Origin of the sequence: Microbispora rosea (genome assembly GCF_900156315.1) — a bacterium.
GTDB classification, from domain to species: Bacteria; Actinomycetota; Actinomycetes; order Streptosporangiales; family Streptosporangiaceae; genus Microbispora; species Microbispora rosea.
In genome coordinates, this window is sequence record NZ_FTNI01000012.1 from 55,656 (window position 1) to 111,863 (window position 56,208).

60 protein-coding genes are annotated in these 56,208 nt (G+C 72.5%); 30 read left to right on the forward strand and 30 right to left on the reverse strand.

Annotated features, from left to right (window positions below; genetic code table 11):
* The first annotated feature begins 172 nt into the window (after positions 1-172).
* On the forward strand, positions 173-1,261 hold the full coding sequence (locus BXA11_RS18415; protein ID WP_076436105.1) for a HesA/MoeB/ThiF family protein: 1,089 nt from the start codon (positions 173-175) through the stop codon (positions 1,259-1,261).
* Between the two features lie 121 nt (positions 1,262-1,382).
* On the opposite strand, the gene BXA11_RS18420 is transcribed toward BXA11_RS18415, so the two are convergent.
* A complete protein-coding gene (locus tag BXA11_RS18420) occupies positions 1,383-1,841 on the reverse strand; it encodes a nuclear transport factor 2 family protein (RefSeq protein WP_076436107.1) in 459 nt (152 codons plus the stop codon).
* A gap of 84 nt (positions 1,842-1,925) precedes the next feature.
* On the opposite strand from BXA11_RS18420, the gene BXA11_RS18425 reads away from it, so the two are divergent.
* Positions 1,926-2,546, forward strand: a complete 621-nt coding sequence (locus tag BXA11_RS18425) for a TetR/AcrR family transcriptional regulator (RefSeq protein WP_239104869.1) — start codon at positions 1,926-1,928, stop codon at positions 2,544-2,546.
* Positions 2,547-2,556: 10 nt separating this feature from the next.
* Here BXA11_RS18425 and BXA11_RS18430 read toward each other — a convergent pair whose 3' ends face one another.
* Complete coding sequence (locus BXA11_RS18430; RefSeq protein WP_076436110.1) at positions 2,557-3,540, reverse strand: helix-turn-helix domain-containing protein; 984 nt, start codon at positions 3,538-3,540, stop codon at positions 2,557-2,559.
* A 310-nt stretch (positions 3,541-3,850) separates the two neighbouring features.
* On the opposite strand from BXA11_RS18430, the gene BXA11_RS18435 reads away from it, so the two are divergent.
* The 17 genes from BXA11_RS18435 (at position 3,851) to BXA11_RS18510 (ending at position 17,975) form a co-directional block, all read left to right on the forward strand.
* A complete protein-coding gene (locus tag BXA11_RS18435; RefSeq protein WP_076436112.1) occupies positions 3,851-4,069 on the forward strand; it encodes a hypothetical protein in 219 nt (72 codons plus the stop codon).
* A gap of 10 nt (positions 4,070-4,079) precedes the next feature.
* A complete protein-coding gene (locus tag BXA11_RS18440) occupies positions 4,080-4,451 on the forward strand; it encodes a hypothetical protein (RefSeq protein WP_143734383.1) in 372 nt (123 codons plus the stop codon).
* An 82-nt stretch (positions 4,452-4,533) separates the two neighbouring features.
* Positions 4,534-5,478: an NAD-dependent epimerase/dehydratase family protein gene (locus BXA11_RS18445; protein WP_143734384.1), complete on the forward strand. Its 945-nt coding sequence runs from the start codon at positions 4,534-4,536 to the stop codon at positions 5,476-5,478.
* A gap of 28 nt (positions 5,479-5,506) precedes the next feature.
* A complete protein-coding gene (gene lxmK, locus BXA11_RS18450; protein ID WP_083744358.1) occupies positions 5,507-6,610 on the forward strand; it encodes a class V lanthionine synthetase subunit LxmK in 1,104 nt (367 codons plus the stop codon).
* Positions 6,607-7,569, forward strand: coding sequence for a T3SS effector HopA1 family protein (locus tag BXA11_RS18455; protein ID WP_083744359.1), 963 nt, complete (start codon positions 6,607-6,609; stop codon positions 7,567-7,569). Before lxmK ends, BXA11_RS18455 begins: the two co-directional genes overlap by 4 nt.
* A 23-nt stretch (positions 7,570-7,592) precedes the next feature.
* On the forward strand, positions 7,593-7,913 hold the full coding sequence (locus tag BXA11_RS18460) for a helix-turn-helix domain-containing protein (protein ID WP_076436118.1): 321 nt from the start codon (positions 7,593-7,595) through the stop codon (positions 7,911-7,913).
* Positions 7,910-8,035: a hypothetical protein gene (locus tag BXA11_RS45385; RefSeq protein WP_275409680.1), complete on the forward strand. Its 126-nt coding sequence runs from the start codon at positions 7,910-7,912 to the stop codon at positions 8,033-8,035. The genes BXA11_RS18460 and BXA11_RS45385 overlap by 4 nt, the downstream gene beginning before the upstream one ends.
* Positions 8,036-8,040: 5 nt before the next feature.
* Positions 8,041-8,922 carry an ABC transporter ATP-binding protein gene (locus BXA11_RS18465; protein ID WP_204053524.1) on the forward strand — a complete coding sequence of 294 codons (882 nt, stop codon included), beginning with the start codon at positions 8,041-8,043 and terminating at the stop codon, positions 8,920-8,922.
* On the forward strand, positions 8,919-9,758 hold the full coding sequence (locus BXA11_RS18470; RefSeq protein WP_143734385.1) for an ABC transporter permease: 840 nt from the start codon (positions 8,919-8,921) through the stop codon (positions 9,756-9,758). Before BXA11_RS18465 ends, BXA11_RS18470 begins: the two co-directional genes overlap by 4 nt.
* Before the next feature lie 52 nt (positions 9,759-9,810).
* Positions 9,811-10,779, forward strand: a complete 969-nt coding sequence (locus BXA11_RS18475) for an LLM class flavin-dependent oxidoreductase (RefSeq protein ID WP_239104870.1) — start codon at positions 9,811-9,813, stop codon at positions 10,777-10,779.
* Positions 10,772-11,431: a flavoprotein gene (locus tag BXA11_RS18480; protein ID WP_076436122.1), complete on the forward strand. Its 660-nt coding sequence runs from the start codon at positions 10,772-10,774 to the stop codon at positions 11,429-11,431. The genes BXA11_RS18475 and BXA11_RS18480 overlap by 8 nt, the downstream gene beginning before the upstream one ends.
* A complete protein-coding gene (locus BXA11_RS18485; protein WP_143734386.1) occupies positions 11,428-12,381 on the forward strand; it encodes a phosphotransferase family protein in 954 nt (317 codons plus the stop codon). Before BXA11_RS18480 ends, BXA11_RS18485 begins: the two co-directional genes overlap by 4 nt.
* Positions 12,382-12,523: 142 nt before the next feature.
* Positions 12,524-12,706 carry an LxmA leader domain family RiPP gene (locus BXA11_RS18490; protein WP_076436126.1) on the forward strand — a complete coding sequence of 61 codons (183 nt, stop codon included), beginning with the start codon at positions 12,524-12,526 and terminating at the stop codon, positions 12,704-12,706.
* Positions 12,707-12,805: 99 nt separating this feature from the next.
* The gene (locus tag BXA11_RS18495) at positions 12,806-14,572 is read left to right on the forward strand and encodes an ABC transporter ATP-binding protein (protein WP_076436127.1); all 1,767 of its coding nucleotides are present in this window, start codon (positions 12,806-12,808) and stop codon (positions 14,570-14,572) included.
* A gap of 434 nt (positions 14,573-15,006) precedes the next feature.
* Entirely contained in the window at positions 15,007-15,198 is a 192-nt protein-coding gene (locus BXA11_RS18500; RefSeq protein WP_076436129.1) for an LxmA leader domain family RiPP, read from the forward strand.
* Positions 15,199-15,320: 122 nt separating this feature from the next.
* Entirely contained in the window at positions 15,321-16,613 is a 1,293-nt protein-coding gene (locus tag BXA11_RS18505) for a M16 family metallopeptidase (protein WP_076436130.1), read from the forward strand.
* Between the two features lie 18 nt (positions 16,614-16,631).
* A complete protein-coding gene (locus BXA11_RS18510) occupies positions 16,632-17,975 on the forward strand; it encodes a M16 family metallopeptidase (RefSeq protein WP_076436132.1) in 1,344 nt (447 codons plus the stop codon).
* 301 nt (positions 17,976-18,276) lie between these two features.
* Here BXA11_RS18510 and BXA11_RS18515 read toward each other — a convergent pair whose 3' ends face one another.
* Together BXA11_RS18515 and BXA11_RS43670 are read right to left on the reverse strand one after the other, a co-directional pair.
* Complete coding sequence (locus BXA11_RS18515) at positions 18,277-18,522, reverse strand: hypothetical protein (RefSeq protein ID WP_076436134.1); 246 nt, start codon at positions 18,520-18,522, stop codon at positions 18,277-18,279.
* Between the two features lie 141 nt (positions 18,523-18,663).
* Positions 18,664-18,831, reverse strand: coding sequence for an LxmA leader domain family RiPP (locus BXA11_RS43670; protein ID WP_167769265.1), 168 nt, complete (start codon positions 18,829-18,831; stop codon positions 18,664-18,666).
* A 250-nt stretch (positions 18,832-19,081) separates the two neighbouring features.
* Between BXA11_RS43670 and BXA11_RS18520 the strand changes: the two genes are divergently transcribed.
* Entirely contained in the window at positions 19,082-19,348 is a 267-nt protein-coding gene (locus tag BXA11_RS18520) for a helix-turn-helix transcriptional regulator (RefSeq protein WP_076436136.1), read from the forward strand.
* 41 nt (positions 19,349-19,389) lie between these two features.
* Here BXA11_RS18520 and BXA11_RS18525 read toward each other — a convergent pair whose 3' ends face one another.
* The 8 genes from BXA11_RS18525 to BXA11_RS18560 form a co-directional block, all read right to left on the reverse strand.
* Positions 19,390-20,709, reverse strand: coding sequence for a sensor histidine kinase (locus tag BXA11_RS18525; protein WP_076436138.1), 1,320 nt, complete (start codon positions 20,707-20,709; stop codon positions 19,390-19,392).
* Complete coding sequence (locus tag BXA11_RS18530) at positions 20,706-21,395, reverse strand: response regulator transcription factor (protein ID WP_204053525.1); 690 nt, start codon at positions 21,393-21,395, stop codon at positions 20,706-20,708. The genes BXA11_RS18525 and BXA11_RS18530 overlap by 4 nt, the downstream gene beginning before the upstream one ends.
* A 102-nt stretch (positions 21,396-21,497) precedes the next feature.
* A complete protein-coding gene (locus tag BXA11_RS18535; RefSeq protein ID WP_076436139.1) occupies positions 21,498-22,868 on the reverse strand; it encodes a cation:proton antiporter domain-containing protein in 1,371 nt (456 codons plus the stop codon).
* A 46-nt stretch (positions 22,869-22,914) separates the two neighbouring features.
* On the reverse strand, positions 22,915-24,288 hold the full coding sequence (locus BXA11_RS18540; protein ID WP_083744360.1) for a cytochrome P450: 1,374 nt from the start codon (positions 24,286-24,288) through the stop codon (positions 22,915-22,917).
* The gene (locus BXA11_RS18545) at positions 24,282-25,334 is read right to left on the reverse strand and encodes an alpha-hydroxy acid oxidase (RefSeq protein WP_083744361.1); all 1,053 of its coding nucleotides are present in this window, start codon (positions 25,332-25,334) and stop codon (positions 24,282-24,284) included. The genes BXA11_RS18540 and BXA11_RS18545 overlap by 7 nt, the downstream gene beginning before the upstream one ends.
* Entirely contained in the window at positions 25,331-26,899 is a 1,569-nt protein-coding gene (locus BXA11_RS18550) for an NAD(P)-binding domain-containing protein (protein WP_239104871.1), read from the reverse strand. Before BXA11_RS18550 ends, BXA11_RS18545 begins: the two co-directional genes overlap by 4 nt.
* A gap of 31 nt (positions 26,900-26,930) precedes the next feature.
* Entirely contained in the window at positions 26,931-28,661 is a 1,731-nt protein-coding gene (locus tag BXA11_RS18555; RefSeq protein ID WP_083744362.1) for a class I adenylate-forming enzyme family protein, read from the reverse strand.
* A gap of 270 nt (positions 28,662-28,931) precedes the next feature.
* Positions 28,932-29,792: a GNAT family N-acetyltransferase gene (locus BXA11_RS18560; RefSeq protein WP_076436143.1), complete on the reverse strand. Its 861-nt coding sequence runs from the start codon at positions 29,790-29,792 to the stop codon at positions 28,932-28,934.
* Positions 29,793-29,935: 143 nt separating this feature from the next.
* On the opposite strand from BXA11_RS18560, the gene BXA11_RS18565 reads away from it, so the two are divergent.
* Complete coding sequence (locus BXA11_RS18565; protein WP_076436145.1) at positions 29,936-30,598, forward strand: GNAT family N-acetyltransferase; 663 nt, start codon at positions 29,936-29,938, stop codon at positions 30,596-30,598.
* Here BXA11_RS18565 and BXA11_RS18570 read toward each other — a convergent pair.
* Positions 30,573-30,983, reverse strand: a complete 411-nt coding sequence (locus BXA11_RS18570; RefSeq protein ID WP_076436147.1) for a DUF2000 domain-containing protein — start codon at positions 30,981-30,983, stop codon at positions 30,573-30,575. The two genes, BXA11_RS18565 and BXA11_RS18570, sit on opposite strands and share 26 nt — an antisense overlap.
* A 74-nt stretch (positions 30,984-31,057) precedes the next feature.
* On the opposite strand from BXA11_RS18570, the gene BXA11_RS18575 reads away from it, so the two are divergent.
* Entirely contained in the window at positions 31,058-31,885 is an 828-nt protein-coding gene (locus BXA11_RS18575) for an AraC family transcriptional regulator (protein ID WP_239104872.1), read from the forward strand.
* A 2-nt stretch (positions 31,886-31,887) separates the two neighbouring features.
* Here the strand turns inward: BXA11_RS18575 and BXA11_RS18580 are convergent, their stop codons facing one another.
* From BXA11_RS18580 to BXA11_RS18590, 3 genes are all read right to left on the reverse strand, one after another.
* Positions 31,888-33,054 (reverse strand): MFS transporter, encoded by a 1,167-nt coding sequence (locus BXA11_RS18580; protein ID WP_204053526.1) that lies wholly within the window; start codon positions 33,052-33,054, stop codon positions 31,888-31,890.
* Positions 33,055-33,076: 22 nt separating this feature from the next.
* Complete coding sequence (locus BXA11_RS18585; protein WP_076436149.1) at positions 33,077-33,538, reverse strand: PPOX class F420-dependent oxidoreductase; 462 nt, start codon at positions 33,536-33,538, stop codon at positions 33,077-33,079.
* 204 nt (positions 33,539-33,742) lie between these two features.
* Complete coding sequence (locus tag BXA11_RS18590) at positions 33,743-34,801, reverse strand: GntR family transcriptional regulator (protein WP_076436151.1); 1,059 nt, start codon at positions 34,799-34,801, stop codon at positions 33,743-33,745.
* A 136-nt stretch (positions 34,802-34,937) separates the two neighbouring features.
* On the opposite strand from BXA11_RS18590, the gene BXA11_RS18595 reads away from it, so the two are divergent.
* From BXA11_RS18595 to BXA11_RS18605, 3 genes are all read left to right on the forward strand, one after another.
* A complete protein-coding gene (locus tag BXA11_RS18595; RefSeq protein ID WP_076436153.1) occupies positions 34,938-36,041 on the forward strand; it encodes an FAD-dependent monooxygenase in 1,104 nt (367 codons plus the stop codon).
* 163 nt (positions 36,042-36,204) lie between these two features.
* Entirely contained in the window at positions 36,205-36,396 is a 192-nt protein-coding gene (locus tag BXA11_RS44610) for a DUF5999 family protein (protein WP_030507756.1), read from the forward strand.
* On the forward strand, positions 36,393-36,953 hold the full coding sequence (locus BXA11_RS18605) for an ATP-binding protein (RefSeq protein ID WP_076436155.1): 561 nt from the start codon (positions 36,393-36,395) through the stop codon (positions 36,951-36,953). Before BXA11_RS44610 ends, BXA11_RS18605 begins: the two co-directional genes overlap by 4 nt.
* Here BXA11_RS18605 and BXA11_RS18610 read toward each other — a convergent pair.
* The 10 genes from BXA11_RS18610 to BXA11_RS18655 form a co-directional block, all read right to left on the reverse strand.
* Positions 36,916-39,321 (reverse strand): ATP-binding protein, encoded by a 2,406-nt coding sequence (locus BXA11_RS18610; protein ID WP_143734387.1) that lies wholly within the window; start codon positions 39,319-39,321, stop codon positions 36,916-36,918. The genes BXA11_RS18605 and BXA11_RS18610 overlap by 38 nt on opposite strands.
* Positions 39,322-39,460: 139 nt before the next feature.
* Complete coding sequence (locus tag BXA11_RS18615) at positions 39,461-39,685, reverse strand: hypothetical protein (RefSeq protein ID WP_030507753.1); 225 nt, start codon at positions 39,683-39,685, stop codon at positions 39,461-39,463.
* A gap of 73 nt (positions 39,686-39,758) precedes the next feature.
* Positions 39,759-40,247: an NUDIX domain-containing protein gene (locus BXA11_RS18620; RefSeq protein ID WP_076436158.1), complete on the reverse strand. Its 489-nt coding sequence runs from the start codon at positions 40,245-40,247 to the stop codon at positions 39,759-39,761.
* Between the two features lie 126 nt (positions 40,248-40,373).
* A complete protein-coding gene (locus BXA11_RS18625) occupies positions 40,374-41,354 on the reverse strand; it encodes a GlxA family transcriptional regulator (protein ID WP_204053536.1) in 981 nt (326 codons plus the stop codon).
* Between the two features lie 44 nt (positions 41,355-41,398).
* Positions 41,399-41,812 (reverse strand): universal stress protein, encoded by a 414-nt coding sequence (locus BXA11_RS18630; RefSeq protein ID WP_076436160.1) that lies wholly within the window; start codon positions 41,810-41,812, stop codon positions 41,399-41,401.
* A gap of 27 nt (positions 41,813-41,839) precedes the next feature.
* Positions 41,840-43,075 carry a YbfB/YjiJ family MFS transporter gene (locus BXA11_RS18635; protein WP_076436161.1) on the reverse strand — a complete coding sequence of 412 codons (1,236 nt, stop codon included), beginning with the start codon at positions 43,073-43,075 and terminating at the stop codon, positions 41,840-41,842.
* Positions 43,076-43,266: 191 nt separating this feature from the next.
* The gene (locus BXA11_RS18640; protein ID WP_076436163.1) at positions 43,267-43,698 is read right to left on the reverse strand and encodes an ester cyclase; all 432 of its coding nucleotides are present in this window, start codon (positions 43,696-43,698) and stop codon (positions 43,267-43,269) included.
* A gap of 80 nt (positions 43,699-43,778) precedes the next feature.
* On the reverse strand, positions 43,779-44,321 hold the full coding sequence (locus tag BXA11_RS18645; protein WP_239104874.1) for a GNAT family N-acetyltransferase: 543 nt from the start codon (positions 44,319-44,321) through the stop codon (positions 43,779-43,781).
* A gap of 11 nt (positions 44,322-44,332) precedes the next feature.
* Positions 44,333-44,638, reverse strand: a complete 306-nt coding sequence (locus BXA11_RS18650; protein WP_076436166.1) for a type II toxin-antitoxin system TacA family antitoxin — start codon at positions 44,636-44,638, stop codon at positions 44,333-44,335.
* Positions 44,639-44,833: 195 nt separating this feature from the next.
* Complete coding sequence (locus BXA11_RS18655; RefSeq protein WP_076436167.1) at positions 44,834-45,616, reverse strand: SDR family NAD(P)-dependent oxidoreductase; 783 nt, start codon at positions 45,614-45,616, stop codon at positions 44,834-44,836.
* A gap of 110 nt (positions 45,617-45,726) precedes the next feature.
* Here BXA11_RS18655 and BXA11_RS18660 point away from each other — a divergent pair, with 110 nt between their 5' ends.
* On the forward strand, positions 45,727-46,134 hold the full coding sequence (locus tag BXA11_RS18660) for a winged helix-turn-helix transcriptional regulator (protein WP_076436169.1): 408 nt from the start codon (positions 45,727-45,729) through the stop codon (positions 46,132-46,134).
* Between the two features lie 97 nt (positions 46,135-46,231).
* A complete protein-coding gene (locus tag BXA11_RS18665) occupies positions 46,232-47,461 on the forward strand; it encodes an MFS transporter (RefSeq protein WP_239104875.1) in 1,230 nt (409 codons plus the stop codon).
* A 42-nt stretch (positions 47,462-47,503) separates the two neighbouring features.
* Here BXA11_RS18665 and BXA11_RS18670 read toward each other — a convergent pair whose 3' ends face one another.
* A complete protein-coding gene (locus BXA11_RS18670; RefSeq protein WP_076436171.1) occupies positions 47,504-48,235 on the reverse strand; it encodes an MBL fold metallo-hydrolase in 732 nt (243 codons plus the stop codon).
* 26 nt (positions 48,236-48,261) lie between these two features.
* Complete coding sequence (locus BXA11_RS42215; protein ID WP_143734388.1) at positions 48,262-48,489, reverse strand: hypothetical protein; 228 nt, start codon at positions 48,487-48,489, stop codon at positions 48,262-48,264.
* Positions 48,490-48,524: 35 nt separating this feature from the next.
* On the opposite strand from BXA11_RS42215, the gene BXA11_RS18675 reads away from it, so the two are divergent.
* Positions 48,525-49,340: a zinc finger domain-containing protein gene (locus BXA11_RS18675; RefSeq protein ID WP_076436173.1), complete on the forward strand. Its 816-nt coding sequence runs from the start codon at positions 48,525-48,527 to the stop codon at positions 49,338-49,340.
* Between the two features lie 14 nt (positions 49,341-49,354).
* Here the strand turns inward: BXA11_RS18675 and BXA11_RS18680 are convergent, their stop codons facing one another.
* Positions 49,355-51,826, reverse strand: coding sequence for an FtsX-like permease family protein (locus tag BXA11_RS18680; RefSeq protein WP_076436175.1), 2,472 nt, complete (start codon positions 51,824-51,826; stop codon positions 49,355-49,357).
* Positions 51,820-52,548: an ABC transporter ATP-binding protein gene (locus BXA11_RS18685; protein WP_143734389.1), complete on the reverse strand. Its 729-nt coding sequence runs from the start codon at positions 52,546-52,548 to the stop codon at positions 51,820-51,822. Before BXA11_RS18685 ends, BXA11_RS18680 begins: the two co-directional genes overlap by 7 nt.
* A gap of 220 nt (positions 52,549-52,768) precedes the next feature.
* On the opposite strand from BXA11_RS18685, the gene BXA11_RS18690 reads away from it, so the two are divergent.
* Positions 52,769-53,182 (forward strand): SgcJ/EcaC family oxidoreductase, encoded by a 414-nt coding sequence (locus tag BXA11_RS18690; protein ID WP_076436178.1) that lies wholly within the window; start codon positions 52,769-52,771, stop codon positions 53,180-53,182.
* Between the two features lie 207 nt (positions 53,183-53,389).
* The gene (locus tag BXA11_RS18695; protein WP_076436180.1) at positions 53,390-56,146 is read left to right on the forward strand and encodes a helix-turn-helix transcriptional regulator; all 2,757 of its coding nucleotides are present in this window, start codon (positions 53,390-53,392) and stop codon (positions 56,144-56,146) included.
* Positions 56,147-56,208: the final 62 nt, after the last annotated feature.

The window sequence follows — 56,208 nt, forward strand, 5'->3', positions numbered from 1 at the left end:
GAGCCATCCGCCCGGAGCGGCCGGCCCGTGGACACGTCGCTCACCGCCGCCGTACGCAGGGACGATGCCGCTTGGGCATTCGTCTTGACATGAGTGGACACTTCCAGAAAGATCCACCTGTCGATTACTGTCCGGCTCGCGATGCCGAGAGGTCGCCTTGCGGTTGCCCCGTGTGAAAACCCAGCACCGCCCCCACCGGTACGGCAACGACCGGATCCGGATAGGCGGGACCGCCCAGGAGATCAGCGACCCTCACGGCCACGCCTGGGCGGCCCTGAACGCGATGGACGGCACCAGGACTCCGGAGGAGATCGCCGCCCGCCTGCGCCGGGCGTTTCCCCGGCTCACCGAGGCCGAGGCGACCGGTGTCATCGATCACCTGCTCACCTCCGGATATGTGGAGGACGCCACCGGCCCGCGGCCCGAGGAGCTCACCCCGCGGGAGCTGGAACGCTACTCGCGCAACGCGGCGTTCTTCCGTGGCAGCGGCCTCGCGCCGCGCGAGCACGGCTGGGAGGCCCAGGTCCGCCTCAAACGCTCGCGCGTGCTCGTCCTCGGGCTGGGCGGGACCGGCAGCCACACGGCCTGGGCGCTCGCCGCGTGCGGCGTCGGCGCGATCCACTGTGTGGACCGCGATCTGGTCGAGCTGTCCAATCTGACGCGGCAGGCCCTCTATCGGGAGGCCGACATCGGCAGCCCCAAGGTGGACGTGGCCGTCGCCCGGCTGGCCGAGGTCAACTCCTCCGTCCGCGTGACCGGGGAGGCCCGCGCGGTCGAGTGCGAGGAGGACATGCTCGACCTCGTACGCGGGTTCGACGCGGTGGCGATGTGCGCCGACGAACCGGCCGGCCGGGGCGGCATCCGCATCTGGGTCAACCGGGCCTGCCTGTCGGAGAAGATCCCGTGGGCGCTCGGCGGTTACAACGGCCCGCTGGTGAGCGTGGCGGCGTTCACTCCCGGGGGCCCGTGCTACGAGTGCCTGACCGCGAGCGTCGACGCCCCGCTCGCGCCGGGGATCCCCCTCGACCTCGGCGGGCCGGACGTCATCGCGCCCTCCGCCGGAGTCTCCGGCCACCTGACCGCCCAGGCGGTCATCGCGTTCCTGACGGGGATTCCCGCGACCTCGGGCAGCTACGTCACCGGCGTCAACCTCGTCGCGCCGGACCAGCACGTCTACACGCGCCATCCGGCGGCGCCGGACTGCCCGGCCTGCGCGCCGGACGTGCTCCGCGCCGGACCCCTCGGCAGCATGGCCGGGTGACAGACACGGCGCCGGGCGAGCCGTGCCGGTCAGGCGGCCCCGCCAGGCGCCCCCGGTCAGGCGCCCTCGCCCGTCAGGCGAGCCGTGCGTCAGGCGAGGCCGATCAGGCGAGTTGTGCCGGTCAGGCGAGCGGGAGGCCGGCCCCGCGCTCCGACTCCGGGCGCGGGCCGCGGATGCGCCGCTCGCCCTCCTCGATCGGCACGTCGTTGATGCTCGCCTCCCTGCGGCTCATCAGGCCGTCGGCGGTGAACTCCCACAACTCGTTGCCGTAGCTGCGCCACCACCGGCCCTCGGCGTCGCGCCACTCGTACTGGAACCGTACGGCGATGCGGTCGCCGCCGAAGGTCCACAGGTCCTTGCGCAGGGCGTAGTCGCGCTCGCGCTCCCACTTGCGGCGCAGGAAGGCGACGATCTCCGCACGTCCGGTCACGAACTCCGACCGGTTGCGCCACACCGAGTCCTCCGTGTACGCGAGCGCGACGCGTTCGGGATCTCTGGTGTTCCAGGCGTCCTCGGCGGCCTGCACCTTCTGCCTGGCGGTCTCCTCGGTGAACGGCGGAAGCGGGGGACGTGTGCTCATCGTGCTCTCCTTTCCGAGCGAGAGAACGCTCGTTCTCTATACGTATCGTAGAGAACGAGCGTTTTCGTACGCGAGGAGGGGCCGGTGGACACACAAGGCGCGGACACCGCGCGGCGCGGGCGGATCGACGGCGACGAGGCGCGCCGCCGCATCCTCGACGCCGCCGAGCGGCTGTTCTACGCCCGGGGCGTCCAGGCCGTGGGCATGGACCAGATCCGCGACGCGGCCGGGGTCTCGCTCAAGCGGCTCTACCAGTGCTACCCCTCGAAGGACGTGCTGGTAGAGGCCTACCTGGAGCATCGCGACCGGCGGTGGAACCAGGCCCTGGCCGAGCACGTCGGCCGCGCCGCCGCCCCTCGCGAGCGGGTGACGGCCGTCTTCGGCTTCCTCGCCGAGTGGTTCGAAACGGCGGACTTCCGCGGCTGCTCGTTCATCAACGCCTTCGGCGAGCTCGGCCCGACGTCACCGCCCGTCGCCGCGGCGGCGCGGGCGCACAAGCGCAGACTGCGGGAACGGCTCGGCACGCTCGTGACGGAGGCGGGCGCCGCCGACCCGGACGTGCTCGCCGACCAGCTCCTGCTGCTGGTGGAGGGGGCGATCGTCGCCGCCGCGATGGGCACGGCCACCGGCCCCGCCGAGCGGGCCCGGTCCGCCGCGCTGGCCCTGCTGTCGGCGGCCTGCCCGCCTGCCCCGCCCGGCCGGTGAGCGCCGGGTCTCAGAGCCAGCCGCGTTTGGCCGCCTGCAGCCCCGCCTCGAAACGACTCCGCGCCCCGAGACGCTCCATGATCCCGGCCATCATGCGGCGGACCGTACGCTGCGAGAGCCCGAGCTGGCGGGCCGCCCCCTCGTCGGTGAGGCCCTCGGACAGCAGCTTGAGGAGCTGGTGCTCCTGCGCCGACAGCCCGTGGTCGTCCCGGGCCGGCGCGGACCCCACGGGCGTGGCCGCGCTCCAGATCTGCTCGAACAGCGCCAAAACCGCGGTGACGACGCCGGTGTCGACGACCTGGATCACCCCCTTGCGGGAGTCCGCGGAGTCCAGCGGCAGCAGGGCGATCTTCCGGTCGTACACCAGCATGCGCACGGGGAGCGTGGGCGTGGTGCGGACGCTGGCCCCGTTCTGCGCCAGCCACTGCGCGTACGCCAGGGTGACCGGGTCGTTGCGGATGCTCTCCAGGCAGAGCGTCCGCATGGCGACTCCCCGGCCGAGGACCTGCAGGTCCAGGGGCTTGGCGGCTTCCAGGGCCCGGGGGTCGTGCGCACCGCGGGACATGAAGCTGGCCACCTCGCTGCGCGCGTTCGCGGCCAGTTCCTCGATGCGCGCCTGGACCTCGTCCATGCCGAGCAGGCTGTCGGTGCTGGAACGCACTCCCCAGGGACGATGGTCGGCGTACTCGCTCACGAGGTTGGCGACGGCGGCCTGCGCCTCCGCGATCTGCTGCTGCTGCCGTACGAGCTCGAACTGACGGCGCTGGAGCAGAGCCTGCAGGCCGGCCTCGGGGCTCACCGGGCGGAAGTCCCCGGGCGACTCCCACGAGGGCCGGAGAAGCGCGAGTTCGGCCAGCTGGTCGAATGTCTTCCGTATCTCGTCCACGGTCACGGAAAGCTCGTCGGCGATGTCCTGAATATCCAGGTCACGCTTGGTGAGCAGCAGCCGGTAGACCTTCTCCGTCAGCTCGTCGAGCCCCAGAGATTCCAGCACCCCCTGTACCTCCGCCCAAGAGGTCAGTGCATTCGGTGTTGATTGTGATCACTATCGCACTTTTCGGCAACCGTCCCTCCTGGCGAATCCGCTCGGAACGCCGTCCGGGAATGTTCCGGACAGGCCGTGCCCGGCCGGCCTCCCGCGATTCCCTCAGACCTGAATAGGTCACGGCCGCTTGGTGCCAGCCCGAACCCCTTCCGGCCGGAAAACGCCGCTGGCAATCTCGGATTCGTCGGCACCCCGCCCCGGGGTCGAGCCGACCGGCAAAGGACAGATCACCCCATTCGACGGACTGGAGGAGCCGGCCATGAAGGCTGTCATTCGATTCGCAAGCACGTTCTCCGTCTCACTTCTCGCCGTCGCGGCGCTCTCCACCGCCGCCGTGGCCGAGAGCGGGGACGCCTGGAGCAACTCCTGGGACGGCAACTACGCGAGCTGCGTCGAGGTCCCCGGAGGCGGGACCGGGCCGAAGTGCCCGGGATCCGAGGGCGGCCCAATGCCGATCGACCCCGTGGCCGGCCGGTGAGGGCCGGATCGTGCATGGCGGCGCCCGTGACCGCGCTGATGCCATGTACATAATCGCCGCCCGGCTCCTGCGGGGATCGACGGCATCACACCACGCCTCACCGGATCTGTTGCAGCGGACGATCATCGCAACCGCCGAATCGTCATTCCGGGAAACCGGACCCGCCCTGGCGCACGTGTACTGCCGCGGCGACGACAACGGCATCTCCCTCATCCTCTACATACAGGCGAAGGATCTCGGCCAGGCCGAGAACGGCGCGCGAGAACTACTCCGCGAAGCGATGGAGAAGACCGACGGCATGACCGGCTGGACCATCGCGCACTGCAGCGCCGACCTCATCTCGCCGGTCATGGACACGATCGTCGGCGACGCCTCCAACTAGCCCCACACCGACTGAGCAGTGAAAGGCGATCATCGCCATTCCTCTGACTACTTTTCCTGACGTTAATCAGATAGGAAAGTCAATGTTCCCTGATTTGCACCGACCGATCGCGCTGGCGGGCGCGGGCGGATATCTGGGCGAGGCGGTCCTCGGGCAGATCGCCGTCCGGTGTCCCGGCGCCGCCGTACGCGTGCTGGACGTCCGTCCGCCGGCCCCGGTCGCCGGTCTCGACCTGGAGCATGTCCAGGGTTCGCCCGCCGCCCCCCAGGCGCTCGGCCTGCTCATGCGGGGGGCCGGCGTCGCCCTGCACCTGGGTCTGCGGGCGCGGCGAGTCCATCCCCGGAGAAGCACGGACGGGGAAGCGATGACGGCGTTCGTCGCCGCGGCCGCCGCCCAGGCGGTGCCGCACCTCCTCTACTGCTCCTCAGGAGAGGTGTACGGCGAGGGCGCACGCCGGGCGCTGACCGAGGACGACCCGGTCGTCGCGCACTCCCCGCTGGCGCGCCTCCAGATCAGAGGCGAGAGCCTCGTCCGCGAGTTCGTGGAGACGGACGGCCGCTCGGCCACCGTCCTGCGTCCCTTCGGCACCTACGGGCCGGGCCAGCCGATCGGGTCGATGATCGGACGGCTCCTGCACGACGCCAGGCTCGGCCTGCCCGTGGCCGTGCCGGGCGACGGCACGCAGCTCCGCGCGTTCACCTACGTGGACGACGTCGCGCGGGGCATCGTGACCGCGCTGTGCCGCGACAACCGCGGGCGGGAGCCGTACGCCGTCTACAACCTGGCCTCACCGGAGATCTTCAGCCTGCGCGACCTGGCCCGGCAGGTCCTCTCGGTGACCGGCGGACGGGGTGGCGTCGTCCCACGGCCCCGGCACCTCCACGGCCAGGTCGCCACCCAGGTCCCGTGCGTCGAGAAGGCGGCGGAGGAGCTGGGCTTCCACGCCACGACGCTGCTGACCCAGGGCCTGTCGCTGTGCGCCCTGCACGCCGATCTCGCCGCGGAACGCCAGTCGGCCGTGGCGTGACGGCTCCACGAGAACGAGAGGTGATCACGTGACCGACACATCCGCCCTCCACCGCTTCGACCCGCTGGCGCTTGATGCCGTACCGGAGGTGGACGCGCTCCTGGAACGGCTCGGCCTCGGCGCCTTCGACGGCGCCGACCTGACGGCCCACATCGGCAGGAACGACAACTGGGCGGGCACCACCCGGGGCGGCGCGCGGGTCTTCGTGAAGCGGGTCGGCGACGGCTCTGGCGAGGACCTGCGCCGGTTCCGCCGCATCGTCACCTTCGACCTCCTGGCCACCCGGCCCGAGCTCGCCGACGTACGCGGGCCGCGCCTCCTGGGCTACGACATCGCCTCCCGGCTGGTCGTCTTCGAGCTGCTGACCGGGGTTTCCAGCGGTGCCGAACTCGCCGCCGAGGACGACTTCGGCGAGGACCTGTGTCACCAGGCCGGCCGCATCGTGGGCGCGCTGCACGCCTGCCGCCCGGAGCTCTCGCCGGTGAACATGGACGGCTCACCGCCGCCGCTGCCCGTGGTGTCCACCCTGGATGCCGTCCCGCTGCCGATGTTCCAGGCGCTCAGCGCGGCGGAGGTGGAGCTGTGGGGCATCCTGCAGTCCGACACCGCCATGGCCGACGCCCTGCGCGACCTGCGCCGGGCCGAGGACGCGGCGCCCCGGCGGCTGTGCCACTGCGATCTCCGGCTGGACCAGTTCCTCGTCGGCGACGGCCTGCTGCACCTGACCGACTGGGAGGAGTTCCGCCTGGGCGACCCGGCCAGGGACATCGGCGGCTTCGCCGGTGAGTGGCTCTACCGCGCCATTCTCGGCATTCCCGGCGCCGCCGAGGACGGCGGCGAGCTCACCCACGCCGAGGTTCTGGCCCGCGGCGTACGCGAACTCGACCGGTTGCGGCCCAACATCCTCGCATTCTGGCGCGCCTACCGGGAGGCGTGCCCGGAGATCGACGACGGCCTCGCCACCCGGGCCGTCCGGTTCGCCGGATGGCACATGATCGATCGGGGCCTGGCCCGGGCCGCGCAGAACGCCCGCCTCGGCGCCGTCGACCGGGCCGCCGCCGGGATCGGCAGGAACGCGCTCCTGGAGCCGGAAAGGTTCGTCACCACCCTCGGATTGGGAGAGACCCTGTGAGCACCGTCGCCCTCCGTGTGCCCCTGCCCCTGCTGCGCGCCCTCGACGACGTCCACGTCGCTCCCGACGGTCCGCGCGCCACCGTCGGCGATCGCGAACTGGAGGCCGCCTCCGACGACTCCCTGCGGCACAAGCTGTGCGCCGCGCTCTACGACAGCGTGCACGCCGGGCGGCCGGCCCGCGACGGTCATCAGCCCCGCACGCTGCGGGAGCCGGACTTCGAGGAACGGCTGGCCGCCGCGACCCCGCATCGTACGACCACGGTCCTCGGCCGCGTGGTCAGCCCGCCCGAGGGGGACGCGTTCGTCGCGCTCGTCGACGGGCTCAGGGTGCGGATGCCCGCCGAGCAGCACGACGCCCCGTCCCCGGACGGGCGGCTGGCGCTGCGCGTGCCCGCGCTGCGTCCCGCGCTGTCGCCGGGCTTCTTCCTGGTGGACGGCTCGGCGGGCGGGATCGCCGAAGGTCCCGTCCTCCGGGTGTACGTCCACATCGCCGAGCCCTCGGCCGCCCCGGACGTGTGGCGGGCGGCGCTGGAGCGACTGGAGGCCTCCGGTCTGCCCTACCGCGCCAAGATCAGCTCCAGTGCCCGGCTGTTCCCCCGGCGGGACGCCCTGGTCGTCTACCTCGGCCCGCGCGCGTGGCACCTGGCCGACGACGTGCCGGCGGCGATCCGCGGGCTCACCGGCGTCGGCGAGGAGACCTCGGCCTTCGTGCACCGCCTGGCGCCCGGTGTGGGGCTCGCCTGGGATCCGCAGGACCGCCGCCCGGGCATGGGCCGGCTGAGTTTCGGCGAGCACCGGGCGACGGCGGTCGCCGAGGCGCTGCTCGCCCACGCCCGCGGCGGCGCCGAGGGCCCCCTGGAGATCACGCTCGCCGAGGCGTTCACCGCGGCCGGCATCGACCCGGCGCGGCCCGCACGCGACCTCGTCTCGCCCCGTCTCCCCCAGTTCGATCTCTGACCCCGATCGAAGAGGAGGTCGTCATGCCCCGTCCCCCCGCCCTTCCGGCCGACGACAAGCTCGCCATCGTGCTGGCGGTCCTGTCCGGCAAGCACACGGTCGCCGAGGCCGCCCGGCGGGCCGAGGTGTCCGAGCAGTCCATTCTCAACTGGCGCAAGCAGTTCATCGAGGGCGGCCGCAGCGGCCTGGAAGGGGCCCTGGCCAACCGCGCCTCCGAACGCGAGGCGGATCTCGCGGCCGAGGTCAAACGGCTCAAGACGGTCCTCGGCGAGGTCTACCTGGAGCTCAACACCTGGCGCAAGATCGGCCACGTCCGCCGGGTCCCTACCCGGACCTCGAGATGATCCGGCTCGACCTGCGGGTCTCCATCTCGAGGTTCTGCGCCATCCTCGGCATCCCCCGCCGCACCTACACCCGCTGGCGGCGGCCGATCGAAGTCCCCGACACGACAAGGCAGGAACCGTGACCATCATGCTTCCGACACCCACCAAGGCCGCGGAGGACAGCGCGACGGCCGTCGCGGTCAGCGACCTCCGCATGCGGTACGGCGACCGCGACGTGCTGTGCGGAGTCGACCTCACCGTACGGCGTGGCGAGGTCTTCGCCCTGCTGGGGCCGAACGGGGCCGGCAAGAGCACCACCATCGAGATCCTGGAGGGGTTCCGGCGCCGCTCCGGGGGCGAGGTGAGCGTGCTCGGAGCGGACCCCGACACGGCGGGCCCCGCCTGGCGCGGCGAGCTGGGCATCATCCTGCAGTCGTGGCGCGACCACCCCCGATGGCGGGTGCGCGAGCTGCTCGAACACTTCGCGACCTACTACGAGCACCCGCGCGACGTGGACGAGCTGCTGGAGCGGCTGGGCCTCCAGGAGCAGGCCGCCCAGGAGTGCCAGAAGCTGTCCGGCGGCCAGCGCCGCCGCGTGGACGTGGCTCTGGGCATCGTCGGCAATCCCCGGCTGCTCTTCCTCGACGAGCCCACCACGGGATTCGACCCCGTCGCCCGCCGCGAGTTCCACGAGCTGGTCGAGCAGCTCCGCGACGAGGGCATGACGATGGTGCTCACCACCCACGACCTGCACGAGGCCGAACGCCTGGCCGACCGCATCGCCGTACTGATCGCCGGCCGGGTGGCCGCCTGCGGCACCGCCGCCGAGCTCGCGGTGAGCGCCAGGGCGCAGGCGGAGGTCGTCTGGACCGACGACGGCCAGACCCGCAGGCAGATCACCCCCGACCCGTCCCAGCTCGTCTGGGAGCTGCAGCAGCGGCTCGGCGGGCCGATCCCCGGGCTGGAGGTCCACCGTCCCACGCTCGAGGACATCTACATCCGCATGATCCGTGAAGGAGAGACCCAGTGACCATCCGCCGTGCCCTCGCCTGCGGCCTCGGCCGCGGCCGACTGGAGATCACGCATCTGCTGCGCACCCCACGCGAGGTGATATCCCAGCTCAGCACGCCTATCGCCTTCGTCGTCCTGGCGATGGTCAACGACGACGCGATCCCCGGCAGCGCCCTGCCGATGGCCAACGTCTTCATCGCGGGCGGCGTGGCGGCGGTGGTGGTGCAGACCTGCCTGATCGCGCTGCCACAGGTGCTGGCCACCGAACGGGAGGAGGGCACCCTGCTGCGGCAGCGCACCGCGCCCGAGGGCATGACCGCCTATCTGATCGGCAAGACGTGCCTGCTGCTCACGCAGGTGCTGATCGGCATCGCGCTCGTGCTGGCCGGCGGCGCCGTCTTCGCCGGCTCCGGGCTCCCGGCCGGCCTCGGCGACTGGCTGACCCTGCTGTGGGTGCTGCCGCTCGGGCTGCTCGCGATGGCGCCGATCGGGGCGGCGCTGGGGGCCGTGCTACCCAACGCCCGCGAGGCGCTGGCGTGGTCGATGATGCCGGTTCTCGGTGTGATGGCCATCTCCGGGATCTTCTTCTCCATCACCTCGTTGCCCGAGGCGGTGCAGACGATCTCCCAGCTCTTCCCGCCCAAGTGGATCGCCCAGGGCGTGCGCTCCGCCCTGCTCCCCGACTCCGCGCTGGCCGCCGAGACCGGGCACAGCTGGCAGCACCTGCAGGCCCTGGGCGTCACCGCCGCCTGGGCCGTGGCGGGCTTCACCCTCGCCCCCCGCGTGCTGCGGCGGATGGCCCGCCGCGAGTCCGGCAGCCGCCTGGCCGAGCGCCGCACGGCCGCACCCGCCTGATCCCGTCCCCCAAGGAGGTTCCCCGATGTCCGCTGAGGCGTCTGTCCGACCGTTGAAACCGACCTCCGTCGTCTATCCCCTGCAGCCGGACACCGCGACGGCGATGGTCCCGTACGGCCGGCTCGTACGCGACCGGGGCGGCCGTCTGTGGACCGGTCAGTCCCTGCGCATCGACACCCACCAGTTGCTGGTGTCGCTGGTGGAACGCGTGCCCGGCCTCGCGGTCGGCACCGGCGTCACGCTGACGCCGCTGCGCCACCCCTTCGAGGCCGCGATCCACGCCAGGTCCGTGGCCGCGATCTCCGGCGCGCCCGTCGTGGCCGGCTTCGGACCCGGCGCGCCGGAGTTCCAGGCCGCCGTGATGCGAGAGCCGTACCGGAGCCCGCTGACCGCCATGCACGAGTACGTCACCATCGTGCGCCGCCTGCTCGACGGCGAGCTGGTCGACCACGACGGGGAGTACCACACGCTGCACGGCGGCGCCCTGTTCCCGATCGCCACGGCGCCGATCGAGGTCGGCCTGGGGGTGCTGCGCCCGCGGATGGCCGAGCTCGCCGGCCGGGTCGCCGACGTCGCCATCACCTGGATGACGCCGGCGTCCTACATCCGCGAGCAGATCGTCCCGGCGATCGAGGCCGGCGCCAAGGAGCAGGGGCGCACCCCGCCCCGGATCGCCACCGTCGTCCACGTCGCGGTGGCCCGGCCCGGCCGCGATCTGCTCGCGACCATCCGCGCCGGCGCCGGAGCGCACCTGGGCGGCCGGCACTACGTCGACATGCTGCGCCGCGCGGGCCTGGACGCGGACGTGACCGACCCGGGCAGGGGCGCCGCGGCGCTGCTGGACAGCGGCACGTTCGTGACGGGCAGCCCGGAGGAGATCGTCGAGGGGCTGCAACGCTACCGCGACTGCGGCGTCGACGAGGTCGTGCTCAACCCGGCGGGCGTACTGGTCACCGAGGGTCCGCAGGCCGCGCTCCGCGACCTGCGGGAGATCCTGGACGCGGAGGCCGGCCGTGACTGAGCCGGACGACGCCCTCGCTCCGCGCCCGCCCGCCTTCGGGGCGCGCAAGCTGCTCTACGTCGGCACCGGATCCCTCGGCGTGGCCTTCATGCCCTACTGGATCAACTGGGTGCAGGCGGCCTACCCGGCGACGCGGGTCCGTACGGTCATCACGCGGGCGGCCGAGCGGTTCGTCGCGCGGGGCGCGATAGCCGCCCTGTCGGGCCGGGAGGTGGAGCTCGACGTGTGGCCCGACCACGCCGTGCAGGGGGCGCCCCACGTCGAGCTCGCCCAGTGGGCGGACGCGGTCGTCGTCCACCCCGCGAGCATGCACTTCGTCTCCCGGCTGGCCCTGGGCATCGCCGACACCCCCGTGCTCCTCGCGTTGCAGTGCACCCAGGCGCCGATCGCGGTCGCGCCGGCCCTGCCGCCCGGGGCGGTCACGTCGGTCCCCTACCTCCGGCACAGAGACGCGCTCGGCGAGCGCCGCAACATCGTGGTGGTGCCCCCGATGGCCGGGCACAGCGTCACGACCGGCCGCTCGGACGCGGCGGTCGCCGTGCCACTGCCCGCGGTGATCGCGGCGCTCGAACGGCTCCGCACGACGCTCGTCCCCGTACGCGAGGAGGCGTGCGACGCGGAGCGCCGCGAGCCGGTGGGGCGGGCGACGTGACCACGCAGTTGATCAGCCGCTTCGGGACGGGGTTCCTGCGCACCGAGATCTACCGGCACGGCGACGCGCACCTGTGGGTCCGCCGCCCCGGCCCGCACCGAGGCCGGCCCTTCCACCACATGTCCCTGCGGGCCGGTACGGCTATCGCGGCGGTGCCCACCGGCCCGGTCGTCTGGCGGCTCCCCGAGGAGAGCGGAGGGGAGATCCGCCTCTACCGGGCGCCGGGGGAGACGTCGGCGGCCAACCTCGCCATTGGGTCGAGCGGCGACCCCGAGTGGGAGCGCCTCCGCCGGGTGCTGTGCAACACCGGCAGGGCCCTGCGCGCCGTCCACATCGGGGTGTCCGGGGAGCTGGCGGCCGAGCCGCCGCCGGGACCGTCCCGTCTCGCCCGGTGGCTCAGGTCGGGACGGGGTCCAGGGGGCGCCGTCAGATTCCACGAGACGGCCCGCCGGCGGCTCGGCTCCCGGCGCTGGGAACGCGCGCTGAGCTGGTGTGAACCGCATCCGGGCGCCACGCGGTTCCTGCACGGCGCGCCGAGCCTCGGCTGCCTCGTCCTCGGCCCGGTCACCGGGAACGCGGCCCTGCTGTCCGGCGAGGAGCTGGCGCGCGGACCGGCCGAGTCCGACGTCGGCTGGCTGCTCGGCGAGCTCGTGGAGCTGCGCCTGATCGGCGAGACCGTCCCCGCGCTGCGGAGGCTGTCCGAACAGGCCGAGGCGGCGGCGGCCGCGCTCCTGCGCGGATACGACGCCCCGCTCGACACCGGGCTCCTCGGCCGCGTCGCCACCACGCGCGTGTTCACCCACGCGCACGACTTCGCCGCCTACGTCGGCTGGGCGGACGAACTCACGAACTATGCCGACTATCTCGTCCGGCTCATCGACGAACAAGGCGGACCGGCCGTTCCGGCCGGCGACCGCCAACTTTTGAAAAGCGGATCCGGAGACAATTAATTTATTTCGCTCCACAGAAGTGCCGGTCACCGGCCGAAAGCTCACAACAAACGGCTCTCACGACTCCTTCCGGCCGTGCTGCAATATTCCTGTCCGGCAGAAAGAGCCAAGAGCCGGAGCCCCACTTCAGAAGGAGAGAAAAATGAGCGACACCGAGCTGCTGATCAACGGTTACGCCGCCTACACCGACGCCGAGGAGTTCGGCGCGAGCGTGTCGGCCGAGGCGCCCGGCACCACGCCGGCCACGATCACCACCGTCTCCTCGGTCGAGTGCGTGATGTTCTCCGTCGGCTTCGCCAGCGCCACCTTCGCCGGCGGCTGCTGATCGCTCCCCTTCCGGTCCCGGGCGCTCGCGCCCGGGACCGGGGGATCACCTCCGACTCCCGCCCCGCCGCTTCGACTGAAGGGAACCCGGGACACCGTCATGACACGCCAACCTCCCCCCGCTCACGTACGGCGCCTGCGCCTCGGCGCCGACCTCGTCCGCGGCAACGGCCTGGCCGTCGCCCTGGCCGTACTCCTCGCACTCGCCTCGACCGCGGCCACGCTCTCGGTCCCGCTCCTGGTCAAGGAGCTCGTCGAGGCCCTGACCGGGAACGCCCCGATCGGCGTCCTGCTGGCGGTGACCTCGGCCGTCTCCATCGGCGGCGCGTTCGCCGGCGCCGCTTCGGCGTACGGCCTGACCCGCCTCGGCGAACGGCTGGTGCTCGGGCTGCGCACCGAGGCGATGGAGCACACGCTGCGGCTGCCGATGCGCACGGTCGGTGAGCAGGGCCCGGGCAACCTCGTCGCCCGGATCACCTCCGACGCCGTGCTGCTGCGGTCCGTCGTCGACGTCGGCGTGGTGCAGCTTCCGGTCGCGGGCATCACGGTCCTGTTCAGCCTGGTCGTGATGGCGCTGATCGACTGGGTGATGGTGCTCATCACGATCGCGTCCTTCGCGGTCGCCGCGGTCGCCATCGGGGTCGTCATGGTCCGCAGCCGGCGCGGCTTCGTGCAGGTCCAGGAGGCGACCGGGCAGCTGGCCCAGCGTTTCACCACTGCTCTCACCTCGCTCCCGACGATCAAGGCGTACTGCGCCGAGGCGGCCACCGCCGCGTCGCTCGCCGAGAACGCGGGGGCGTTGACGCGCAAGACGCTCTCGGCGGCCCGTCTGCAGTCCCTGGTGATGCCGGTGCTCGGACTGGGGCAGGAGATCGCCCTGGTCAGCATCGTCATCGCGGGCGGGGCCCGGATGGGCGCAGGCGCGCTGTCCATGTCCGGTTTCGTGGCGTTCCTGCTGTATCTGCTCCAGCTGGTCGGGCCGGTCACCACGGTCGTGACCGGGATGAGCCGACTGCAGGTCGGCCTGGCCGCCCGGTCCCGCTTCGAGGACCTGCTGAACATCACGCAGGAGCGCGACGACGAAGTGGTCGCGCCACCCTTCCCCCCGGCCCACGCCGCGGCCGTCGAGTTCACCGACGTCGGCTTCGCCTACGACGGCCATCCGGTCCTGAACGGGGTCACCTTCTCCGCGCCGTCCCGCGGCGTGACCGCGCTGGTCGGCCACTCCGGGGCGGGCAAGTCGACGGTGCTCGGGCTCGTCGAACGGTTCAACCACGCCGAAAGAGGCGCCATCCGCGTCCTCGGCAGCCCGATCGGGGACTGGCCGCTGCGCCGGCTGCGCGGCAACCTGGCCTACGTCGACCAGGGCTTCACGCTCGTCGAAGGCACCGTCCGCGACAACCTGCTGCTCGGCGCGGCCTCCCCCGCCGACGACGAGACCATCATGGCGACCCTGGATTCGGTCGACCTGCGGCAGGTCGTGCTCGACCTGCCCGACGGGCTGGACACGGTCATCGGCCGCGGCGTCGACCTGTCCGGCGGGCAACGCCAGCGGCTCGCCCTGGCCCGCGCCCTGCTGAGCGACGCCGCGGTCATGCTGCTGGACGAACCCACCTCGCAGCTCGACGGCATCAACGAGCTGCGGCTGCGCGACGTGATCGACCGCCTCGCCCGCGAGCGCGCGGTGGTGGTCGTCGCCCATCGCCTGTCCACGATCCACCAGGCCGATCAGGTCGTCGTCATGGACGGCGGCACCGTGGTGGACGCCGGGGCGCACTCCGATCTCATGTCCCGGTGCGAGCACTACCGTCAGCTCGTGCACAGCCAGCAGTGGCACGATCTCCAGCCGGTGGGCACGGCGGTGTAGGACCATCGTCGCGCCCCGTCCCCTCAATGTGGAGGCAATCCATGCACCCTCTCGTCAGCGGGTTGGTGTTCATCGTGATCATCGCGGTCATCGCCGACCTGGAACGCCGTCGGCGGCGCCGCCGCGGCCCCCGCCGCTGACCGCTCGTCCCTCGGCACGCGCCACCGCATCTGCAGAAGTACAACCGGGCGCGGAAATGAAAACGGGCGCGCGGAAATGAAACCGGGCGCGGCCCTTCACGGGGCCGTGCCCGGTTTCCATTTCTCCCCAATCTTGCTCTCCCCGCCGCGGGGAGAGTTATTTTTTTATGCCGGACGGCAGCCCAGGTGAACGCATCCGGAAACAAAAGCAACGATAAGTTTTCCCCGGCCGGCCCTGCTACAAATGAATCAGCGCGAAAACGCGCCGACGGATTCAAATCCACAGGAGGAGAAATGAACAACCTCGCCGACGAGCTCATCTCCGGCTACACCGCCTACACCAGCGCCGAGGAGGTCGGGGTCACCACGGCGGCCGACGCCCCCGCCACCACTCCGACCATCCTGTCCTTCATCGGCGCCTCGTCGCTGGCCTGCGGCGCGACCATCGGGTCGATCGTCACCGGCACCGTCAAGATCGGCTGCTGAGGACGTCCCTCATGGGTGCCCGCCTCGCGGCGGGCACCCCGGCCCCCCGGCGCCGATCGGGCCGGAACCCCCGGACCACCCCAGAACCGTCCACCCGCCCGACCTCTACGGGAGAAGCGCGAGTGTCCGCAACCCCGATCCACCGCCTGACTCTTCCCAACGGCCTGCGCGTGATCCTTCAGCCCATCCCCGATCTGCCGACCGTGGGGGTGAGCGTGCACTACAACGTCGGGTTCCGCTCGGAACCGGCCGACCGCACCGGATTCGCGCACCTCTTCGAGCACCTGATGTTCCAGGGCAGCCGCAACGTCCGCAAGCTTGAGCACTTCCGCCGGGTCCAGGCGGCCGGCGGCTCGGCGAACGGCTCGACCCACCAGGACTACACCGACTACTACCAGGCGGTGCCGTCCTCGGCGCTGGAGCTGGTCCTCTATCTCGAGGCCGACCGGATGCTCGGCCCCGACATCACCACGGAGAACCTCCTGACCCAGGTCGACGTGGTCAAGGAGGAGATCCGGCTCAACGTCACCAATCGGCCGTACGGCGGCTATCCCTGGACGGTGCTGCCGGGCGTGCTGTTCGACTCGTACGCCAACGCGCACAACGGTTACGGCGACTTCGAGGACCTCGAATCGGCGACGGTCGCCGAGTGCGAGGCGTTCTTCGACACCTACTACGGCCCCGGCAACGCCGTGCTGACGATCGCCGGCGGGTTCGAGCCGCAGGCCGCGGCCGAGATGGTGGCGCGCTGGTTCGGCGACGTTCCGGCCCGGCCGGCGCCGCCCGCGCCCACGCTGGCCGAGCCCCCTCTCGCGCGGGAGCGCTGGGGCGAACACCACGACGCCCACGCGCCGCTGCCCGCGCTGGCGGCCGGCCACCGGCTCCCGGATCCGGCCACGGCCCGGCACGGCTACCTGGCCCACATGGTGCTGAGCTCGATCCTGACCGGCGGCGACAACGGCAGGCTCACCGGCCGGATGGTCCACAGGGACCAGCTCGTGGTGGACGTGCGCACCGGATGCGGGCTCTTCGGCGCGTTCGAAGCCCGCGATCCCGACGTGTTCCTGATGGTCGCCACGCACTCCCCGGCGACCCGGCCGGAGCAGATCCTGGGCGTGCTGGACGAGGAACTGGACGACCTGGCGCGCCGGGGTCCGCAGGAGGCCGAACTGGCCCGGGCCACGGCCCGTACGTCCGCCGGCACCTACCGGACGTACGACGGGCTGACCGCCAGGACCCGCGCCCTCGGCGCGTTCGAGGTACTGCACGGCGCCGCGGAACTCGTGGACGAGTTGCCCGCGCTACTGGCGGCCGTGGACGCCGAGCAGGTCGGCCGCGCGGCCGGGGCACTGCGCCGCGACGCCCGCGCCGTCCTGCCCCTGGTCCCCGCCGGGTCCCGTGCGAACGCCGCCTGATCCCGAAGGAGAACTCTCATGGTCACCGCCACCGCCACGCGGCCCGCACCGGCCCGCCTCCTGCCTGCTCTCGGCCCGGAGCGGCCGTTCCGGATGCCGGAGACGGTCGACGCGGTCCTGCCCAACGGGCTGCGTGTCCTCGCCGTGCGCTCGCCTTCGGTGCCTCTGGTGGAGGTGCGCGTACGCCTTCCCCTCCCCGCGCCCGAGCCCCGCCTGAACGCCGCGGCCCAGATCCTGTGCTCGCTTCTGCTCCGCCGTACGGCGGGCCGCACCCCGGAGGCGCTCGACGACGCGATGGGCAGGGCGGGGGCGAGCCTGCACTGCGCCACCGACGAGCGCTGGCTGGGCATCTACGGGTCGGCCACCGCCGCCGGGCTGCCCGTGGTGCTGGACGTGCTCGTGGAGGCGTTGGTCAGCCCCTCCCACGAGGACGCCGACCTCGATCTCGCCCGGCGGCGGATCGTCGAGAAGATCAGGGTGACCCGGGCCCAGCCGCGCGTCTTCGCCCGCGAGGCGCTGCGCGTCCACCGCCACGGCGACCTGCCGGCGCTGCGGATGACCCCCGACGAGCGCACGGTGGCCGGGATCACGGCCGAGCAGGTGCTGGCACTGCACCAGCAGGTGCTCCGGCCCCGGGGCGCGCTGCTGGTGCTGGTCGGCGACATCGACCCGCACGCCGTGGTGCACCACCTGGAGACGATCACCCGTGACTGGCGTTCGTCCGGGACCTCGGTCCGGTCGTCCTACCGGCCGCCGCTGACCGGAACCGGCATCGCGCTGGTCGACCGGCCCGGCGCGGTCCAGTCGCAGGTCGTCCTGGCCGCGCCGGCGCCACCGCGCACCGACCCCCGCTTCGCCGCGCTTAACGTGGCCACGATGGTGGTGGGCGGCTACTTCTCCTCCCGCCTCGTCACCCGGCTGCGCGAGGAAGAGGGGCTCGCCTATCGCGTGGACGCGGGTCTCGACGAGGTGTTCGACGACTCGTCCGTGGTCATCGACGTCGACACCGCCACGGACGCCACCGCGAGGGCGGCGCGGCTGATCCGCGCCGAACTCGACGACCTGACCGGCGGCGGAGCGTCGGAGGAGGAGATCGAGTCGGCCCGGCGCTACCTGCTCGGCATGACGGCCATCGGCCTGGGGTCGCAGTCCGCGCTGGCCACCGCGCTGTCCAACGCCGTGGGCTTCGGCCACGAGCCGCACTGGCTGGTCTCCCAGCCGGAGGAGCTGCGCCGGCTGCCCCACGCCGAGGTGCGCGCGGCCATCGAGGAGTTCTACGCCCCCTCGCGCTTCACCGGTGTGATCACGGGCGACGCCGCCCGTCTCTCGGACACTCTCACACCCGCCGACCTGACCTGGTAGCGCGGGGCTACCAGACCGAGGCGGCTCACCAAGGGAACGGCCCCTCCTCCCGGAACGACAGCGGCTCCTGCACCGGAGCCGAACCGGGAGGAGGGGCCTTCTCGCTGTCCGGCACAGATCCCGGTCAGCCGGCCCGGCCACCCGCCCCGGGAGCACCCGCCGGGAAGCCCCGCAGGCGACACCGGGAGCGGCCCCTGAGACGAACGTACGGAGACCAGAGGAAACGGAAACGGCGCTGGCGTGCTCGGATCGAGCACGCCAGCGCCGTTTTCCGTGGATCGGCGGTGGAAACCGTTCGCGACTAGTTGTTGCCGGCCTTGCGCATCATGGCCTCCACCGCGTCCTTCGCGGCGACGAGTGAGGCTCCCGTGGCCTTCCGGTAGATCCTGACGGCCTCGATTCTCTTTCCGCGCTGCAGGGCCGCGTGAAACTCGGGCGGCAGCACCGACTCGCCGCCGGCGGCGATTGCCGGATCGATGCCGAGGTACAGCTGGAGGAACGCTACCTGATTTTCGAGTTGGGCTACTCTCTGCTCAATGGAATCCATATTACGATGATATCCGCGACAGTCGTGAAAGGCAATGTGGTAATAAATCGCAGAAAACAGAAAAGCGCGTATGCGGCCCGGAGCCAGAAGGCTCGGACCGCACACGCGCGAGGGTGGGGCGAGGGGTGGCGCCGGCCGCCGTCAGCAGCCGTAGTACCAGGTGGCGACCGTGACGCTCACCGCGGAGGCGCATACGGCCGTCGAGAGCGTCGGGGTGGTCGCGGGGGCCTCGCCCTCGACCGGAACGCCGATCTCCTCCGCGTCGGTGTAGGCGGTGTATCCGGCGATCAGCTGCTCGGTGGTGTCCATGGCTCCTCCGGAAGACTATTGTGCGGGTTCGTTTCGCGCGGACCGACCGGATCGGCTCGCAATAAAGAGTTAAGCACATGCGGGCGAGGCAATAAATTCCATTGTTTGCCATCGGATGGGGCACGTGGCGGCGAACGGAAATGTGTCCGCAGGTCACCGGGGCCAGCCCGCGCGCACCCGGGCGACGATAAAAAAACAAATACGCCGGGGAATCGCGACGAAAAGCCGTGCCGTATGTTAGCTCTGAGGTGTGACGGATATTGTTCGGTCGGCGCTGCGCGCGCTGCGCACGACGCGGGGGGTGTCCCGGCGGGAACTCGCCGACGCCCTGGGCGTGCACTGGCAGACGATCGGTTACATCGAACGCGGCGAACGCCTGCCGGGCCTGGCCCTGGCCATGCGGATGGCGGAGCTCTTCGGCGTACCGGTCGAGGAGCTGTTCTCTCTCGCGGCCGAACCGGTTCCCGCCAGGACACGGCGCGGCCGACCGGCCGCCGGGTGCGTACGAGAGGCGTGAGCCCGCAACTGCTGCGCCCGACTGCAGGAAGGCGGGGAGGACTACAGGGAGGTGTCGCCGCGGCCGGAGGCGGTCGCCTCGGGCGTTCTGTCCGTCTCGCTCCGCGCCTGCTGCGACAGGAGGACCCGGGACAGACGCGGAGTGGGGCTCGCCGCCGCCTGTGGAAGACGGATGGTGAAGGTGGCCCCGGCACCCGGCCGCCCGTCCACCTCGATCGTGCCGCCGTGCGCGTCCATCACCTCGCTCACGAGAGCGAGACCGATGCCGAGACCTCCGGTGTGCGGCGCGCCGACGTGTCTGGCGAACAGGCGCTCGGCGTCACGCGGGTCCAGCCCCACACCGTCGTCCCGGACACCGAGCTGAACGGTCTCGGCACCCGAAGACACGGTCACCCAGATGTGGCCGCCCGCCGAGGTGTGGCGCAGCGCGTTGTCGAGGAGCGCCGAGATCACCCGGCGCAGCGCGGACGGCGCTCCGCACACGACGTGATCACCCGGACCCCGCCGCACGTCGATCGTCACCCCGCGCTGCCCGGCGCGGGCCGTCTCGGCGTCGGCCGCCTCCTCCGCCAGCACACCCAGGTCCGTGGGGCCGAACGGCCGGCGGTGCTGCCTGAGCTGGGTCGACAGCAGCAGGTCCTCGATCACCTCGCCCAGTTGCCCGATGCCGGTGACCAGCCGGTCGACGTCGCCCACGACGACGAGAGGATCGCGCTCCCGCCGCAGCCGCCGGGCCGCGAGCTGCGCGCGGACGTGCAGCCGGGTCAGCGGGCTGCGCAGTTCGTGACTGACGTCGGCGGTGAACCGGCGCTGCCGGTCGAGGGCCTCGCCCAGCGGTGCGATCGCCCGGCGGGCGAGGACCTGGCCGATCAGCAACGCCGCCAGCAGGGCCGCCACCTCGGCCGCGCAGAGCGTGCGCAACAGCCGCTGCCGCTCGGTGACGGGGAAGTACAGGTCCATCACCGCCTGCGTGAGCACCTCGCCGCGCCGCTGCGTACGGACCAGGTAGGTGCCGCCGCCGATCTCCGCGACCTCGACCCGGGTGCGGCCGTCGGCGGCGACCCGGTCGAGCGCCTCGCGCATCGGCAGGTTCTCCGGCGCCCCCGGGGTGCCCCGCACGGTGTTCGCCCGGAGCTCGAACAGCCATACGCAGGGCGGCGGGTGCTCCATCGGGGCGGACACCGCGGCCACGGCCAGATCGCGCCGGGCGGTGGCATCCTGCGCGTCGACCACGAGGCAGTAGACCAGCGTGCCCAGGAGGGCGATCGCCAGCGAGAACACGGCCGCCACCTGCGCGGTGATCCGGCGGCGGGTCCGGATCAGCAGGCGCCGCTCCGGGTCGAAGGGCCGTCTCGTCGTCACAGCTCACCCAGGCGGTACCCCACGCCTCGCACCGTCCGGACGACGCCGGGCCCCAGCTTGTTGCGCAGGTAGTAGACGTAGGTGTCCACGATCGACTCGGTCCTGGCGCCGTCGAAGATCCGCTGCCGCAGCGAGGTGCGCGTGTGCACCTGCCGGGGACGGGCCGCCAGCGCGTGGAGCAGCCGGCACTCCTGGCCGGACAGCGTCACCTGCTCGCCGGACGGCAGGCGTACGGTGCAGGACGCGGAGTCGAGCCAGCCGGCGCCGAGCGGCAGCAGCGCGGCCTGGTCCAGGTTCCTGCGGTGCAGGGCGCGCACCCTGGCCAGCAGTTCGTCGATCTCGAACGGTTTGACCAGGTAGTCCTCGGCGCCCGCGTCGAGTCCGGTGACCCGGTCGGCGAGGGCGCCGAAGGCGGTGAGCATCAGCACCGGCGCGGTGACCGCCTGCCGGCGCAGCCGCCGCAGCAGATCGAGCCCGTCGACCACGGGCAGCCCGCGGTCGATGATCATCGCGTCGTAGCCGCGGCTCAGCGCCAGATGCAGCCCCCGCTGGCCCTCCAGCGCCAGGTCGACCGTGTAGCCCTGGTCGTTGAACACCTCGACCAGCATGTCTCCCAGCTCGCGGTCGTCCTCCACGAGCAGCAGGCGCAAGGAGCGCGGTTCGGATGTCCCCGATATCCGTGCCACCGGACAACCGTGGCACCGCGATGGGGAAATTTCCAGAGTTCGGAATGCCGTCCCCGGAAACATCCCCCCATATTCTGCGAATGTCCGAGTTCACACATGAAATTAGATGAAACCGGTTTCGCCCGCCGCCGCACCCACAGGCGCAGCGCTCCCCGTTTTCCTCGCATCGGCCCGTTCGAGGCGCTCCGGCAGCGCGAGTTTGTACAGCGGCAGCGCTCCCGCCGTGGTGAGCACCGCCACGAGGACCAGCATCGCGAAGAGCTCCTGCGTGATCATGCCCTGCGCCAGGCCGATGTTGATGAAGATGAGGATCATCAATCCGCGGGCGTTCATCATCGCGCCCATCGCCCAGGATTCGCGCCAGCCGAATCCCAGCGCCCGCGTCGCGAGCGAACAGCCGAAATACTTCCCGGAGAAGGCCAGGGCCAGGATCAGCGCGAACATCAGGAGCGCGGAGCCCCCGGCGATACCGCCGAGATGGGTGTTCAGCCCCGAGAACGCGAAGAAGACCGGCAGCAGCAGGGTCGACACGACATCCATCATCCGGCCGTGCAGAGCGGCGCGGAACGCCGGCTCGCGCGGCATGGCCAACCCGGCGACGAAGCCGCCGAAGACCGAGTAGACGCCGATCGCGTCGGTGATCCATCCGGCCGTGAGCGGCACCAGCACGATCACGTACACGGCGCCGGCGCCGAGGCTGCCGGTGCGCGCGACGCGGCGGCCGAGGGGGCGCAGCAGCGGAGCCACCACCCCGAGCATCACCGCCGCGAACACCGCCGCCAGGGCGATGGTGCGCAGCGTGTCACCGGTGCCGCCGCCCAGGTGCACCGCCGACAGCGCCGCGAGCAGGCACCACGCCACGGCGTCGTCGATCGAGGCGGCCAGCAGGGCGATCCTGCCGATGCGGGAGTTCTGCAGCCCGCGTTCGTACAGGATCCTGGCGAGCATGGGGAACGCGGTCAGCGACAGCGCTCCCCCGAGGAACAGGGCGAACTCCACCCGGCCGACGTCCGGGCGGGAGAGGCTGTCCCACAGGACGAGACCGGCGGCGCCGCCGAGGACCAGCGGAGAGAGGATCCCCGACGCCGCCAGCACGCTCGCCTTGCGCAGCTCGCCCGGCTCCCGGGCGTCGTGGTCCATCCCCGCCCCGACCAGGAACATGTACAACGTCAGGCCGAGGGTGCTGAGCACGTACAGGACCGGCCTGACCTCGGCGGGGAACAGGGCCGCCTGGGCGTCGGGGAACAACGCGCCGAGCAGCGTCGGCCCGAGCAGGACGCCGGCGACCATCTCGCCGACGACGCGCGGCTGCATCACCAGGGTGGCCAGCCGGCCGCACAGCGCCGCGGCCAGCAGGATGACGGCCAGGGCCGGCAGCACCCTGAGGGCCAGCTCCAGGTTGGCGTCGGCCGCCTGGGCCTCGGCGTGGACAAGGGCAGGGACAGAAGCGGGGAGAAGGGCCGGAAGGGGCATGACATGTGCCTCCGCTCGTGGTCGGGACCTGAGATCGGCCGGTCGTCTACGTGCCCTGAGGGCGGGCGTCGCCGGAGAAGTGCCGCTCGCACAGCCGCAGCCGGCGCGCGTCCCACACCATGTACGTGCCGAGGACGAGCTGAACCAGGCTGCGCCAGACGTCCTCCCAGCCGTCCTTGAGCCGCATGGACAGCAGCGTCAGGCGGCGTCCCGGCCCGTGCCGCGCGCCCGCCGGACCTCCCGCGTCATGCGGGGTGAGCAGGCACGGTCCCCGGTTGGGCAGCGACCGGGTGTGCGCGGCGGTGGAGTCGAGCTCGTACGCCCGCAGGACCTCCCGCACCGCGACCCGCAGGGCGAGCGGCGCGAGCCGCCACGCCGGGCAGGGACGGTTCGCCGGCATGCCGAACGGGATGTGGTTGAGCTCCCTGGCCGGGGCGTGCCCCGGGGCGAAGCGCCGGGGATCGAAACGCTCGGGTTCGGGAAAGCCCGCGCGGTGGAAGGCGGGGTAGTCGAAGCACAGCACCGAGCCGGCCGGGATGACGACGCCCTCGCCGACGCGGATGTCGTCCGTGGTGACGCGGTGGGCGATGCCGAAGAGCGGGTAGAGCCGCAGCGTCTCCGCGATCACCTGGTCGAGGTAGCGGTCGTCTCCGGCACGGGCCCTGGCCTGCACGTCCGGGTGCCGGGCGAGCGCCATCAGCACGTGGGCCGTGGCCTCCGACATCTGCACCACCGCCGTGTTGAAGAAGGCGCCCTGGAGATACAGCGCCCGCTCCCTGGCCGTCAGGCCCGCCGGGAGCTCGTGCCTCACGCGGGGCAGCGACTCGACGAGATAGGCGGTCAGCCGGTCGCGCCGGTCCATGTGCCGCAGGCCACAGCACTTGAGCGCGGTCACGACGTCGTCCGCGTTGCCGACGATGAGCTCGCGGGCGTGCGGCGGGCACGGCTCGCCGAAGACGAGCTCGTAGGAGAACTCGGCCCAGGCCGGCATGATCAGGTCGCGCAGCCGGACCACTCCGTGCCTGCCCTCCAGTGCCCGGCCGACGCACCCGCGGGTGAGCTCCTCCACCCGCGCCCGCGGCAGGGACAGGATGCGGCGGGTGGCCAGGGCGACGGCGTCGTACCGCTCCCCCGCCTCCAGATGCTCCTGGTGCATCTCGGGCCCCGGCGACAGCCAGTACCAGAACAGGTCGGACAGGACGGCGCCCTCACTCCGGCCGGAGGCCGCCGGATGGGAGTAGACCTCCCTGAACCGGTCCACGCCGACCAGGTCGCCGGGGACCGCGATGCTCTCCTCGCCGTTGATCCTGGTGAACACCCACCCGCGCAGCGCGACGACGCGGGCGGGGAGCCACCGGGGCAGGCTGATCACGACGACGGCCACGGCCACCCACAGCGCCGCCCACACCGCCGTCAGCATCGCCGCACCAGCCCCGGCTCCAGGTCGTGCGTCGAGGCGAGGCCGCACAGGGTGAGCGCGTGCTCGACCTCGTCCCGCAGCAGCCCGAGCACGCGGGCCACGCCGCACTCGCCGCCCGCCGCCAGGCCCCAGATCACCGGACGGCCGACAGCGACGGCGGACGCGCCCAGCGCCATCGCCTTGACCACGTCGGTGCCGCGCCGGATCCCACCGTCCATCAGCACCGGTACGGCTCCGCCGACGGCGGCCACGATCTCCGGGAGCAGATCGACGCTGGCCGGAACGCCGTCGAGCTGGCGTCCGCCGTGGTTGGAGACGTACAGCGCCGACACGCCGTGGTCGAGGGCGAGGCGCGCGTCGGCGGGATGCGTGACGCCCTTGAGCACGATCGGCAGCCGGGTCATCCGTCTCAGCAGATCGACGTGCTCCCAGGAGATCACCGGTGACATGACGATCGGCCGCACCGTCCCGCGGTCGTCGTCGCGCAGGTTCTCGCAGCGCATGCCCTCGGGCAGGTCGTCGAAGCCGTTGCGCACATCCTGGTCCCGGCGTCCCCGGGCGGGCGAGTCCACGGTGACGACCAGCGCCGCGCACCCGGCCGCCTCGGCGCGCCGGACGATCGCCTCGGTGAAGGCCATGTCGGGCTGCACGTAGAGCTGGAACCACAGGGTGGCGCCCGGCGCCGCGGCCACGACGTCCTCGACGGCGACGGTCGCGGCCATGCTCACGATCATCACGGTCTCCGCGGCGGCCGCCGCGCGGGCCGTGGCCTTCTCCCCCTCCGGGTCGGCGAGCCGGTGGAACGCGGTCGGCGCCACCAGCACCGGCATCGCCGCGCGGCTGCCCAGCAGGGTGACCCCGATCCGAGGGCTCCCCGCGCCGCGCAGGACCCGCGGCAGCAGCGCGAGCCGGGCGAACGCCGCCTCGTTGGCCTTCACCGTGACCTCGTCGCCTGCCCCGCAGGCGAAGTAGTCGTAGTGGGCGGGGTCCAGCCGGGCGCGGGCCGCCGCCTCGAAGTCCCGGATCGCCGGCAGCACGGCCGTCACACCGTGACCGGGAGGCTCTGGCGCTGGAAGAAGTCCCGGAGCGGGCGCAGGTGCACCTTCTCCGATGTCCAGTCGTTCTCCAGGTTCTCGGTGACGTGGTGGACGGCCTCGACCACGCCGCCTCGATAGCGGCGTACGACCGGGTGGAGGTAGTGGCCCTCGTCCGCACGCTCCGCGTCGCTCTGCCTGATCCGCCCCACCGAGATGTCGAACGGGTCGATCTGGTCGTGGTGCGGGCCGTACTCCAGGGTGATCGCGAAGTGGCCCGCGTCGCCGACCGGCGGGCCCTGCAGGTCGATCGGCAGTTCCTCCAGGTAGCGCATGCCGCCGAGCCCGTCCGGGACGATCATGTCGGCGAGCACCCCGAACTGCTGCCACAGCGCCGAGCTGCGGTTGACCCGTTCGAGCACGGCCGCCGCGAGCGCGTCGGGATCGGCGGGGAGGTCGCGGCCCGGCCAGGGAACGCCGTGATGCCGGTGCTCCAGCATGCGGTGCAGGGCGCGCACGCCGTAGCGGAATCCGTGGATGAACCCGTTGGTGCCGCGCTTGAAGTCGAGCGACTGGGTGATCGTCCCGGCGAAGTGGAGACCGGGCACGTTGACCGACTCGTAGGCCGGGGTCAGCGCGGGGAACCGGTCCCCGATCGTCAGCTCGGGACGGCACTCGGGGGAGAAGAAGGACGCGTCGAACCGGAATCCGGTGCAGACGATCACCCGGTCGTACGGGATGTCCTTGGTGACCTCGTCGGCCCGGACGAAGGCCACCGTCACCAGGTAGGAGCCGTCGGCCCGGCGCTCGATGTGCCTGATGTCGCCGTCCAGCACGGCGTTCTGCAACTTGAGCTGGTAGGTGTCGAGGAAGCCGGCGTTGACCGCGCGCAGGTGCCCGACGAAGTGGGTCCGCCAGGCCAGGCGCACCGAGTGCGGCCCGGCCACGTGGACGACCGCGGCCGTCTCCAGAAGGTTGTCGGCGGTCTCGAAGGCCGAGTTGGCCTTGCCGATGACGAGCACCCGCATGTTCGTGTAGTCCGCGGGGTCGATCGAGTGGGTGCCGTACTGCTCGGCGGTCTCGATGCCGGGGATGCGCGGGATGTTGGGCAGGGAGACCCCCGTCGCGACGATCACCCGCCATGCCCGGTAGATCCGGCCGTGCTCGTCGGTCACGACGAACGGGCCTTCGGCGTCCGGGCGCGTGACCTCGGCGACCCGTGCGTCGTACGTGACGTGCAGGCCCTGGAAGGCGACGAAGTCCTCCAGATAGCGGACGAAGTCCTCGGCGGCGGGGAAGTAACGGTCGCTGTAGCGGGTGAACAGGAGACGGGGGTCGTCCGACAGCAGCGAGTTCCAGTCCATCCGGAGGTTGAGCTCCGGATCGTCCCATCCGGTGTACTTCTTGTTGATGGAGATGAGCTTCCGATGGCGGGGGAAGGTCCGGAAGAACGCGCCGGGCTCGGGCGCCGCCTCGAGGATCCGGTAGCCGCGCCCCGCCCGGTGCAGGAAGTGGCCCATCTGCAGGCCCGCCGGTCCGGCGCCGACCACCAGGTAGTCCAGGATGTTGTCCGGCACTGACGCCTCCCTCACTGGGGTGGTTGAAGTTTCACCAGTGTTGGCGGGCGATTCTCAGAGATGGATCAGAGCGCGACGACAGATGCCGTTCCACCAGGGCACGCTTGTCCGGTTTGCCGCTCGGCGCAGCCGGTACGGAGGACACCGTCGTGATCGTCCGGGGGACGCTGTCCGCGCCGAGCTCGGTCCGCACCAGCTCCGCCAGGGCGGCGTGGTCCGGGCTGCGGCCCGGAGCGGGGACGACGAACGCGTGGACGGCCTCCCCGGTCCGCTCGTCCGGCGCGCCGGCCACGTACGCCTCGGCCACGTCGGGATGGCCAGCCAGCGCCCGCTCGATGGGACCGGCGTAGACGACGATCGCGTTCACCATGATCACGTCCCTGGTCCGGCCGGCCAGGTGCAGCAGGCCGGTCTCGTCGAGGTGCCCGAGATCGCGGGTGCGCAGCCAGCCGTCCCGCAGCACGTCGCGGGTCTCCTCCGGCTGATTCCAGTAGCCCGCCATCAGGTAGGGGCCGCGCACGTGGATCTCGCCGGTGCGTCCCGTGGCGACCGGGCGGCCCTCCTCGTCGCGCACGCTGATCTCCACGCCGGGGTGCGGGCGGCCGACCGAGCCGGGCGCGTCGTGGCCCTCCTCCGGCGTGAGCATGGAGATGGCGCCGGCCTCGGTCGCGCCGTACACGACGTGGACGACGGGGCCCAGCCGGTCCAGCGCCTCCAGCAGCCGATGCGGGCTGAGGGGCGACCCGGAGACCGTCAGCGCGCGCAGGCTGCCGAGGTCGACCGGCTCCTCGCGGAGCAGGTCGAGCATCTGGCACAGCCGGGGCACGGTCACGATCGCCCCGGTGATCCGGTGCCGCTCGATCGCGTACGGGAACAGTGGCCGGCCGTCCTCGTCGGGGATCACCGCGGTGCCGCCGCCGAGCAGGCACGGCGCCAGGAACTCCAGCACCACCAGGCTGGACAGGGTGCCGAAGAGCATGTAGCGGTGGAATGACTCGCCGAAGCCGGGCGCTGCCGACGACCAGCCGCGAAGGGCCGACCAGTGCGCCGCCAGGGCCCGGTAGGTGAGCACGCAGCCCTTCGGCCGGCCCGTGCTGCCGCTGGTGAAGGTCAGCAGGGCCGCGTCGTCCGGGCGTGCCGTCACGGCGGGGAAGCGGCCGTCGCCGGCATGGGCCAGGAGGTCGGCCACCCCGGGGGCGGGTCCCAGCGACAGCACAGCGGCAGGCTCGGCGGACCCGGCGACGTGGAGCAGTTCCGGCGTCGCCGTCGAGCCGTCGACGACCACGGCGTCGACTCCCGCGCCGAGGACGTCGGCGAGCTGACGGGCCGTGTACCCGGGCTTCACGCTCACGACGCGACAGCCCAGCACGTGCGCGGCCATCTGGGCGGCGAACCCTTCCGGCGAAAGCCCGGTGCGGACGGCGACGCCCTTGCCGGGGCCGAGTCCCGCATCGCGCATCGCGCCGGCCATGCGCCCGATGAGCTCCAGCAGCTCGCCCCGGGAGACGATCCTGTCGCCCTGTTCGAAGGCGGGCGTGCCGGGCGAGCCGCGCAGCGCCTCCAGCAGCAGGTGGGGGAAGGATTCGGCGGCGTGCTCGGGCGGCCCGCCGGAGTCCGGCGGCTCGGTGTGCGGCGCGGTCAGCGGCTCAGTGGGCGGCACGGTGTGCGGCTCAGTGGGCGGCGCGGTGTGCGGCTCAGTGGGCGGCGCGGTGGGCGGCGCGGCGCGATCGTGGTGCGTGGCGCGGGTGACGGGATCGTGCATGTCCGGCTCCTTCGTCTCGCGAGGCACCCGCCCGCGGCGACGACACGACCGGCCGCGGCGCGGGCGCCGGTGTGCCACCGGCGGTCGCGACGGTAGGCGGCGCAGATCAGAGCCGGATCAGAACGCGCGCCCGCGAGCCGTCGTGGGAGCGGCACAGTGGGAGGGCAGGCCGGGAGCGGCCCGGTGGCGAGGGGCCCGGTGGGAGGGGCCCGGCGGGAGCGACAGGGCGGGATTGGCGGGGCGGGATCGGCAGGGTGGGATTGGCACAGCTCAGCCCGTCGCGAGCATCATCGGGGCGAACATGCGGGTCCGGTCGCCGGGGACCGGCCTGCCGCCGTGGACCATGAAGGACGTCGAGAACGCCTGTGACAGGCCCCGCTCGCCGAGCCAGTCCAGCAGGCCCGGCCGGGCGCGCTCGGCCTCGATCCGCACCAGGCCTCCGGCCTTCCGCGCGAGGTCGGTGACGAGCGCGCGGGCGACCGCCTCGCCGTCGGCGACCACCGGCCCGATGAACAGCGTGTCGACGCTGCGCCACGACACGGCGTAGCCGGTCAGCCCCGACTCGTCCTCGGTGACCCTGACCTCCTCGGCGAAGGCGAACAGCCGCGCCAGCAGATCGGCCCGGTCGGCGCCGAAGACCTCCCCGTCCAGCGCCAGCAGGGCGCCGAGATCGGCGTCGAGGTCGGCCGGTCTCGACAGGACGGGGTCGTGCCCGGTGCGCAGGCGCCCCACGCGCGCCTCGGTCACGCCCAGCGCCTCGAATCCGAGCTTCTCGTACAGCGGCCTGCCGAACTCGGTGGCCCAGAGGAAGACGGTCGCGTCACCTGCCGCGTCGAGCACGTGCGTCATCAGCCGGCGGCCCAGCCCGCGTCCGCCGTACCGGGTGGCGACCAGCATCATGCCGATGCCCGCCGCGGCCATGCCGTACCGGGTGAGCGTGACCGTGCCCGCGAGATCTCCCGAAGGGGCGTCGATCGCGTAGACCTCGGCGTTCTCCAGGAGGAACAGCCACTTGCGCTCCTCCCGGGCCCAGGCCCTGTCCTCACTTAGGGCGAGGCATCGGCTCAGGTCCTCGGGTCCGAGCCGGCGTACGGGAAGCTCGGTGGCCGGCGTGGTGAGCGGGTCGGGCATGCGTTCTTCCTTGTCCGCGCCGGTCGCGGCCCCGGCGCTCGTGGCGGCATCCGAGGCTAGCCGCACCGCCGATCATGCGGAAACCGATTTTCTCCAGGAAAAACCACTGTCCGGCGGGCGAGGAATCTTGTCACGATCGTGCCATGCGACACTGGCCGCTCTTATCCCTGCGACTGACGACCCCCCGCCTGGAGCTGCGCCTGCCCGGCCTGGACGACCTGGACGCGCTCGCCGACCGGGCGGCCGAGGGCGTCCACGACCCCGGCGAGATGCCGTTCGGCGAGCCGTGGACGGACGCCCCGCCGCACGAACGCGCCCGCTCGACCGTCCAGATCCACTTCCGGCAGTGGGGCACCTGGTCTCCCGGCAACTGGGCGTGCTCGTTCGTGACCGTGTGGGAGGGCCAGGTGGCCGGCGTGCAGGAGATGCGGGCCGTCGACTTCGCGGTCACCCGGGAGGTCACCACCGGTTCCTGGCTCGGGCAGCGCTTCCAGGGCAGAGGCATCGGCACCGAGATGCGCGCGGCCGTCCTGCACCTCGCCTTCACCGGCCTCGGCGCGCGGTACGCGACGTCGTCCGCCTTCGTGGACAACACGAAGTCGCTGGCGGTCTCCCGGCGGCTCGGCTACCGGGAGGACGGGCTCGCCGTGGAGAAGCGCAGGGGCGAGGCCGCGCTGCAGCAGCGGCTGCGGCTGTCGCGCGACGAGTGGACGACCCCCGACGGGTTCGAGATCCACGGCCTCGAACCCTGCCTCCCCCTGTTCGGAGCCTCGGACGGGATCACGGATGCAGGGGGAGCCCCTTGAGCGTCTTGTCCACGGCGTTCTTGGGGCCGTGGACGGCCAGCCCGACGAGCGGCATCTCCTCGGCCGTCACGGCCCGTACGGCGGCCCGGTTGTCCACGTCGTTGCCGGTCTTGAACATCTCCTCGATGTAGACGGCCACGGCGAGCCCCCGTTCGACGGCGCGGGCGCGCACGCGGGCCAGCCCGGCGGGGTCCGCGGCGTAGACGAGCACGGGCTGGCGGAACATCGGCAGATAGGAGGTGCCCGAGCCGTCCTCGTACCGCTCCCCGATCACCTCGGGGGCTCCCCCCGCGACCGCGCTCGCCAGGAACGCCGTCACGTTCAGCTTCTGCCACACGGCCAGGTCCCTCCGGACCACAATGCCGATCTTGGTGTCGAAACGCATGCGCCCCAGCCTGCCTCCGCGCGTACGTACGGTCTTGTACGCTCGTGCGCCGCCCATCCGCGCACAATGGTGCTGTGGCACACGATTGGTCCCGCTACTGGCGCTCTCCCGACCGGTCGCTGGAGGCCATGCACGCCCACTTCGCGCGGCACGTCTACCACCGGCACAGCCACGAGACGTATTCCTTCGGCGTCACCGAGGAGGGCAACCAGGCGTTCACCTGCCGGGGAGCCGCGCACACCAGCGTGACGGGCATGGTCATGGCGTTCAACCCGGACGACCCGCACGACGGGCACGCCGCCGATGCCCTCGGGTTCACCTACCGGATCGTCCACATCGGGCCGGAACTGGTCACCGGCGTGCTGGGCGACGTGGCCGGGCGGGAGACGGGACCGCCGTTGTTTCCCCACCCCGTCGTCCGCGACCCGGCGCTCGCGGCCGGGCTCAGGGCGCTGCACACGGCCCTGCTCGGGGGCGCCGGCGCGCTCCGCCGGGACGAGTTGCTGACCGCCGTCGTCTCCTCGATCGTCCGGCGGGCCGCCACTCAGCCGGTGCGCGCGCGGGAGGCCACCTCCGCGGACGCCCGCCGCATCGCCGAGCGGGTGCGAAGCCGCCTCCAGGACGCCCCGCTCGCCGAGATCACCGCCGACGACCTCGCCGCCGTGACCGGGCGCAGTAGGTTCGCCGTCTATCGCGCGTTCCGTGCCGTGTACGGCATGGCGCCCAGCGACTACCAGCGCCTGCTCCGGTTGCGTACGGCCCGGCGGCTGATCGCGCAGGGCCGTTCACTGGGCGAGGCGGCGGCCGAGGCGGGGTTCGCCGACCAGAGCCACCTCACCCGGTGGTTCGTCCGCTGTTACGGCATAAGCCCCGGGAATTACCGGGCGGCCGTGGCGGTCTGATTTCAGGCCGCCCACCGCCCGCGCCTGCCCGCGTACGCGGCGGCCCCCGCGAGCAGCCCGGCCAGCAGCAGGTAACCCGAGGTCAGGGACAGCGCGGTCGCGACCGCCCCGACAAGGAGCGGGCCGCCCGCGTCGCCGATCTCCCGGCCGACCTCGGCGCTTCCCATGGTCTGGCCCATGCGCTCGGGAGGTGTGGCCTCCGCCAGAACGGCGAACCCGAGCGGGGTGACCAGCCCGATCCCCGCGCCTGCCGTCGCCGCCGCGAGGACGAGCGGGACCACGCCCGGCACGGCGGCGAGCACGAAGGCCGCCCCGCAGAGCAGCAGCCCGGTGGCCAGACCCCGGACCGGGCTGATCCTCCTCGCGTCGAGCGCCCGGCCCGCGAGTGGCTGGGCGACGGCGGAGCACGCGGCCAGCACGGAAACGGCCACACCGGTCGCGATCGGCCCGAGCCCGTCCGCCCGCCCGGACACCGGCAGGAAGCCGACTCCCACCGACAGTGCCGCCGTGCCCGCGGCCAGGGCCGTCATCGGCCTCAGGAACCCGGGATCGGCGAGACGCCGGATGAGGTCCCCCACGGTCTGCCTGGTGCGCGGCAGCGGAGGCACCCGGGGCACCGTGAGGGCCGCCCAGCAGGCCACCGCGGCGGCCAGCACGGCCATGACCGCGAACAGCGAGCGCAGGCCACCCGCCGCCACGACCGCTCCGCCGAGGAAGGGGCCGATCGTGTAGCCGGCGCTCTTGTAGAAGCCGTACGAGCCGAAGGCCCGGCCGCGCGCGGTCTCCGGGGTCAGCCGCGCCACCAGCGCGGACGCCGCGGGCGAGAACGCCGAGGCCGCCGCGCCCTGCCCCAGCCTCGCCGCCAGGAGCCACCCGGTGTCCGGGAGACCATGGGACCGGGCCGCCACCACGTAACCGCCCGAGGCGAGGACGAACGCGACGAGGCCGCCCACGAGCACCGGGCGCGGTCCGATCCGGTCGGCCAGCGTGCCGAACGCCGGTTTGAGCACGACCTCGGCGCCGTCGTACAGGGCGAGCAGCAGGCCGAGCCGGAGCAGGGACGCTCCCGCGTCGTCGCCGGCCACGCCGAGACTGGCCGCGATGCCGTGTGCGCCGAAGGCGGTGGTGAACCCGGCGGCGTACAGGGGCCGCAGGCGCACGCGGCTCACGGGCCGGTCCGGGACCGGCGCGTCACGCCAGGCGCGGCGGGAATCCGCCGGTGGCCACCGGCCCCCAGGACGTCGGGGTGATCCGCACCAGCGACTTGCCCTGGCGGACCATGGCCGCGCGATACTCCTCCCAATCGGGGTGCTCGCCGGAGATCGAGCGGTAGTACTCGACCAGCGGCTCCAGTGCCTCCGGCAGGTCGAGCACCTCGGCGGTGCCGTCCACCTGCACCCACGGCCCGTCGAAGTCGTCCGACAGCACCACCACGCTCGCGCGCGGGTCGCGGCGGGCGTTGCGGGCCTTGGCACGTTCGGGATAGGTCGACACGACGATGCGGCCCTCCGCGTCGACTCCGCACGTCACCGGGGACGCCTGGGGGCCGCCGTCGCGTCTCGTCGTGATCAGGATCGCCCGGTGGCGACCACGGAGGAAGTCGAGCAACTCCTCACGGGAGACCTTGTCCGCGGTCGCGATCCTGGGGCTCATGCTCGCTCCTCGCCTTCGGCTCGCAGCGGCATTCGCCAGGCGCTGTACTTATTGATTCGCTCGCTACGCTCACTCATGCTCGCTCCTCGCCTTCGGCTCGGAGTGCGGTCATGCCGGAGGCGTGCCATCCAGCACCTCGCCAGGCGCTGTACTTATTGATTCGCTCGCTACGCTCACTCATGCGGCCACTTTAATCAGCTTCGATCAGCATCCGGAGGCGCGGCTCCGCTCCACCAGGCCGGTGACGCCGTCGAGCAGGAGCCGCATGCCGAGCTCGAACAGGTCGTCGAGGCGGAAGTCGTACCCGTCCTCGCCCAGGTCGCCGATGACCTTGGCGAAGGCCGGATAGCGCCCCGACCCCGCGATGGCGCTGAGCGCCGGCCCCTGGACGTCCATCCACTGGTCCTCGGACAGGCCGGTCGCCGCCGCGATCTGCGCCTCGCGCTCCAGGTTGATCGCGAGGCCCTGCACGTGGCTGTAGAGCAGGATGTGGACGTCGAGGACGGTCGCGGGATCGAGGCCCAGACCGTCGAGGGCGGCCAGCGCCCAGTCGGCGTGCGCGGTCAGCCCGGGCAGCGGCAGCGGCCTGCCGAGCGGGCTGAGCTGCGCCAGCCAGGGATGCCGCCGGAAGGTCGCCCACAGCGTGCGGCCCGCGATCTCCAGCCGTTCCCGCCAGCCCGCCGGAGGATCGGCGGGATAGCCCAGCTCGCCGAACGCGGCGTCCGCCATGAGCAGGATCAGGTCGTCCTTGCCTCCGACGTACCGGTACGGCGACATGGCCGCGACCCCGAGCCGGGCCGCCACACCGCGCATCGACAGCGCCGTCAGCCCCTCCGCGTCGGCGATCTCGATGGCCGCCCGTACGACCCGTTCTCGGGTCAGCTCGCGTTCGGTCCCCGGGCCGGGCCGCCGCCGCGCCGTCTCCGCATCGCGTGAGGGCGGCGGCGTGAGGCGGGTCCGATCTACCGGTTGCGCGGCGGCTCCCGGCGCGGTTGGGGAGGCCGGGAGTGGAAGGGCCGGTGACGGGACGGCAGGGGAGGAGATGGCCGGCGGCGGCTCGGCGACGACCGTGCCGACGCGGGGTTCGGCCCGGACCAGCCCTTCCCTGCGCAGCTCGGCGAGCGCCCTCGTCGCGGTGGCGAGCGCGACCCCCCACTGCGCGGCCACCTGCCGGGTCGAGGGCACCCGATCACCGGGCGCCAGCTCGCCCTCGGCGATCCTGCGCCTGAGCTCGGCGGCGATCCTCGCGTACGGCGGTGTCACGTCGCCCTTCCCTTCTGTACTAGGACAGAACCTAGCTGTCCTAGTACACAAACACACAATAACCACAGGTTGCGCGGCTTTTGCTTACACCGTACATTCATCGTGCATACAGCATCCACACCCCAAGGGAGCTTCGATGACCAACGTGCTCGTCTCCGGCGCCGGTGTCGCGGGGATCACGCTCGCCTACTGGCTGCGCCGCCACGGCTTCGCCCCGACCGTGGTGGAGCGCGCGCCCGGCCTCCGCGCCGGCGGGCAGGCGATCGACGTACGCGGCGTCGCACTGGAGGTCGCCGGCCGCACCGGCGTACTCGACGAGGCCCGGCGCCTGCGCACCACCCACCGCGGCATGTCGGTGTACGACGGCGACGGCAACGAGATCATGCGCTCGGAGGAGACGACCTACAGCAGCGGCCGTCTCGACAACGACGACATCGAGCTGCTGCGCGAGGACCTCACCCGCCTGCTGTACGACCGCACGCGCGAGGACGTCACCTTCATGTTCGGCGACTCGATCGCCGCGCTGGAGCAGGACGAGCGGGGCGTGCTGGCGCGGTTCGAGCACGCCGAGCCGCGCCGGTACGACCTGGTGGTGGGCGCGGACGGCCTGCACTCCACGGTCCGGCGCCTGGCCTTCGGGCCGGAGCAGGAGTTCGTCCGTCACCTGGGGACCTACCTGGCCGTCTTCGGCATGGACAACTTCCTCGGGCTGGAGGACTGGCAGGTCTGGATGCAGGACGGGGAGCGCGGATACGGCGTCTTCCCGGTGCGGGGGAACACCGAGCTGCGGGTCACTCTGGGCTTCCGGTCCGAGCCGCTCGACCATCGGGACCCCGCCCGGCTGCGCGCGGCCGTGGCCGAGGCGTTCGCGGGCGCGGGCGGCGAGACGTCGCGGCTGCTGAAGGGCATGGAGGAGGCGGGCGACTTCTACTGCGACTCCATGGCCCAGATCCACATGGACCGGTGGACGTCGGGACGGACCGCGCTCGTCGGCGACGCCGCCTGCTGCCCCTCCCCTCTATCGGGCCAGGGCACGAGCCTCGCCCTCGTGGGCGCGTACGTGCTGGCCGCCGAGCTGGCGGCGGCGGGAGGCGCGCACGAGGCCGCCCTCGCCCGCTACGAGCGGCGGATGCGGCCCTTCGTGGCCCTCAACCAGGCACTGGCCACGGAGAACCCGGGCAGAGGGGCCTCCGAGGAGTCGGTCGATCGTGCCAAGGACGCGATCTCCCTGGACGGGTGAGGGCCCGCCGGCGCTTTACCTGCCCTCTACCCGACTAGCACCCACTACGTACGTATGCCTCGAACAGGTATCGATACGGGTGTTTTCCCCCTGCCCGCCCCAAGACGCAAGAGGGCAGTCTGAAAACGTCTTAAAGAGTGCATGAGAGTCAGGGGGACCGATCATGTGCCAGCACCACCCGCAGTGCCCGTCGGCGGACGCACCGGACCGCGACGCGGCCTGTCTGATCGCTTTCCACCCGGAGCAGGGATGGGGCCTGCTCTGCAACGGCGTGGTGCTCTTCGACGACCGCGGTGAGCTCATGCCGGACGGCCGCAGCATTCCGGCTCGCGCGTCTTTGGGGTGTGCCGCATGAGTCTGCTCATTTCCGTTCAGGACGAAGCACTGTCACCCGCGTCACCGTCGTCCCCACAGGGCGGCGACACGCCCGCCGCGCCGCAGCGCCGGCGCTCCGCGGTCCGGAACCGCTGGGAGGCGCTGCGGAAGCGGGTTGGCGACCTCGCGATCCAGCTCGTGAACGACCCCGACGTCGAGACGGCCTCCTGGCGGCTGCCCGCCGACGCCGCCTCCGCCGGGCTGGCCCGGCGGCTGGTCCACGAGCGGCTCGGCTCCTGGGGCATGGAGAACCTGTCCGACGTGACGCAGCTGCTCGTGAGCGAGCTGGTCACGAACGTGCTGTGCCACACCTGCTGCGGCGACCTCGTCGTACGGCTGTCGGCCGTCGAGGGGCTGCTGCGCTGCGAGGTGGAGGACTGCGACGACGCGATGCCCGAGATGGCCCGGCCCTCCGAGGGCGAGGAGCACGGGCGCGGACTGCGGCTGATGGACTCGCTGGCCTGCTGCTGGGGCGCGGAGCCCACCCGCCAGGGCAAGATCATGTGGTTCGAGCTGCCCGTCTACGCCCTCCGCTGACCGGCCCGCTCATCGGGCCGGTCGCGCCGTCCGCGACCTGGCCGTCCGCGTACTCGCTCAGCCGTTCCTGCACCCAGGCGGCGACCTGGGCCCGCGACTTGAACCCGAGCTTGTCGAGAATGTGCTCGATGTGGCCTTCCGCGGTGCGTTGAGAGATCACCAGCCTGCCGGCGATGTCCTTGTTGCTCAGTCCCTCGGCGACAAGGTGCGCGATCTCCGTCTCCCTGCGCGTCAGCGGTGCGATCCGGCCCTCGAACGGCGCCGGCTCGCGAACGGCCGGCACCCGTTCGAGCAGGGCGCACACCAGGGCCTCTTCCCTCGTCAGGGCCGCGCCTCGGGAGAACTCGGTCTGGAAGGCGCGCTCGCCCAACGCCTCCACGGTGGCCGCCTCGCACTCGTCGTGACAGCGGATCATGTAGCGGAACTCCGCCAGCCGCGCGCCCACGGCCTGCCAGCAGGTCCGCACGACGCCGAGCAGCCGGGCCGCCCGCTCGTACTTCTGCTCGCCGGCGGCGAACCAGGCATGGGCCTCCAGGTTCATGCCCATGCCGATCTGGTCGCCCATCGCCGTGTTGTAGCGCAGGCTCTCGTTGTTGATCTGGCAGGCCGCGCGTGTGTCGCCCCGGTTCCAGGCGTCGATCGCCAGCGCCAGCAGCGCGTACGCCCGGTGCCAGCCCTCGCCGTACAGGTCGCACAGGGCCACGCACTCCTCGGCGAGATCACGGGCGGCCGGACGGCCGAGGAACGCGTTGGCCAGGGCGAGCCGGTTGAGGGCCAGTGCGAGGCCCATGGGGTTGCCGACGGCGCGGTGGGCGGCCTCCGCCTCCTCGTATCGCCGCATGCCGCTCTCCAGGTCGCCCACGGACACGGCCGCCATGCCGGACAGGAACGCGATGTAGCCGAGCGTCACCCGCAGCCCGAGCCGCTCGGCGATCGAGGCGGCCTCCTCCAGCCGTGCGAGCGTGGTGGCGCAGTCGCCCCTCAGCAGGGAGATCCAGGCGCCCGCCCACAGCGCGTGGGCGCGCACCTCGCCGGGTTCCGTGGCGGCGGCCAGGCTCCGGTCGAACCAGCCCGCCCCCTCCGACAGGTGGTAGCCGCTCCAGTGGTAGAGCAGCTCCGCGGTCATCGCCAGGCCCGTCTCGGCCTCTCCCGGCTCGCGCAGCGACCAGTCCAGGGCCTTGCGGAGGTTGACGTGGTCGGGCTGCAGGCGTTCCACCCAGGACTGCTGGGCGGCGCTGAACAGCTCCGCCCAGGCCCGTGAGGTGATCTTCCGGTAGTAGTCGCGGTGGCGCCGGTGCAGCGTCGCCTCCTCCCCGGAGGCGGCCAGCAGTTCCCGGCCGAACTGCCGCACCGTGTCGAGCAGGCAGTAGCGGACCATGCCGTCGGACTCCCTGCGGAGCAGGACCGACTTGTCGACCAGCCCCGCGACGAGTTCGAGCACGTCCTCGCGGGCGATCCCGTCGCCGGCGCACACCTGCTCGGCCGCCTCCAGGTCCAGGCGGCCGGCGAAGACCGAGACCCGCTGCCACAGCAGCCGCTCCTGCTCGGTGCACAGCTCGTAGCTCCACTCGAACAGCGCGCGCAGCGTACGCTGCCGGGGCAGCGCGGCCCGCGATCCCCCGGTCAGCAGCCGGAACCGGTCGTCCAGCCGTTCCAGCACCTGCCGCACCGACAGGGCGCGCAGCCGGACGGCCGCCATCTCGATCGCCAGGGGCAGGCCGTCGAGCCGGCGGCAGATCTCGGCCACCACCTCCTCGTTCTCCTCGGTCACCTCGAACCCGGGGACGACCGACGCGGCCCGCTCGGCGAACAGCCGGACCGCGTCCGACTCGGCGAGCGGCACCGCCGAGTCGCCGCCCGGAGTGGGCGTCGACAGCGGCGCCAGCTCGAGGATCTGCTCGCCGGCGATGCCCAGCGCCTGCCTGCTCGTGGCGAGGACCCGAAGGTCGGGGAGTGCACGGACCAGCGTGTCCACGAGCACCGCGCACTCGGCGAGGACGTGCTCGCAGTTGTCGAGCACGATCAGGGCCTGCCTGCCCCGCAGGCGTTCGACCAGCACGTCGAGCGGCGGCCGGGTCGAGTGCTCGTTGACCGACAGCGCCTCGGCCACGGCCTGCGCCAGGAGGCCGGGATCTTCGAGCGCGCCCAGCTCGACGAGCCGTACGCCGCCGGGGAAGGTCCTGCGGACCTCCTCGGCCGCCCGCAGCGCGAGGCGGGTCTTCCCCACCCCGCCCATGCCGATCAGCGTGACCACGTGCGAGGTCCCCAGCAGGCGTTTGAGCTCGGCCACCTCGTGCCGGCGCCCCACGAAGCTGGTCACCTCCGCGGGCAGCCCGTCCTGTTCCCCCCTGGCAACTCTCGTTCGCATCGCGGTCATGACGCCCACGCCGCCCCCGTCCTCGGTATGCCACCACGTCGTGGCACATACCCAGCGTACAAAGCGGTTCCGGCCGTCCTCTGTCCGCTCGCCGAGGCGTCCGGGCGACCCGGCGCCCCAGGGGGCGGGCTCAGCCCTTCATCCGCCGCAGGATCTGCTCGCGCCTGATCTGCAGGTCGTCGATGAGCGCCTCCTGCTGCTCGACGTTGGTCAGCAGGGTGGCCTTCTCCGCCATGTCCGTGGGCGCGTTCCAGCTCTGCCCGATCTCCTCGCGTAGCTGCGCGGTCTCCCTGCGCATGCGCTCGATCTGGGCGTCCACCTCGTCGAGCTCCTTCTTGAGCTCCGGATCGTCCATGCCTCACCGTCCCGTCGCGTCACTCGCGTTCGCCATGGAGTGTTCGTCCACCCCATTCCACGGGGACGGGAAACTATTCGGCGACGGAGACAGGGAGGTAGACGGTTTCGCCGGTCGCGCGGGCCCGCTGCGCCGCCGTCAGCCGCGCCACCAGGTAGGCCGGCATGAGCGAGGCGGCCTGCTCCGCGGTGAAGAACCCGTAGTCGTCCAGCTCCTCCTCCTGCAGGACCACCATCGTCCCGTCCTCGCCCGTTCCGTCCTCGAACGTGCCGCAGTCGAACAGGAAGTGGACCAGCGGGATCGGCCGGTCGTCCAGCGGCGGCACCCACTGGACCACGAGGAGGCGGCCCACCTGCCGGGTGAGGCCCAGCTCCTCGGCCAGCTCCCGGCCGCAGGCCGCCTCGGGCGACTCTCCCTCGTCGATGTGGCCGCCCGGCCAGCCCCAGTGATCGCGGTAGCCCGGCTTCACGAGCAGGACCCGCCCGGAGGAGTCGGTGAGGAAACCGGCCGCCGCGGCGGCCACCTTGAACAGCCCCGCGTAGAAGACGTCCGCCGGGATCATCGCAGCTCCGATCGCATGCCCCGAGCCTAGTCAGGGATGGTCCCCGAGATCACGCGGAGGAGTTGCCGGGCCGGATACGGCCTGCTCGCGCCGGTCCTCGTCACGCACCACCCGCGCCGGCACGCCCTACAGGCGGGTGGTGCGGAAGCGCGACCGGTACGCGGCGGGCGGCACACCGATCTCGCGGACGAACGCCCGCCGCATGGTCTCGGGCGAGCCGAACCCGGCGCGGCGCGCGACCACGTCGAGCGGATCGTCCCCGGCCTCCAGCAGGCCCCGCGCGGTCTCGATTCGGACGAGTTCGACGTACCGGGCAGGGGTGATGCCCGTCTCCCCCTTGAACAGGCGCGTGAGCTGGCGGACGCTCAGCCCCGCCCGGGCGGCCATCGCGCTCAGCCCGTGGTCCGCGGCGGGATCGACGGTCACCGCGTCCAGCACCGGCCGCAGGGCCTCGCCGCGCGTGGCCCCGCAACGCAGCCGCACGCTGAACTGCGACTGGCCGCCCGGCCGCTGCATGAACACCACCAGGTGCTTCGCGACCGTTCTGGCCAGTGCGGTGCCGTGGTCCTCCTCGACCAGGCCCAGGGCCAGGTCGATCCCGGACGTCACCCCGGCCGAGGTGATGACCCGGCCGTCCCGGACGAAGATGGCGTCCGGGTCGACCGTCACGCGGGGGTAGCTGAGCGCCAGCCGGTCTGCCAGGTCCCAATGGGTGGCCGCCCGGCGGCCGTCGAGGATCCCGGCCGCCGCGAGGACGAAGGCCCCGGCGCACACCGATGCCGTGCGCCCGGCCCGCTCGGACAGCCGGCGGACCTGTTCGAGCAGGGCCCGGTCGCATTCTGTGGCCGAGACGTCCGGGCTGCCCGGCACGAGCAGCACGTCGGGTGTCTCCCCCGCCAGGTCCTCCAGCGCCAGGTCGGCGCCGAGGCGGACGCCGCCGCTGGTCCTGATGTCCCGCCCGCCCGGGGAGGCGGTGCGCAGCCGGTACGTCGCTCCGTGCTCGTTGGCCACGGTGAACACCTCGAGCGGGCCGGTCACGTCCAGCAACCGGACGCCGTCGTACACGACGACGACCACGCAGTGACCCGCCCCCGCCCGGACGCCCATGCGTCCAGTCTGCGCCACCCCGCTCACCTCACCCGCCGGGCAGCTCAGAGCACCAGGAGGAGCGAGGTAGGCGTGTGCAGCCCGACCTCGTGGCTGACGCTGCCGCCGAGAAGTGCGCCGAGCCTGCCGTGGTGGCGGGGACCGAGCACGATGAGATCGGCTTTCATCGCGCGGGCCCGGTCGAGGACGGCGTCCGGGACGCCCTCGTGGAGGACGTTCACCACCTCACCGTCCGCCTCGATTCCGGCGGCGCGCAACGGGGCGAGGGCCTGGTCGACCACCGCGCGGGCCGTGGCGTCGTCCTCCAACGCGACCACCTGGTCATACACGGCCTCGCTCTCCTCGGCGTGGAGGACGTGGACCGCCGCGCCGGTGAGGCGGGCGAGATCGGTGACGGCCCGGATGACGCGGTCGGCCCGGTCGGAGCCGTCGATCGCGGCGAGAATGCGGGTGTACATGGAGTTTCTCCAGAGTGTGAGACGTGATCAGGACGGGGAGTGCTCGCGCTGGAACAGAGCGGCGACGGCGGCGAGAACAAGCAGACCGGCCGACAGCCACAGGCCCCTGGCGATGCCGCCCTGGCTGTCGGACAGCAGTCCAGACAATAGGGGGCCGACGGCCTGGCCCAGCGAGAAGGCCACCGTCAGCAGCGCGATGCCCGCCGTCCAGCCGTGCGCGGGGAGCATCCGCCGGGCGATCACGGTGGCGGCCGTGGGTCCGGCCATGAAGCTCGCGCCGAAGACGACGGCCGACAGCAGCGCGGCGGCCGGTCCGGGGGTCATGATCAGCACGGGCAGCACGCCGAGGAAGACCAGCGCGGCGACGAGGGCGGGGGCGTGCCCGCCGCGTAGCCGTCCCGCGAGGTGGCCCCACACCGTCAGCGTGGCGACCGCCGAGGCCGCACCGAGCACGACGAAGAACACGGCGACGATCGAGGAGCCCAGCCCCTGGCTGCGCAGCAGTGCGACCGCGAACGTCATGTAACTCACGTATCCGGCTCCGAAGAGCACGTACCAGGCCAGCGTGGGGGCGAGGCGACGCACCTGACCGGCGGTGAGCAGGGCCGCGTGCGGACCGGTGGGCTCCGCGACCGCGCGGGCGCCGAGCCAGGCGGGCAGCAGGGCGGCGACCGAGGCGAGGCCCATCAGCAGCCAGCCGAGCCGCCAGCCCGCGTCCTGCCCCGCCGACAGCGCGGCCGGCACGACGAGCCCGGAGATCACCACGCCCGCGCCGACGCCCGCCATGTAGATCGCGACTGGCAGCGCGGCACGGCCGCGACCGGCGCCGGTCGCGACACGCGAGGCGAGAACGGAACCGACCACGAACGCGACCGCCGTGGTGAATCCCCCCACGAAGCGCAGGGCGAGCAGCGCGGGGAAGTTCGCCGTGGCCGCCGTCGCGCACAGGGACAGCGCGCTCACCGCGAGGCCCCACAGGAACGCGGCCCGGTTGCCCAGCCGCCGCGCCCAGACGGCGGCCGTGGCCGCGCCGATGATGTATCCCAGCGCGTTGGCCGTGTTCATGCCGCCGGCCTGTGCGTACGACCAATGGAGCCGCTCGTGCATCACAGGGAGCAGCAGAGCGTAGGCGAAGCGGGTGAAGCCGAGCGCGACGACCGGGCCCGCGGCCAGGCCGAGCGCGGTGAAGGCGTGCCGGGCGGGTGACGCGCCGACGGGCGCGGGGGATTCGGCGACGGCGCCGGGGTGATCGACAGGACGCATGCGATGGTCTCCTGGTGAACGGGTGAGGACACCTGGCATCAATGCGCTGGGCAGGGCGATCCATCGCCGTCGTATGGGACACGGATCCCTCGAATCCGGCCACGGCCGGCGCGACCCGGCCCTGAACTCGCGGACCCTCGGCGGAGGGCGCGGGAGTCGATCGTCTCGTGCGTGAGGAGACCCGCCCGGCGCTAGCCGGTCGTGTCGAAGCTCAGAGGCATGCGCAGCCCGAGCTGCGTGTACAGCTCCAACTGGTCGTAGTAGTAGCGCTGGCTGACGACGAGGTCGTCCGCCAGGTGCCAGAACCAGGAGCTGCGCACAGAGGTGAACCGTCCCGTCGGCGGCAGGACCTGTCCGTCGGCGATCAGGTACGGTCCCCGATGGGTCCCCGCCGCCTGCATCTCGGTCGCCAGCGCGTCACCGTGGCTGACCTTCCCCCAGAGCGTGAACCGCAGGTCCGGAAATCCCTCCCACATCTGCAGAATGTAGGAACCGATCTCCTCCGGGTCTCCCGCCTCCATCTCCGGCCCGACCACGACCGCGCCCGGCGCGAAGCAGCGCAACACGGCGTCGAGGTCATGGGCGTTCATCGCGGCGAGCATGCGGTCCACGACGTCGGACATCGCAGAACCCCCTCTCCGGATAAGCGTATCGAAGGCCTCAGAGGGTGTTCGATTGCCCGCTGTCGCGGCTGCTCTCCACGTCAACCGCTTCCGCGAAGCCGGGGACCATACCTATCTTCATCCCACGCACCGCCGGGGGCTGCCCGCCGCAGGTCCTTCATCAGCAGCAGGAGGTGCAGCGGGTCGCTCGGGCTCTGCTCGAACGCGGCGAGCCGCAAATAGAAGGCCCGCGCCGTCTCGCTCTCACAGTGGATGAGCAGGGCTCGGACACCGATCTGGTCCGCTACCCGCGCCACCCTCCGGAGGGCGTCCGCCACGAGCGCCCGTCCCAGCCCGATGCCCTGTTCGGCTCTTTCCACGCCCAGCCGGGCCAGGATCACCACCGGTTGTGCGTGACGACCGGCTCCCTTGAGCAGCCGTGCGGGAGCCTCGCCCGGAGTGACGCTCCCGGCCGCGAAAGCGTAGTAACCCACCACCTTGCCGCACCCCATGTCGCGGACGACGTAGACACGACATCCCCCGCTCGCGTGCGCCTGTAGCGCATGACGCGTCAGCCACTCGCTCTGCGCGGGAGAACCACAGTCGAAGCCGTCGAGGTCGTCGCCCTTCCTGACGGGGGACACCGAAGACAGCTTCACGGGTTTTCGTCCAGGATCGTCGGGGTCCTGATGAGCTCGGCGAGCCCCGGCACGTCACGGGACTCCCGGGACAGGGCCGCGTCGAATGCCTGCCACTGCTCCTCGTCAAGCCGGAAAACCGTTCGGTCCGCCAGCAACTCACGAGCGGCCGTGGTAGCCGCACCGAGGACGAACGAGGAGACGGTGTCCCCGGCCGCCTCGCTCGCACTCTCCAGCAGCCGCTTGGTCTCCGCGTCCACGCGCAGGTTGATGCGCTCCTCCTTGGCACCCACGACCAGAGCGTACGTACGTTGTGCAGCCATAACCAAGAGCTTAACAAGAAGATGAGCGAAGAGCGACCGGGCGATTACTTCAAGTACACGAAGGGGTCGGAGAAGTGGGAAGGGGCGAGGACTGCGGCCCGGGCGAGGATGTCCGTGCGGCTCCACGTCCCCCGAGCTGCGTGACCTGGTCGGCTTGTCACCCTGAGGCTTGAGCCGCACTCCCTGTTCCGAGGCTCACGAAGCCGCGGGGAACTGAGCCGGGAGGCCGTCCAGCAACTGGCTCAGCAGCGGGTATCCGCCGTCGACGCGGATCACCTGGCCGGTGACCGTGCTGAAGGCGCCGTCCACGAGCGCGGCGATCGGGCGAGCCAGATCCTGCGGCCGCAGCATCGTGCCGGTTACCGATCGGTCGCCGAAGTGGCGCCGGATGCCATCGGTGAACTTCTCAGCAGTGGCATCGGTACCGACCGCGCCAGGGGCGACGGCGTTGACGGTGATGCCGTCCGCTATGGCCTCGCCGGCGACCTGCAGGGCGAAGGCGTTCACGGCGGCCTTGGCGGTGGAGTGGGCGGCGCTGCCGATGATCAGCTCGGCGGCGGTGGCGGAGACGTAGACGATCCGGCCGGACCGCCGTCGGCGCATGACCGGCAACACCCGCCGGGTCAGGTGGTAGACGCCGGCCAGCTCACTGCTCACCTTGGCCGTGAACGCCTCCCACGGCACATGTTCCAGAGGACCGTAGGGCGGCGCCGCGGTGTGGGCGTTGCCCACCAGCACGTCGATCCGCCCGTGCTCGCCGACCACCCGGTCCACCAGCGCGGTGACCTGGGCCTCGTCAGTCACGTCGGCCTGGATCGCCTGCGCGGCGCCGATCTGCTCGACCACCAGCTCCGCGGACTCGGCGTCGCGCAGATAGTTGACGATCACGTGGTAGCCGAGCCGGCCCAACTCGTGCGCGGTCGCGGCCCCGATTCCCCGGCTGGCCCCGCTGACAAGCGCCACCTGCTTGCTGTTCATCTGTCTCTCCTGACTCACCGTACGAGGACGCGGGAGACATTAGGTTGTGGGCTTACTCTTTGTAAGTACGTACCGTGAGGTAAGCCCCAGAGACAGCAGTAGGTGGGCACGTGGATGAGAGCGACGCCCGGTGGATCAGTGACACGTTTCACAGCGACTGTCCCGGGCAGGAGGTGATGGAACATGTCACCGGACGGTGGGTGCCGCTGATCCTGGCCGCCCTGGCGCCTGGGCCGATGCGCTTTTTCGAGTTGCGCCGGCGCATCGAGGGCATCAGCGAGAAGATGCTCTCCGCCAAACTGCGGATCCTGGTTCGCGATGGGCTGGTGGCGCGCACCGTGGAGCCGACCACCCCGCCGCAGGTGAGCTATGAGCTGACCAAGCTGGGCCAAGGCCTGTCCCGCCCGTTCGCCCAACTGGTCCGCTGGATTTCGGCGCACACCCCGGAGGTCATCGCGGCCCAGCAGCGCTTTGACCACAGCGCGAATCCTGCGGATCAGGCGATTTCGAGTTTGTGATGCAGGTCGCGGCGGTCGTCGCCCCACGTCTTTCCGGCACATGGGTGGTGAGGGCCACGCAAGGGGCAAGAAGTACATAAGGGTAAAATGCATCTATGTGGGGCACACGGGTGAGAACAGTCGCAAACCCCTGATCTACTGGACCGCCGGTGTGCTCGCGTACATGGTCGCGGTCTTCCACCGCCAGTCGCTCGGCGTGACAGGGATCGACGCGGCGGCGAGGTTCGGGGTCGGGTCGGCGGCGCTGTCCACCCTCGCGATGCTGCAGCTGCTCGTCTACGCGGCCATGCAGATCCCCGTCGGCGTCCTGGTCGACCGCCTCGGTTCGAAGCGCATGCTGCTCATCGGCGCGGCGGTCATGGCCCTCGGCCAGCTTCTGTTCGCCGTCGCCACCGGCCTGGGGGCGGCCGTCGCCGGGAGGGTGCTGGTCGGCTGCGGCGACGCGATGACGTTCATCAGCGTGATCCGGGTGGTCAACGTCTGGTTTTCACCCCGCCGCAACCCGCTGATCGTCCAGCTCACCGGCATCCTCGGCCAGTTCGGCGCGGTCGTGTCGGCCGTGCCGCTGATCACCTCGCTGCACACGTACGGCTGGACGCCGACCTTTGTGTGGGCGGGGGGCCTGGGGGTGGTGGCCCTGGCCGCCGTCGGCCTCTTCCTGCGCGACCGGCGGCCGGAACGCCCGCCCGCGGCGCTCGGCGTGCGGGCGGCCTGGGCGGAGCCGGGCACCCGCCTCGGGATGTGGACCCACGCCGCCACCCAGTGCTCGTCGGCGGCCTTCACAATCCTGTGGGGCTATCCCTACCTGGTGCAGGGCCAGGGCCTGTCCCCGCGTACGGCCGGCGTGCTGCTGACCGCGCTGACACTGCTCGCGATGGGCTGCGGGCCGCTGCTCGGCCACCTCGCCGGGCGCTTCCCGCTGCGCCGTTCGTGGATGGTGCTCACGGTCATCGGCTCCTCGGCCTGCGCCTGGACGCTCGTCCTCCTGTGGCCCGGCCCCGCCCCGCTGTGGACGCTCGGGCTGCTCATGCTGGCCCTCGCCACGAACGGCCCCGGCTCGATGGTCGGCTTCGACTACGCCCGCACGTTCAACCCGGCCGAGCGCATCGGCGTTGCCACCGGCATCGTCAACGGCGGCGGCTTCGCCGCCTCGATGTCCCTGATCGCGCTCGTCGGGGTCGTCATGGACCTGCAGGACGACTTCCGCTGGGCGTTCGCCGTGCAGTATCCGATCTGGCTGCTCGGGGCCGTACAGGTGATCCGCTACCGTGCCCGCGCCCGCCGGCGCGCCGCCCTTCGGCCCACCCTCGCTCCGGCCCACGCCTGACCGGAGAGCCCCGCCTTGAGAGCATGAGCGAAGACTGTCTGATCACCTCATGTGAACGAAGGCGTCGGGGAAGTGGGAAGGGGCGAGGACGACGGCGCGGGCGAGGATGTCCGTGCGCGTCCGTACGGCGAGGTCGGGGTCCTCGTCGTACACGTAGCGGATCGTCGGGTCGGCCAGCTGGACGGGGTGGTGCAGGACGTCGCCGCTCATGACGACGTCGCCCGCCTCGACGATCTGGTGGCCGGGCGTGTGGCCGGGCGCGTGCAGCACCCGGACGCCGGGCACGGGCTCCGCGTCGCCGTCGATGACGTCGAGCGCGTCCCGCAGGGGATCGAGGATCAGCTCGCGCACCGGGCCGGCGGCCCACTCGGCCTCCGCTCGCTGCACGATGTAGCGGGCGTTCGGGAAGGCGGGGACGCCGTCCACGACCGCGCCGCCCATGTGGTCGCTGTGCAGGTGGGTCAGCACCACGACGTCCACGTCCTCCGGCGCGGTCCCGGCGGCGGCCAGTTCCGCGCCGAGACGGCCGGGCAGCGGCGCCCAGGTCGCGAGCGAGTCCGCGCCGCCGATCCCGGCGTCCACCAGGACCGTACGGCCCGCCGCCCGCACCAGGTAGCAGTGGAAGTGCAGCACCCACTCCTCACCGGGCTCGAACGTGGCACCGGCGAACATCTCGGGCAGCGGCTTGCGGACCGGATCCTTCATCGGCCCCACGGCATCGCAGAGCGGGACGATCTCGACACCGGACACGATTCTCGGCTCATGATGCGGCATCGCACCACCCTAGGTCCGGTCGTCGTTCAGCGGGCGGCGGCCGCGATGGGGGCGTAGTCGACGTCGAGGTCGGCGGCGTAGACGGCGCGCTCGCAGTGGGCGCAGCGGTAGAGGATCGGGCCCTCGTCGAGCTCGGTACGGCAGCGCGGGCAGCGGCGGCGGGTGCGGGTCATCTCGGTCTCCCCCTTGGAAAGTGCCTTGCGCGTCCATGGAACCTCCGCCGGCTTGCCGTGCTCCTGCAGTCGGCTTGCCACCGGTTCGCACTCCGCTCGGGGTGGATGATGGACGAGTGCTCGCCGACGTCATCGACCACCTCGTCTGCCCGGCCTGCCGTACGGCGGTCCACCTGGCCGAGGGGTCGGTCAGATGCGCGCACGGCCACTCCTTCGACGTGGCGCGGCAGGGATACGTGAACATGCTCACCCGCCCGGCCGGCACGGCCGACACGCCCGCCATGGTGGCCGCGCGGGCGCGCTTCCTTGAGGCGGGCCACTACGCCCCGCTGGCCGGCCGCCTCGCCCGGCTGTGCGAGGGCGCCGCCGTGGTCGCCGACGCCGGCGCGGGCACCGGCTACTACCTGGCCGCGGCGCTCGGCGACGCCGCGGCGGGCATCGCGCTCGACGTGTCCAAGCACGCCCTGAAACGGGCCGCCCGCGCGCATCCCCGCATCGGCGCCGTCGTGGCGGACGTGTGGCGGCCGATCCCCGTCGGCGACGACCGCGTGGACGTGCTGCTCAACGTCTTCGCGCCGCGCAACGCGGAGGAGTTCGCCCGGGTGCTGCGGCCGGGCGGCTCCCTGGTCGTCGTCACACCCGGCCCCGGCCACCTGAGCCCGCTCGTCGAACGGCTCGGCCTGCTGAGCGTGGACGAGGACAAGGACCGCCGCCTTGAGGACGCCCTGGGCGGCCGGTTCGCCCGCGTCGGTGAGGAGACCGAGGAGGTCGCGCTCTCCCTCGGCCACGATGAGGTCGGGGCGGTGGTCGGCATGGGCCCGAGCGCCTGGCACACGCGCCCGGAGGCGCTGGCCGCGAAGATCGATGCGCTGCCCGACCCGGTGCCGGTGACCGCGTCCTTCCACATCACCCGCTGGACCGCCTCGTCCTGACCGCGTAGCACCGGTCACGCGCGCGGGATCGCCACGCCCCTGGTGCGGATGGTGCGGATCGCGGGGGCGACCGCCGCGGCCGCCCCCAGCAGGAAGCAGATCGCGATCACCACGGCGACCGGCCGCCACGGCACGTCGAAGGCGAAGAGCCCGGCCAGGCGCAGCAGGGCCGCCTCCAGCCCCAGCAGGCCGAGCGCCGTGGCCGCGAAGCCCAGCACCACCCCGACCGCCACGACCGCCAGCGCCTCCGCCACGACATACCGCAGCACCTGCGCGCGCGTCGCGCCCAGCAGCCGCAGGCCGCCCCGCTCCGCCGCCCGGTCGGAGGCCGCCATCAGCAGCGTGTTGACCAGCGCGATCACGGTGTAGCAGAGCATGATCCCCAGCACGGCCAGCAGGCCGAGCCGGCTGGCCGACGCCTGCCGGTCCCCGGACTCCCGCACCCACTCCGCCCTGCTCACCGCGCGGGCGTTGTGGCCGCGTACGGCATCCTCCAGTGCGGTCCGCACGGCCGGGGCCGAGGCGCCGGGACGTGGCGTCACGTACGCGACCGAGGGCAGGGCGGAGAAGGCGTGGGCGGGCGTGACGTAGGCGTCTGCGGGCGAATCGTCCCCGAGCACGCCGGTCACCGTCAGTGTGACCGGGCTGCCGTCGGCGCGCCACATGCGCACCCGCTGCCCCAGGCTCAGCTCCCAGGTGCGGGAGACGACGATCGTGTCGTCGTGCAGCCCGGCCGTCGATCCGGCGACCAGCGGGACCGACAGCGCCGTGGACAGCGTGCCCGGCTCGACGGCCTGGGCGGGCCTCCGGATGAGCTGGGTGTCGCCTTCGAGGGTGTACACGCTGGTCCCGGTCTCGGTGACGACGTCCGCGCCGGGGATGGCCCGCAGCCGCTGGACGAGTTGCCGGTCCAGTCCGGCGTCCCCGTCGGGGAGCACCAGGTAGGCGGCGCGCACCGGCCGGGTCTGCAGCGCCGACTTGGCGGCGTCGGTCATCGCCGCCCCGCCCAGCAGCGAGGCCGCCAGCGCCACCGTGACCAGGACGGGCGCGGCCGTGGCGGCGGTCCGCCTGGCCGAGGCCGCCGTCCCGCCCGCGACCACGACGCCGCCGGCGCCGCGCAGCCGCTCCAGCGGCGCGACGAGCAGCCGGGTGACGGGCCGCACGAAGACCGGCGCGAGCAGGCCCAGCGCGGCGATGAGCAGCATGACGATCGGCATGAAGGTCTTGTTGTTCGTGGCCGACCCCGGATCGCCGACCGCGTTCACCGCCATGCTGACCAGCGCCGTGCCCAGCGAACCCAACCCGGCGATCCACCGGCCGCGGGTCATCGCGCGGGGTTCCACCGTCGCCTCGCGCAGCGCCTCGGCGGGTCGCACCCGCCCGGCCCGCCGCGCGGCCGCGGTCACGCCGGCCAGCGCGACCAGCACTCCGGTGCCGAAGGCCACCCAGGCGGGCACGGACGACCGCGAGGGGGTCAGCCACTCCGGCGCCATCCCAAGCGCGGCCAGCCGGCCGAGGATCGGCCGGGTGGCCGACGGGCCGAGGAACGCGCCGATCGCGGAGGCGGCCACCGCGACGAGGACCGCCTCGCCGTACATCATCCGCCTGATCTGGCCGGCGGTCGCGCCGATGGTCCGTAGCAGGGCGAACTCGCGCCGCCGCTGCCCCACCGCGAACGCGAACGTGGACGAGACCACGAAAATCGCGATGAAGGCGGCGAACCCGGCGGCGATGCCGACGATCGTGTTGGTGTTGTTGCGTGCCCGCTCGTCCGCCTCCCGGGACGGATCGGCCAGCGCCCGGTCCTGCCCGGTCAGCACCCGGGCCGCCCCCGCCACCGCCTTGGTCACCTCGGCGGCGGGTTGCCACAGCGCGAGCGCGTCCACCCGCGGCGACAGCCGGGCGGCGTGCGCGTCGGCGAAGAACACGGTGGGCTGCGGCCCCGCCGTCGTGACGCCCACCACGCGATACGTCTCGATCCCGGTCGCGGTCACCACGGGCACCCGCGTCCCGACCAGTGCCCGCGCCCCGGTGGAGGTCCCCCGCCGCTCGGGCCGGGTCCCGGTGCTGATCGCGATCTCGGCGTCCCCCGAGGGCGCGCGGCCCGCGACGAGCGTCTGCGGGGCCGTACGGGCGGCCGACCAGGGCCTGCCCACCGACGGCGGCCCGTCCGAGAGCCGCGCGGGGAAGACGCGGTCCACCACCACGCCGGGGAAGCGGGCGACGAGATCGTCCCCAAGGCCGCGCGGCTCGGCCAGGGGCGCGCTGCTGCCACCACGCCAGGTGTCCACGGTGAGCCTCTCGTCGGGCACGACCACGACGGGCGCGGCGGCGTACCGCTGCGGTCCGCGCGGCGGCGACGTGACGCTGGAGGCCAGCACCTGGCCGAGCGCGGCGATCAACGCGGCGCCCAGCGCCAGCGCGGCGAAGGTGCCCGCGAAGGAGATCCAGCGCATACACAGCGTGGACCAGGCGATCCTCAGCACGACGCCTCCAACTGCAGCATCCGGGTGGCGACCAGTTCGGCGGTGGGCTCGTGCAGCTCGCCGAACACGCGGCCGTCGGCCAGGAACACGACCCGGTCGGCGTACGAGGCCGCCACGGCGTCGTGGGTGACCATGACGATGGTCTGGGCCTGCCGGTCCACCAGCGTGCGCAGCAGGCGCAGCACGTCGCGGCTGGTGTTGGCGTCGAGGGCGCCGGTCGGCTCATCGGCGAAGAGCACGGCGGGACGGGTGACGAGCGCCCGCGCGATGGACACCCGCTGCTGCTGCCCGCCCGACATCTCGGCGGGCCGGTGCCCGGCGCGCTCGGCCAGGCCCACCGCGGCCAGGCTCTGCCGCACCAGCTCCCGGTCGGGGCGCCGGCCGGCGAGCCGCAACGGCAGGCCCACGTTCTGCTCCGCGGTGAGCGAGGGCAGCAGGTTGAACGACTGGAACACGAAGCCGATACGGTCCCTGCGCAGCAACGTCAGCTTCCGGTCGCCGAGTGCGGCCAGGTCGCGGCCGTCCACGACCACTCGGCCCGCGCTGGGCCGGTCCAGCCCGGCAGCGCACTGCAGCAGCGTCGACTTGCCCGACCCCGACGGCCCCATCACGGCCGTGAACGTGCCGGCCCCGAAGCCGATCGTGACGTCGTCCAGCGCCGTGACGCCGTGTGCGTAGTGTTTGGTGACCCCGATGAGATCGACCGCGTGCGTGGTGTTCACCCTGGGAACGCTACGAACGCCGATGTCCGGGGGGTATCGGACACATGACCGGTGCTCTCACCGGAAGGGCCCCGGCCGCATCCTCCCCGAGCCGCCGGACCGGGCGGAACGATCAGGGGCATGGATTTTCGTCTCCGCGATGAGTTCCGGCCCCACCGCCGGTATGTACTCACGAGCTCGCCGGAGTACCCCGGGCGAACCGATCACAAGGGAGAATCCGATGTCGAACAGTCGTGCGACAGACGAGGCCGCCATCAAGTCCGTACTGGTTGCCTCCTACAAGGCGTGGGAGGCGGGCGACGCGGACGGCATGGTCGCCGACTACACCGAGGATGCGACCGCCATCATGCCCGGCTCGCTCCGCGACGGCCGTGCCGTGATCCGTCAGAGCATGGCCCTGGCCTTCGAGGGGCCGCTCAAGGGCAGCTCGACCTACAACAAGCAGCTCAGCATCCGCTTCGTCGGCAGGGATGGCGCGATCGTCATCAGCGAATCCGCCATCCTCTTCCCCGGCGAGGCCGAGGTCCCAGATGACGTGCGCAAGGTGAATGCGACCTGGGTCCTCGAGAAGCGGGGCGGCCAGTGGCTGATCGCCGCCTATCACAACAGCCCGGTGGTGGCGCCTGCGCAGTGAACGAGGCGCAGGGGTTTCCCGTCGCTGGTCTCGCCGAAGAGACGCTCGCCGGCTCCGAGCACGACCGGGAAGATAACCAGCCGCCGAGCCTGAAGCCCTCGTCACGCGTACGAGTCGGCCGATCTCGACGCGCTGGTGGCCCTTCTGGCCGACGACGTCTAGATGGGCCGTGGCAGCATTCGGCAGACACTCCCTTAGGATTCCGGCGTGCTGTGGGGGCGTGCGAGCGATCAGGCGGTGATCGACGGCCTGCTCGACCGGGCGCGTGCCGGACGCTCCGGCGTGCTCGTGGTCGGAGGCGATCCGGGCATCGGCAAGACGTCGCTGCTGGCCTACGCGGCGGAATGCGCGGAGGACATGCGCGTGCTGCGCGGCGTCGGCGTCGAGACCGAGGCCGAGATCCCGTTCGCCTCGCTCCATCTGCTGCTCGGGCACGGGCTCGACCGGCTGGACGCGCTGCCCGAGCCGCAGGCGGCCGCCCTGCGCGGCGCCTTCGGCCTGGCCCCGGTGACCAGCCGGCTCCTGGTGGGCCTGGCCGTCCTGTCGCTGCTGGCGGAGCTGGCCGAGGGCGGGCCACTGCTGTGCCTGGTCGACGACGCGCAGTGGCTCGACCAGGAGTCGGCGCAGGCACTGCGGTTCGCGGCCCACCGCCTGCACGCCGAGGGCATCGTCATGATCTTCGCCGCGCGCGACGGCTTCGACCCCTCGGGCCTGCCCGAGCACCGGCTGCCGGGCCTCGACGCCGGCAGCGCCGCCGCGCTGCTCGATCACGCCGCCCCCGGGCTCGCTCCCGGCGCCCGCGACCGCCTCATCGAGGAGAGCTGCGGCAACCCGCTCGCCCTGCTCGAACTCCCGCGTACGGACCTGCCCGTCTACGACCGGAGCCCGCTGCCGCTGCCCGCCCGCATCCAGCAGGCGTACGAGGCCCGCATCGCCGAACTTCCCGCGGACGCCCAGAAGGCGCTGCTGGTCACCGCGCTGACCGACGGCGGCGACCTGGACGTGATCGCACGGGCGGGCCGGGAGCTGGGGATCGCGCCCGCCGCACTGGGCGTGGCCGAGAAGTCCGGCCTGGTCGGGATCGACGGCCGGCGGGTGGCCTTCACCCACCCCCTCATGCGCGCGGCGGCCTTCCGGCACGGCACCTACGACCTGCGGCTGGAGGTCCACGCGATCCTGGCGAGGCTGCTCGCCCATCAGCCCGATCGGCGGGCCTGGCACCTGGCCGCCGCGGCCACCGGCCCCGACGAGACGGCCGCGCTGGCGCTGGAGCAGGCCGCGCGGCGGGCCAGGGAGCGCGACGGCAACGCCGGGGCCTGCGCCGCGCTCGAACGGGCCGCCGAGCTCACCGAGGACCACACGCTCAAGGCGCGGCGACTGACCGAGGCCGCCGTCGCCGCCTCCGACGCGGGCCAGGCCGGCCGGGCCAAGGAGCTGGCCGGGCGCGCCGCCGCGCTGGTCACCGACCCCCGTTCCCGCGCCCGGCTGCGTGAGTTGCGCGCCAGGATCGCGTTCGACGAGGGCGCCCCGCACCTGGCCCACGACCTGCTGATCGCGGGCGCCGAAGAGCTGACGGCACTCGCGACGGCGGACACGGAGGACACGGAGGACACGGACGACGCCGACGACGCGGACGGGCAGGCGCGGCAGGACCGGATCGCGGCCGGGCTCATGCTGACCGACGCCGCGCGCAACGCGTGGCAGCTCAGCGACCCGGCCAGGGTCGCCGAGGCGGCCGGCCGCCTGCACACGCTCGGCCTGCGTCCGGAGGACGGCCTCGACCCCGCCGTCCAGGCCGTGACCGGCGCGGCCGTGCTGCTGCGGCACGGACCGGCGGAGGGTCTGCCCATCATGCGCGACATGGTCGCCAGGGGCGGCCGGATCGCCTCCGGCGCGCACACGTTCCGGATCAACGCGGCCTTCGTCGCCCCGCTCGTCGGCGACTTCAGGACCGGACACGACATCTCGGCCGCCATGGCCGCGGAATGCCGGGCCGCGGGAGACCTCGGCAAACTCCCCCTGGTCCACGTCACGCTCGCCGCCGCCGAGCTGTATCTGGGCAGGTTCAGGGACGCCGAGGCCACCGCGGCCGAGGGGCTGCGGCTCACCTCCGGCACCGGGCAGCGCAACCGGGCGGGCTACCTGGAGGGCACGCTGGCCTGGCTGGCGGCCATACGCGGAGAGGCGGACCGATGCGCCGAGCTGGCCGCCCGATCACGCGACCGCTTCGACGCCAACCACATCGTCAACGGCCTGGCGTGGGCCGAGTGGGCGCTGGCCCTGCTCGACCTCGGCCAGGGCCGGTTCGCCGAGGCTCTCGAGCGGCTCGACGCCGCCATGACCGGCCCGGTGCGCCACCAGATCCAGGCCGTCTACTTCGCCCCCGACCAGATCGAGGCGGCCGTACGGCTCGGGCTGCCCGCGCGCGAGCCGATGCGCCGGTTCGAGGAGTGGGCGACGGCCTCGGGGCAGGACTGGGCGCTGGCCGTCCTGCACCGCTGCCGGGCCCTGCTCGAACCCGACTGGGAGCGGGCCCGCGAGGACTTCGACGCCGCCGTACGGCTCCACGCCGGCAGCGGCCGTCCCTGGGAGGCGGCCCGCACGAGGCTCGCCTTCGGGGAGCGCCTGCGCAGGGAGCGCGACAAGGGCAGCGCCCGGCCGCACCTGCGGGCGGCGTGGGAGACCTTCGAGCGGCTGGGCGCCCATCCGTGGGCCGAGCGCGCCCGCGGCGAGCTGCGCGCCACCGGTGACACCAGCTCTCCGGCCGCGCGGGCGGAAGCGCTGCCCGCGCTGTCCCCGCAGGAGCTGCAGATCGTGCGGCTGGCCGCCAGGGGCATGACCAACCGGGAGATCGGCGCGCAGTTGTTCCTCAGCCCGAAGACCGTCAGCTACCACCTCTACCGGGCGTTTCCGAAGCTCAACGTGGCGAGCCGCGCCCAGCTCGCCGGTCTGGACCTGTCCTGACGGGCGCGGCGCCGAACTCACAGCCCGACATCGCCCATTTGTGAGGCATTGTCGCGACTGGC

Coding starts and splice junctions, on each gene's coding strand:
- BXA11_RS44610 (WP_030507756.1), top strand. CDS start 36,205: ATGTGCCAGCACCACCCGCAGTGCCCGTCGGCGGACGCACCGGACCGC.
- BXA11_RS18615 (WP_030507753.1), bottom strand. CDS start 39,685: ATGGACGATCCGGAGCTCAAGAAGGAGCTCGACGAGGTGGACGCCCAG.
- BXA11_RS18595 (WP_076436153.1), top strand. CDS start 34,938: ATGACCAACGTGCTCGTCTCCGGCGCCGGTGTCGCGGGGATCACGCTC.
- BXA11_RS18620 (WP_076436158.1), bottom strand. CDS start 40,247: ATGATCCCGGCGGACGTCTTCTACGCGGGGCTGTTCAAGGTGGCCGCC.
- BXA11_RS18515 (WP_076436134.1), bottom strand. CDS start 18,522: ATGGATTCCATTGAGCAGAGAGTAGCCCAACTCGAAAATCAGGTAGCG.
- BXA11_RS18490 (WP_076436126.1), top strand. CDS start 12,524: ATGAGCGACACCGAGCTGCTGATCAACGGTTACGCCGCCTACACCGAC.
- BXA11_RS18605 (WP_076436155.1), top strand. CDS start 36,393: ATGAGTCTGCTCATTTCCGTTCAGGACGAAGCACTGTCACCCGCGTCA.
- BXA11_RS18560 (WP_076436143.1), bottom strand. CDS start 29,792: ATGCCCGACCCGCTCACCACGCCGGCCACCGAGCTTCCCGTACGCCGG.
- BXA11_RS18465 (WP_204053524.1), top strand. CDS start 8,041: ATGCTTCCGACACCCACCAAGGCCGCGGAGGACAGCGCGACGGCCGTC.
- BXA11_RS18510 (WP_076436132.1), top strand. CDS start 16,632: ATGGTCACCGCCACCGCCACGCGGCCCGCACCGGCCCGCCTCCTGCCT.
- BXA11_RS43670 (WP_167769265.1), bottom strand. CDS start 18,831: ATGGACACCACCGAGCAGCTGATCGCCGGATACACCGCCTACACCGAC.
- BXA11_RS18585 (WP_076436149.1), bottom strand. CDS start 33,538: ATGAGCCCCAGGATCGCGACCGCGGACAAGGTCTCCCGTGAGGAGTTG.
- BXA11_RS18435 (WP_076436112.1), top strand. CDS start 3,851: ATGAAGGCTGTCATTCGATTCGCAAGCACGTTCTCCGTCTCACTTCTC.
- BXA11_RS18635 (WP_076436161.1), bottom strand. CDS start 43,075: ATGCGTCCTGTCGATCACCCCGGCGCCGTCGCCGAATCCCCCGCGCCC.
- BXA11_RS18655 (WP_076436167.1), bottom strand. CDS start 45,616: ATGAACAGCAAGCAGGTGGCGCTTGTCAGCGGGGCCAGCCGGGGAATC.
- BXA11_RS18460 (WP_076436118.1), top strand. CDS start 7,593: ATGCCCCGTCCCCCCGCCCTTCCGGCCGACGACAAGCTCGCCATCGTG.
- BXA11_RS18555 (WP_083744362.1), bottom strand. CDS start 28,661: ATGCACGATCCCGTCACCCGCGCCACGCACCACGATCGCGCCGCGCCG.
- BXA11_RS18535 (WP_076436139.1), bottom strand. CDS start 22,868: ATGCCCCTTCCGGCCCTTCTCCCCGCTTCTGTCCCTGCCCTTGTCCAC.
- BXA11_RS18625 (WP_204053536.1), bottom strand. CDS start 41,354: ATGGGCGTCCGGGCGGGGGCGGGTCACTGCGTGGTCGTCGTCGTGTAC.
- BXA11_RS18610 (WP_143734387.1), bottom strand. CDS start 39,321: ATGCGAACGAGAGTTGCCAGGGGGGAACAGGACGGGCTGCCCGCGGAG.
- BXA11_RS18690 (WP_076436178.1), top strand. CDS start 52,769: ATGTCGAACAGTCGTGCGACAGACGAGGCCGCCATCAAGTCCGTACTG.
- BXA11_RS18420 (WP_076436107.1), bottom strand. CDS start 1,841: ATGAGCACACGTCCCCCGCTTCCGCCGTTCACCGAGGAGACCGCCAGG.
- BXA11_RS18640 (WP_076436163.1), bottom strand. CDS start 43,698: ATGTCCGACGTCGTGGACCGCATGCTCGCCGCGATGAACGCCCATGAC.
- BXA11_RS18565 (WP_076436145.1), top strand. CDS start 29,936: ATGCGACACTGGCCGCTCTTATCCCTGCGACTGACGACCCCCCGCCTG.
- BXA11_RS18570 (WP_076436147.1), bottom strand. CDS start 30,983: ATGCGTTTCGACACCAAGATCGGCATTGTGGTCCGGAGGGACCTGGCC.
- BXA11_RS18495 (WP_076436127.1), top strand. CDS start 12,806: ATGACACGCCAACCTCCCCCCGCTCACGTACGGCGCCTGCGCCTCGGC.
- BXA11_RS18670 (WP_076436171.1), bottom strand. CDS start 48,235: ATGCCGCATCATGAGCCGAGAATCGTGTCCGGTGTCGAGATCGTCCCG.
- BXA11_RS18630 (WP_076436160.1), bottom strand. CDS start 41,812: ATGTACACCCGCATTCTCGCCGCGATCGACGGCTCCGACCGGGCCGAC.
- BXA11_RS18650 (WP_076436166.1), bottom strand. CDS start 44,638: ATGGCTGCACAACGTACGTACGCTCTGGTCGTGGGTGCCAAGGAGGAG.
- BXA11_RS18500 (WP_076436129.1), top strand. CDS start 15,007: ATGAACAACCTCGCCGACGAGCTCATCTCCGGCTACACCGCCTACACC.
- BXA11_RS45385 (WP_275409680.1), top strand. CDS start 7,910: ATGATCCGGCTCGACCTGCGGGTCTCCATCTCGAGGTTCTGCGCCATC.
- BXA11_RS18540 (WP_083744360.1), bottom strand. CDS start 24,288: ATGCTGACGGCGGTGTGGGCGGCGCTGTGGGTGGCCGTGGCCGTCGTC.
- BXA11_RS18445 (WP_143734384.1), top strand. CDS start 4,534: ATGTTCCCTGATTTGCACCGACCGATCGCGCTGGCGGGCGCGGGCGGA.